This is a genomic window from Paenibacillus sp. EZ-K15 (genome assembly GCF_002573715.1).
GTDB lineage: Bacteria > Bacillota > Bacilli > Paenibacillales > Paenibacillaceae > Paenibacillus_AQ.
The window spans coordinates 5,809-63,479 of the sequence record NZ_PDHM01000007.1 but is presented as its reverse complement, the minus strand read 5'-3'; the positions used below and the strand labels follow the sequence as shown (position 1 = coordinate 63,479).

The window sequence follows — 57,671 nt, the reverse complement described above, 5'->3', positions numbered from 1 at the left end:
TCCGTTCACCAGCACTTCTCCCGACGTCGGCGCAAGCAGCCCGGCAATCACATGCAGCAAGGTGGTTTTGCCGGATCCGCTTTTACCGACAATGGCGATTTGCTCCCCTGGTCCAAACGACATGGAGCCGGCTGCAAGCTCGAACGAATCCGGCGCATACCGAAACCGGACATCCCTCAGTTCGATGGATGGCGGCATCCGTATCAAACCCAAATCGGCTGTCTCAGGCTTATCCACCGTATCCATCGGATCGACCCGGTTTGTTCTGTCCTTTTTCGCGGCGCCCTCTTGCCCATCTGTCACTGCTCCTGCTTCCCTTGTTTCCGTTAGCATCTCCTCTACTTTTCGGATAGCCCCCATGCTGGTACGACCGCTGTGAAAAGCAGTTCCGGTGTTTTTTAACAGGCTGTAAAACTCGGGCACCAGCAGCAGGATCAAAAAGGCAGTGTGGAAGGAAAGCGATTTGAAAACCAGCAGCTGCAGCGCCAGCTCAAGGGCGACAACGCCAATGCTAAGCATAACGATGGATTCCAGCATGAAGGTGTTGGTAAACGCAATCCGTAAAATGCCCATCGTTGCATCCCGATAGCCCAGGCTGCTGCGTTCAATTTCCTGTTGCTGATGATCCGTCCGACCAAACAGCTTGAGCGAAACCAGCCCTTGAAGAGAGTCGAGAAACGTACCGGAGAACTCGGCCAGCTGTGCGAATTTCTCCTCCGATTTGTTCTTCGTTTTCAACCCCACAAGCACCATAAAAATCGGGATAAAGGGGGCGGTAACCAGCATAATCAAGCCGGAATTCACATGCTCAGTAAAAACAATGACCAGAATCAGGACGGGAATAATGGCGGCTTCTATCATACGCGGTATATACTGGCTGAAATAACTGTCCGCCTCGTCCACCGCATCCAGCGCCACACTGACCTTTCCGCCCGTTTGTCCACGAAGCGTTGAAGCTACGGAAGCATGGGTCAGCTTTCGCAGCACCGCTGCTCGCATCTCCGTCTTAGCGCTTGCAGCCATGTGCAAGCCGATTATCCCGTTTCCATAAGACAGCAGCGTCCGCGCAGCCATCACAGCCAGCAATGAGCCAAGTATGACAACAACCGACGAAAAGGAAGCCCGCTGCACAAAAATCCTCTGGACCGCTTCGGCGAGCAGCGCGGCCTGGCCTGTCATGGCTGCACCGAGCGCAAGCGACATGAACCCCAAGAGAATAATACGTTTCCTTTGTGCGGACATTTGCTGAGACAGCAGACTGGTTTTCCCCTTCAAGTAACTCCCCTCCTTTATACCAAACCGCTGCAAGGTACTCCTGAATGAAGTGATACCCACGCACGATTATTATTTTTTGCCTTTTACATAATCCGCATCAAACAGGAATAGCCTAAAGACCAGTATAAGGGACGGAATCAGCAGGCATAGGCCGCCGATAAAGGCTGCCACAAGCGCAGCGCCCATCGACTCATGCGTGGCTCCGCTTTGAATGGTAATGTACGGATCCAGAATATAAGGATATTGCCCGATACCGTATGCAAAAAATGCACAGAAAAATTGCAGCATGACACAGATAAAAGCCAGCCCGTAGCGGCGTCCTTTGTACAGCAGCCATATGGCTATCATGAAAAAACCAACGGAAAGCGCCAGCAGCCACCATAAATCCATCATGTTTTGAAAATGCCGCTCATTATGTTGACTGAGGAAAATAAAAGCCGTGAGCGCGGCAATAATGGTTGGCGTACTCCAAAACAGGGCATATGTCCGCACCAGCTTTAGCGCTGGCTGATCGTCCGCACGGGATGCGTAGAAGGCCAGGAACGACCCGCTTATAAACAGTACCGATACGATGGCCAATGCGACGATGCTCCACGACAACGGACTCGTCATTAGCGTCCAATATTCCAGAGAAACAGTTCCGCCTCTATCCACAATAAAACCGCCTTCGGAAAGCGTTAATGCTACCGACAAGGAAGCCGGAATCAGCAAACCTGTGGCCCCATATAAAAACAGATACACGAGGTTTTCTTTGGAGCCGTAATTTTCAAACGCGTAAAAGGAGCCGCGGATTGCCAGCAGAATAATGGCGATGCTTCCCGGTATAAGCAGCGCAGATCCATAATAATAGGCTGTGTCCGGGAAAAAACCGACAATGCCGATAAAGAAAAAGACAAAAAACACATTGGTAATCTCCCAGACCGGCGATAAATAACGGGATATCAATCGATTGATCAGGTGGTCCTGCTTCGTCAGACGGGCATAGAAGGCAAAAAAACCGGCGCCGTAATCAATGGAAGCTATAATTAAATAGCCGTATAAAAACAGCCAAAGAACGGAGATGCCTATCAACTCGTAATTAATCATACCGGCTCACCCTTTCCCGTGGATTGATCGCGTTTCTCTCTCACGAACTCGTCCAGCTCGGCTTCTGCTGGTTTGTTACGGAACAAACGTCTCAGGACAAAGACACACATGGTCCCAAGAACAATATACAGTAGCAGGAAGAGGAAAAAGAGAATCCTCACATTCGGTGAAGTCGTAGCCGCCTCCTCTACGCGCATATATCCGCGGATAATCCACGGCTGCCGCCCGAGCTCCGCATAGAACCAGCCCATTTCAACGCCCAAAAATGCGAGAGGCGCACTAAAAACAATGGCCCGAAGCAGCCACTTGTTGAGCTCATTGCGTCTCTTCCAGAACAAAAACAGGAAATACAGGACCGCAACGGCCAACATAACAAAACCGATCCCGGCCATGAAATCAAACAAGTAATGGACAAGCAGCGGCGGCCTTTCATCAAGCGGAAACTCCTCCAGCCCCTTTACCTCGGCATCAAAGTCTCCAAAGGCCAGGAAGCTGAGCGCTTTCGGAATGTGGATGGCTCCCATTACCTTCTGCTCCGCATTAAGCCAGCCCAGTAATATCAAATCCGCACCGCTTTCCGTTTCAAAATGCCATTCTGCAGCGGCCAGCTTCTCCGGTTGATGCTCCGCCAAAAACTTGGCCGACATATCACCGGCTAAGGTTGTCAGCAAGCTGAACACCAGAACAACCGCCATCATGAGCTTCAATGCTTTCTTGTAATATGCCGAGGCCCCTTTTCTCAGAATAACGTAGGCTGCGATTCCTGCCAGCAGGGCAGCTCCCGTCAAATAGGCCGAGGTTAGTACATGGAATACTTTTGAAGGCGTTGCGGTATTCAACATCGCTTGCAGCGGGTTAACCGCCGTAAAGTGGCCTGCTTCCATGACGAAGCCTCCAGGCTGATTCATGAATCCGTTCACCGTCGTTATAAAAATAGCGGACATGCCTGCCCCGGCGACAATCGGAATCGTCAGCAGCCAATGGATATACGGGTTGCGGAACCGATCCCACGTGTACATATAAATCCCCAGGAAAATGGCTTCAAAAAAGAATGCAAAAACCTCCATAAACAACGGGAGTGCAATGACATTCCCCGCCACTTGCATAAAATTCGGCCAAACAAGCGCGAGCAGCAAGGATATCGCCGTTCCAGTCACCACGCCAACCGCCACCGAAATAACGAATCCTCGCGTCCATCTTTTGGCCATGAGCATGTAATGGGGATCCTTCTTACGTATACCAACAAATTCGGCAATGGCAATCATTAACGGAACACCGACGCCAACCGTGGCAAAAATGACATGAAACGCCAAGGTTAGCCCTGTCAGCCATTTGCTCCACAGCACCGTATCTATAACCACGAGATACTGCCTCCTTTCAAACCCTGTTCATTCGTTGATCGGGATTGACCCTAACCATACTTACCCGATAATTAAACGTTATTATAACGAAGCAATGTCTCAAATGAATCACGAAAGCCTCTCGTTCAACAAACAATCGTATCTTTCCGACAACTCGGTGAAAAACAAGAAAATCACTCTATCGAGTCATTGATCTATTAACCGATGTATGGTATTTGAAGCTGCATGCTTATCTACTCATACATTCGATAAAAAGAAAAAGTCCCCGTAAATACGGGGACCAGGCACTCTTCTTTGAATGAAACAACTGACTATTCTGCAGGCATAACCGTAGATGCTCTTACGATAAGTTCAGGGTCAATCCGAACATTGCCCCCACGTTTCATCGTACCATCCATACGCTTCAGCAGCATTTCCGCTGCGGCAAGCCCAATCCGGTCAGTAGGCTGCCGGACCGTTGTCAAATGGGGGCGCAGCTTAGATGAGATATACTGATCGTCATAGCCCACAATGGCTACCTGTTCTGGAACCCGGATGCCTTCTTCCAGAAGAGCGTTCATGACCCCGAGCGCGATATTGTCATCGCCTGCGAAAACGGCGGAAGGAAGTCGCCCTTCCTGCAGCCATTTGCGGCAGATATCATAGCCAAAGTCGATCTCGAAATCACCTGTAACCATTTCGAACGGCGCCATGCTCTTTTCCTTAAGTGCCTGCAGAAAGCCGCTGCGGCGTTCCCTCGTGCTGCGGAACATATCCTGCCCGCTTAAATGCGCAATGGAAGTATGGCCGAGATCGAGCAGGTGCTTCGTTGCGGTATAACCGCCTTTGTAGTTGTCTATGGTGACGGAAAAAGCGTCATTATCCGGCTTCTGGTTGTCAATCAGGACATAAGGGATATTGCGCCGTTTCAATTCCACGATATAGTTGTCTTCTTCCATTGGCGAGAGCAGAATCAGTCCGTCCACGCGATCTTCCTGAATCAGATAATGGGCTTCGTCAGAGCCTATGCCCGTAGAGACCGAAATGGCCAGGAAATAACCGTGAAGTGCCAGCACTTCATTCAACTCCTTGACTACAGCGTCGAAGAAGGAGTCCTGAAGGGTGGTCACGATCAAACCGACAATCCCTGTCTTACCGCGGGCTAAACTCCGAGCGGCAGCATTAGGACGGTAATCAAGCTCCTTGATGGCTTCCAGAACCTTTTGTCTGTTTTTCTCTCGAACAGATTCGGCACCGTTTAAGACACGTGACACCGTTACAACGGACAGGCCTGATTTTTTTGCTACGTCAAATATACTAACCTTCATTGTTTATACTCCTTGCGGCGGATTTTCCGTACGTTTACATTGGCTTAACACTAGTATACATGGACGGAGGCCTGGCCGCGAAGCTAAATTAACAGATGTACCGCCCCTTTCGGGGCGGTACATCTGTCTGCATTAACGTTTGATAATTTCCATGACTTTTTTCTGAATCGTTGGCATCACTTCTTCAACGGTCTTGTGTCCGGTATCGATCGGCTGCATTTCGTTGATGAACATGTCATTGATTTGCGAGTAGTTGGTGATCAAGTGATTATAGGATTCAAAGCCGTATTTCACAGCGCCTTCATAAACCTTTTTCACATCTTCCGGATCGATGCCCTCAAAATGCTTGTAATAAGCTTCAGCTGCCTTCGTATTGACAGGTGGATTGCCGCCGCTCAGGTCAATGGATTTTTCCTGAACTTCTTCGCTGACCAGATATTTGATCCATTCAAAAGCTTCCTTCGGATGCTTGGAACCTTTCAGAATAAAGAGTGGATCGACGAACAGCACGCTGCGGATCTTGTCGTTGCCGCCGGCAGGAACTGCAGCCACGCCGACCTCGAACGGAAAGTCATTGGAGCCTGCAAGGCTCCAGGAGCCGCTGACGGTCATGCCAACCTTGCCGGTTACGAATGCATCGCCATTTTGCCCGGCTACGCTCTTACTCCATTCCGTCGTCGGGGAAACCTTATCCTTCAAAATCAGGTCAAACAGTTTGTTGTAGGTTGCAATCACTTCAGGAGAATCAAAGTGTGTCTCCGAGGGCACGCCGCCGTTGGTCCAGGTATCCTGGGAGTAGGGCTCAACGCCGAAATACAGCGGGCGCATATCGCGTTCGGACCATGTAAAGTCGACGCCATACTGTGTTTTAGCGATATCGTCGGATACATGCGTCATTTTCTTGGCTTCTTCAACCATTTTGTCAAACGTCCAGCTCTTGTCCTCGTAATCGCTTGGAGGATAAGGAACATTGGCAGCATCAAACATGTCTTTGTTATAGAGCATGAGGGTCACATACATATTGACCGGAATCCCGTATACATGGTCTTTGATGGTATAGATGTCCATGAGGTCTTCCGGGATGCTGTAATCGGATGCCTTAAAGCCGTCTTCCTTTATAATGTCGTTCATGTCAAGCAGCATATCTTTGTTGAAATATTCCGCAAAACCGCCGTAGCCATAATGGCTTGTCACGTCAGGCGATTTACCGCCAGCGATCAGCGTTTGCAGCTTGCTATCAAACTGCTCGTAAGGAGCCTTTTCTATTCGGACCTTGATGTTAGGGTGCTTGGCTTCAAAGTCCGGAACCAGCTTTTCAATAAAAGTCCGGTCTTCCGAATCCATCGTGTAATGCGTAATGGTTACTTGCTCGCCTGAAGAACCGCCGCTGTCGCCTTTGCCTTCGGGAGCTACCTCTCCCGCTGATTTGCCGCCGGTGCAGCCGGACAATGCCAATACGACGAGCATGCTGAACGCAAGCAGAAGTGCATAGGTCTTTTTAATCCTTCTTTTTTTCATGAACTACAGTCCCCCATATACTCAAGTTTGTTTGCCGCCGCTGCGGCGGGGTCTTTACTTGATGCCTGTAAGTACAATTCCTTCAACAAATCGTTTCTGGGCTATCGCAAATAAGGTGACAATCGGCAGCATGGCGAGCACGGAGGCAACCATGAGTAGATGCCACGGTGGAATGCGAAACCGCGACGAGGTGAAGGAAGACATACCGACCGGAAGCGTAAATTTATCCGATGAGCTTAGGTAGAGCACGGGTGTCAGCAGGTCGTTCCAGCTGTAAATGAAGGCAAAGATGGCAACGGTTGCAAGTGCCGGACCAGACAGAGGCAAGGCAATCCGCCACCACATCCGCAGCTCGCTGCAACCGTCCATGCGCCCTGCGTCAAACAACTCATCCGGCAGCGTGGAAAAGAACTGGCGCAGCAAAAAGATGTTGTATGCCGAGCCGAAAAATGCAGGTACGATCAGCGGCAAGAACGTATCGATCCAGTTCAGCTTGGAAAAAAGAATGAACTGCGGGATCATAATCGCTGGATAAGGAAGCATCATGGTGCTGAGCATCAACATGAACCACAGGTTGCTGCCCTTGCCCCGGTATCTGGCAAAGCCGTAGGCTGCCAGCGCCGACGACAACAGAGTGCCGACCACGGTCAAAGTGCCGATAATGAGACTGTTCATGTACATTTGGCCGAAGTTTAGCGTTTCGAAAATTTCCTTGTAGTTGCTCCACTGCCAGGAATCCGGCAAAAAGGTCGGAGGAAACTTCAGGAGTTCCTTCTTCGATTTCAGCGAGGTCGAAACCATGAAAAACAAAGGCAGGAGCATGAGAAAGGTGGTGACCACTAAGGCAATAAAGCTGGCAATGCTTACGACATCGATTTTGCGCCGGCGTTTATTCGTAGAAGGTGAAGCCGAAGGACTGGCTGTCGGAATGGTTCTCATTTGCGTCCGCCTCCTTCATAGTGAACATAACGGTTCGAGAATTTCATAATTAGTGCCGTAAACAGCATGACAACGATCAGCAGAACCCACGCGAGAGCGGATGAGTATCCAGCCCGGTATTCTTTGAAGGCGCTGGTGTACAGGTTGTAAACATAGAACCATGTTGAGTAGTTAGGACCGCCCTGGGTCATGACGTACGCTTGCGTAAATACCTGGAAGGAGTCAATGACACCCATAATCAGCTGGAACAACAGCACCGGTGATATCATGGGGAGCGTCACATTCAGAAAAATCCGGAAGCGTCCCGCACCGTCAAGCTTGGCGGCTTCCACGAGACTGGCAGGCACGCTCATGAGTCCTGCGAGGAACAGAATCATGCCTGAACCTACTGTCCAGAAGGACATAATGATCAGAGCGTAAAGCGCATAATCCGGACTCATAAGCCAGGACGGGCCACTGATGCCGAACCAGGACAAAACATAGTTGAACAGACCGATCGATGGATTGAAAATCCAGTACCACAGCAGTGACATCGCCACGCCGGATACCATGCTCGGAAAATACATGGCGGTCCGGAAAAATCCGCGGAACGGTATTTTCGTATTGAGCAGGAGCGCAAATCCGAGTGCCAGCAACAGTTGGATCGGTACGCTTATAAACGTATACCGTACCGTTACCACAACGGATTTCCAAAACAGATCATCTTGAAACATTTCGGAGTAGTTCGCCAGGCCGACATATTTCGGTGGGTGGATAATGTCATAGTCCGTGAAACTGTAATAAAGGGATGACAGAATCGGATACAAGGCAAACACCAGGAAACCGATAAGCCATGGAGCGATGAAGAGGTACATGTATAACGTCTGCCGTCGGCTTTCGCGATGGGTCACGGAAACACCAACCTTTCTTTTTATTTTGAAAATTATAACGCTTTAACTTTCAATATAAAGTTTCCCCTGTTTTCAGGGTTTCATAGGATGATGTATGTATAAAAGTTAAAGTGCTTTAATTTTCATATCCGGTCTGATGACATTATCATAGAGGATGATTTCTCAATTATCAACTGTTTTTTTGGAAAAATGAAAGCGCTGCATTGATTGCCACTGCCGAAACCATTTGGTCGGAAGTCTGTCAAAGGCTGGTGCAGAACGGTTTGCAGCCGATGTCTAGACTCTAGAAACATCATGAAATTTCTGCCAGGAAGAACAATTAAAAAAACCTTCCAATGATCGAATAACGATCATTGGAAGGTTTTCGTTTCCTGAAGGCCACAAACCTGTAGCTATTTATTTGCGAACGACAGTATAGCCTTTATCCTTAAGCAGCTTCACAATGCCATGCTCACCCAGATAATGAGCTGACCCTACCACAATGAAATACTCTTCGTTTTTGCCGTTTTTCAAATATCCGTCGATTTTGTCTGCCATGCCGATGTTGCGGTCGATCAGCATCGCTTTGTTATATTCCTCGTCACCCGACATGCTGTTTGTTAACTCGAGCAGCTGCTCGTCATTGCCTGTTTTCCACATTTCGGCCATCTGGTTCACGCTCTCGTCCAGTACGTCGAAGTTATCGAGGGCGATATTGAGGTTTTTCTCCTGCAGCTCCTTGGAGAAGTTATCAAACATGCCCAGCTGGGATTCATAAGTCTCCAGTTCCAGAATCGGCACTTTGCGTTCAATAGCCTTCTGGATGAAATACAGGTCGATTCCAGCTGATGCGTCGTACCCGGCTTTCACGGATTTCAGACTACTGATCGTGGTTTCGGCAACCCAAGGCTTGAATGCATCGAGTGCATTCGGCTGCATGCCACTTTGCTTCAGAATTCCGCCAAGCTTGGCATAGGTCTCACTGGATACATGGTCCTTCAAGGTTGTCCCATCCTGATACATTCCCAGATCCATGATCAGTTTCTGCTGCTCCTCATCAGCCGCTTTGCTGATATCAATCTCAACACCGAGATAGTCTGCCTCGGCAAATGCTTCTTCAAACTCTGGACGTAGCGGGTAGAAGCTGTCATCCGCGATATGCATGGAGCCTACGAGGTACACTGTATTCCCGTTGCTCTCCACTTCCCACATGAAGCCGCGGCCGCCAGCTTGTGCGGTTTCTGTTTCCTTGGAAACCAGCAGAACGGCGCGAGTTTTCGCATCCCAGCTAACCTTATAACCCGCAGCGTCCCCAACAACTCGAATTGGCGCATAGGTTACACCATTGATTTGTTTCAGTTTACCTTTCAGCGTAATGGTTTTGCCATCCACAACGACATGGATCGTGTCATCTGCTGTACCCTTCAGTTTCACGTCCAGAGCCTGAAGCGTTGTTCTGAGCGGAACAAGCGTTGTGCCCTTGTCTATAATCGGTGTACCAAGCGAATATTGAACAACCTGGTTATCCACTTTCACTGCCGGCTGTTGTTGTAGGGCAGCCATGGCAGGTACTGCCGAAGCGAGTAACCCAACCGAAATCGCGAGGGACAAGAGCATTTTTTTCCAGTTTTTCATTTATGTAATCTCCTTTATTTTCGTATAATCTTGAAAATTTCATCTTGTAATTCTTGTTCCAAAGAATAACTGCCAGTGCGCTTCATTAATGATCAAAGATTTATGATGGTTCGCCATACCGATGGTTGGTATGGCGCCCACTAGTCTTCTACTTTCTTGCTTCAGCAGCCCACAACTATTTGTGCTGCCTATGCTTACATCTTATAAGCCTTCATCGCTTTTCTAAGCTCCTTGAATGTAGGGCGCTTGCCGTACATCAGGACACCGGTGCGATAGATTTTCGCAGCCAGCCAACCGAAAACGAGGATGGATACGATCAGGATCGCCAGCGAAAGAAGAATCTCCCACACTGCTATATCGCCAAGGCCGATACGAACCAGAATCGTGGTTGGCGAGATGAACGGGATGTAGGTGGATACCTTCATCAGCATCGAATTCGGAGCACTTAGGCTAAAGATGGCGATATAGAATGCCACCAGGGACAGCATCGTAATCGGCATGACCGCCTGCCCCAAATCCTCGGTACGGCTGACAATCGAACCGATAGCCGCGTAGAGCATCGCATACAAGAAATAGCCAAGGATGTAGAAGATTAAACCGAACACCAGCAGCATCGGGTCTATGGCTGTCAGGTCGAGATTCATGTCCTTCAATGTATCTATATTGTGCGGCAGTATCAAGTTCACAACAACTACAACTCCAAATGCCGCGATCTGTGACAGTCCCAACAGGAACATGCCGATAACCTTACCAAACATTTGGCTCAGCGGAGATACGCTTGTAATCAAAATCTCCATAATGCGGGAGCTCTTCTCTGTTGTTACTTCAGATGCGATCATGTTACCTGTCCCCATCAAAGTGAAGAAGAAGAGAATAATCAGTGCATACACAACAATGTAGTTAATAACCTCGGAAGCTCCTTCTTTCTCTCCGGAAGCTCCGCCAGCGTTACCTGTTTCTGTAGGATCGATACTCCGAGCGTCAATCTGAACCGGTTGATTCAGTTCATTAATCTGCGCATCGGACAAATCAAGTCCGTCTACAATGCTGCGCGTCTTTGCCACTTGTAGAGCTGCTTGCAGATTGGATTGCAGTTCCGGGCTCATCGCCTCATCTTCAGAGCTGTAGACCACGGTCGGGAACGTATTGCCTTCTTGCGCTTCGAATTTCAGATAACCTTCGATTACGTCATCCTTAATATCCTTATTCAGCGCGGCTTCATCAGCCGTTTCGTATTTTATTAATTCATAGGAAGTTGTCGGCAGGTTACTCCAGGTAGTCTCCAGTTGTTCGGCGAGCATCTGCTCCTGTCCGTATACCAGGCCGATGCGGGTGGTTTCTTCGGATCCAGCCTTATCTCCCGTAAACATTTGGATCAGAAAAGGAAGATTGATCCCGATCGTAATAATGAGTGCAAAAATCAAAGTTGAAACGAGAAAGGACTTTGTTCTTATTTTATTCATGAACGTAAATCGGATAACGGTCCACATATTATTCATTGGATTCACCTACCGCCTTTATGAAGATTTGATTGAGTGTCGGCTCCTTCACTTCAAACCGATGGATCGTGCTTTGCGACATGGCTGTATTCAAAATGTTTTGCGCTGCATCAACCTGGCTGATCCGGATGGAGTAGCCGTCTTCTGTTCGCTCCACAGCCGTTACGCCTGGTAGAGCTTCAAGACCCCCGACTTCACCGGACGTACCGAGCAACACTTCTTCACGAGGATACTTGGATTTGATATCCTTCAGATTTCCCTTCACTACCGTATTGGAGCGATGCAGAATGGTAATGTTCTTACACAACTCCTCGACATGTTCCATCCGGTGGGTGGAGAACAGAATGCTTGTACCCTTGTCGCGAAGTTCTTTTACCGTTGATTTCAGAAGTTCGACGTTCACCGGATCCAGCCCGCTGAAGGCTTCGTCCAGAATCAGAATTTGCGGGTCATGAACAACCGCTGCGATAAAGCCCATTTTTTGCTGGTTACCTTTGGAGAGTTCCTCAATCTTCTTATCGTAATAGTCAGGTACTTCAAACCGTTCCAGCCAATATTTCAGACTCTTATCCGCGTCTTTCGCGGACATGCCCCGCAGCTGCGCCAAGTAGGAAATCTGCTCGCTGACTTTCACTTTCGGGTATAACCCGCGCTCCTCCGGCAAGTAACCCATAATGTGGCGCAGTTCCTTGTTATACGGCTTTCCGTTATACAGAATTGTTCCGTCATCCGGGTAGATCAATCCAAGCACCATCCGCATGGTGGTTGTTTTGCCAGCGCCGTTAGCACCCAGCAGTCCGTAGATTTCACCTTCCTCAACCTGAAGCGAAATCCGGTTTACCGCCGTTTTGTCCGCATAAATCTTAACTACATTGTCTAATTGCAAGCGTTGCATATCGTAAAAACCCCTCTCTATCCTAGTTCTGCACGTTGGCAGGTATGTTTCCGTCAATCCATAATCGAAGCACTTCATCCAGCTCCAGGGAACGGGTCTGAATAAACGGTATGCCTGCAGACTGCAGGATCTTCTCCACTTCCAAGCATTCCGTCGTTATAAAAGAAATCGTAGTCGCTGTCTCTTGTTTGAAACTCAGAATACCCGGCAGCTCCTCGACAATGGAGGCATCCTCTTGGATCCAGCACTCCTTCCAGTTATCCAGCAGCGAGTCCTTCTCCACCATGCCCAGCAGCTTCCCATGATGGATTAAAATGACGTAGTCTGCCAGACGGCGAATTTCATCCACCACATGGGTTGAGAGCACGATTGTTGTGTCCATGGACTTCATCACTTTGTGCAGCTGATCGATCATCAGCTTCCAAGCGAAAGGATCAAGACCGGAAGAAGGTTCATCCAGCAGCAAAAACTTGGGCCTTGGCGCAAGTGCAGCGGCAATCTCGAATTTGCGTCGTTCCCCTTTGGACATCTTGCGAAGTTTTACCCCCCGCGGGACATCGAACCGGGATAACAGCTCATCGAAAAAATAACCGTCCCAAGTGTCATACCAGGAAGCGCGAAAGCTGGCCGCTTCATCCACCGTCATATTCTGTTCCTCTACGCTCAGCTGCTCAGGTACGAAGCCCATTTGTTTACGGATGGAGACGGGAAGCTCTCCCCGGTAAGACTCGCCGAACCAAGTGATCTCCCCTTCGTCCGGAAACACGGTCTGCATCATCATGTTCAGCAAGGTGCTTTTTCCCGAGCCATTAGGTCCCACCAGAGCAACAATATATCCTTGAGGGATCGATAATTGTATCGGACCGATGGTTTTCGTTTTCCGTCGTTTAATGACATTACGAAATTCAATAACATGCGGTTCCATGGAATGTTAGCGACCTCCTTTTGTGTCATATTTTTCGCGGACAACTTCCATGAACATCTCTTTCATCTCATCTTCATTGAATTGAACGGCAAGCCCTTTATCTACAGCAATCCTTAATGCCTCTATAACCGCATCGCGTTTATATTGTTCTCGGGCCTGGTCGCCGACACCAGCAACAAAAGTTCCCGTACCTTGTCTCGTTCGCAGCAACCCTTCATTCTCAAGATCCTGATACACCCTGCGCACCGTAATAACGCTACACTTCAGATTCCCGGCAAATTCCCTAATGGATGGCAATAGCGTTCCCTCCTCGATCTGACCGCTAATAATGAGCGAGCGCAGCTGTGTTTCAATCTGGTGATATAAAGGCTCTGCGCTATTTTCATTGATCTGTATCAGAAGTCGCACCTTTTATCACCTCGCTTTTCTTTTGTACATAAACCCGTGCCATTGCTATGCAATACGGATTCAACTTCATATCCTTCATGATAAATCCCGGGTCTGCTGCCGAATGTATGTTAATTTGCTCATAAGCATCATAGACGCCAATCCCGCAATCAACGAGCCCCACATCACAGGGGATAACAGTCCCCATTTCATGGCGGCATTCGCTACGAATTCGAATATGCTGTATCCCAGAAGGCTTAGTACGGCGACCGATCCGGCAATGAGCGGATTCAGAAGAACGGTGTTCCTGAGATACACCTTGCCGCTGCACATGTTTTCCCAGTAAATATAAGGCCCCGTTAATAAAAATCCGACACCGACCCACGTCAGCATAAAGGCGATATATTCGGGAATAGCCATCGCACTTCTTATGTGATTCCCCATTGCGTAGATGAATCCATAAAACACGATGCTGTTGATGGCAAAAGCGATCAGGCTATTTATGATCCGACTAACAAAAATCGCGGAAGCCGGCACCGGTATGCTCCGGTAAAAGTACAGCATTCGGGTGTATGAATCCTCGTTCAAATATTTGAAGGACCTTCTGTTAAATACAAATCCTACAAAAGGAGCAAAAAGCACCATGATAAAATCGACAAACGGGTTGTTGTATTCCTCTAGATGCTCAAACTGAACGTTTATGACGAAACTCGTGGAAAGCCCCATGTACAGCATGAACAGTATCGTCCATATGAGTTGGAACTTATCGCTTGCGAAGTCTTTCTTCACGATCTTCATCGCATTATGGAAAACCTGTTGCAATGCGTCTCATCCTTTCATTCCTTCATATATTCATTTCGTTTTATCATCGCAGTCTAAGTTTCACTGTGCTTAGTGTGATTACTGTGCTCACTGTGTATATCTTTATACACAGTATATAGTGTGTATATAAACAGTGTCAATAGAAGTTGTAAAAAAATTCCCGGCCGAGGTTTCCTGCCGGGTGCCACTCTCCCCTGCTGCGGCTCATTCAAGAGCTTCCCTGAACAAGGGGAGTGTAGCCGTGGAGGAGACCTGGCGTTCGCCTTTGAAACCGGGAAACAACCACCTTATCTCATCCTAGTTTCCTGGTTTCAACAGCGACCGGAGCGGGTACACTCCCCACCACATCCCGCACACTCTAAACACCGGCAGAGGTTTCCTGCCGGGTGCCACCTCCCTGCTGCGGCTCATTCAAGAGCTTCCCAGCAACAGGGGAGTGTAGCCGTGGAGGAGACCTGGCGTTCGCCTTTGAAACCGGGAAACAACCACCTTATCTCATCCTAGTTTCCTGGTTTCAACAGCGACCGGAGCGGTTACACTCCCCCACCACTGCCTCACATTGCCTCTTGAATGAGCCGCTCCTCAAATTAAAAAACACCCGCCAGATCTCTCTGACGGGTGTTCTCCCACGCTTACATTCCAAATATCACTTTCCATACAGGCTGAGTATGCCCGCCCGGATATAACAAGTACAGCAAGGTATACACGGCTACGCCGGTAATGGCAGTAAAGAACCAGATGATCGACGTAACTCTGCCCCACTTGCGATGCTTGGAATACTTCTCCTTAAAGCCGAGGGTCAATGTCGTGATCCCAAAGACCGCTGCTACGGTAGCCAGTACAATGTGGAAGACCAGGAATACCTGATAATACGGTTGCAGATCATCGGGACCACCCCATGACGTGTTGCCGATGAATACGGTGCGCGAGGAATAGATGATAAAGAAGATGACAGCCGCGACGGCCGCCCAGATCATCACTTTCTTGTGGGCTTCGCGCTTCCCCTTAATAATAAGACCCCAGCCAATCGCTACCAGCACGGCGCTGATGACAATAAACGTTGTACTGACCGTAGGAAATATAAAAAACCAATCCATATGGATCCCCCTTCAATAATCCTGTTACGCCTGATTGAGCTTGCCGGGAGGAATCTCGCCAGGCAAAGGATCGTCTTCCTGATTTTCTCGTTTGTACCAATGAAAGAACACATAGGCCAGCATCGAAGCAAAAATAATCTCTTGGAAAAACTTCATGATGATCCCGCCCACTCGCTGGTCAATCGAGGGCTCCAGATAACCGAAGAACTCCGGTCCGCCAAATTGACTAAGCAATGCCGAAGTATCACCAGCTACGCAGTATCCCATCGCCTTCGCCCATACCACCGGATCGCTGTAGGTCGCGTACATCGGCTCGCTCGAGAAAATAATGAGCGCGCATGCCGGTGTCAGCAAGACCATATTCAGAAAGATGTACCCCATTTTCAAAAGCCCTGAGGACTTGTCCTTCTCCGGGATCGGGTTAATAATGGCCCACCACATCAGCAGTGAGGCAATGAACAGGATCATATAGTACAGACGGTGCACCCAGAAGTTCAACATAACAAAATCATGGATAACCGGGACATGGTAAAAAGAAAATAAACCGTTAAACAGAACCGCGGCAACAATCGGACGCGCCAGGAAACCGAGCTTCTTAAACGGATTAACCTTATCGAAGGCACGCCACATCCAAACAGGAATACCCAGAATCAAGAGTGGCACCGCCATTAAATAGGACATTGCCATACTGACCATGTGAAACGAGAACATCGTATGCCCCAGCAGATCAATGGGGCCACCCTGTGCAAGATAGAACGAAAGCATACCGCCTACAAACAGTGTTTTCCTTCCTGCGGAAACCGGAGCACTCCCTTCGAATCGACTGCTCAGCGGCCCGGTCAACAGGAAGTAACCTGCTGTTACGAGCAGCATAAATGCCAGGAACAAGGGACTCCATTTATCTGCAAAACTAAAATATTCTAAGCCCAGCATGCAAAAACCTCCCCATAACGGGTTAAATTCTGTCCAAATTGTGACACCTACCTACGATTTAAAAAAAGAGGGGGCTGATAGTAGCCCACCTCTTTTTCATTTTACCACCAAACCCAGAACAGTGCCATGACAATACAGGTACTAGCTACGAAGAAGCCGCCAATCATAAACAGGATCGGCATTAGATGCCCTTTGTCCTTCAAGTGCATCCAGTAACCCATTTGCACGAACACCTGCAACACAGCCATAACCAGCAAAATGATGATCGTAAATGCTGTGTTGATGCCACCGGCTGCGACAGCCGCAAAAGCAATCGCAGTCAGGACAATGGAGAAAATAAAGACAACAATGTGTTTCTCGGGGCCTTCCACACGATGGCGGTGTTTCACTGTAGGCCCCTCATTAGATTGTTGATTCGCAGTCATTCCTTAGCCCACCTTTCCAAGAAGGTATACGACCGAGAAGATGAACACCCATACAACGTCGATAAAGTGCCAGTACATGGCAGAAACATATACCTTAGGTGCTGTAACCACGGTTAACCCTTTTCTGTACAGCTGAGCGATCAACAGGCTGATCCACACAACCCCGAAAGCAACGTGGGCACCGTGGAAGCCAACCAGCGTATAGAATGCAGACGAGAATGCACTCGTCTTCATGTTAAACGATTCATGCACAACATATTCATAGAACTCATAAATCTCAAGGCCAAGGAACCCAAGACCCAGAACAACGGTTACGATCAGCCACAACTTCAGCTTCTCGATATTGTGACGGTGAAGCGCCTGAATGGCGAACACACTGGTCAAGGAACTGACAAGCAATATCAGCGTTGCTGCTGCCGTAATTGGCAGAGAGAACAGCTCGGCTGCGGTTGGGCCTTCGTTGTTCTGGCCGCGAAGCGCCAGGAACGTTGCAAACAACGTACCGAAGAGCACGGCCTCTCCACCGAGGAAGAGCCAGAAACCAAGAACCTTATTACGGCCTTCGAGTGTTGCCTTCTCCGGCTCGTGAGGAAGTTCGCCGTTTACATGTTCAGCGTGACTCATGCTTTCCCCTCCCCTTCCAGTTCTTCAACTTCGATATGATATCCATGATCATCGTACAGGGAACGAGCGATCATTGCCGCGAACGTAATCAGAAGACCAACAATCAGAACGATATATTTATTGAAGATTAAGCTCATGAACGAATTCGAGAAGTCCTCCGTGCTAAACATGAAACCTAGACCCGCGATAAACAGACCCAGTGACATCACAAACGGAAGGATGCTTGGCGAAGGCATGTGGATCGGACCAACCGGTTCGGATGGTGTCATCTCTTTATTGCCTGCCATCTTCTCTTTCCAATAAGCGTCTATACCGCGAACAAGCGGAATTTGCTTAAAGTTGTACTCTGGCGGTGGAGAAGGAATACTCCACTCGAGCGTACGGCCATCTTCCCATGGATCGTTAGGAGCACCAACCGGTTTTCTTGAAGTGGCAACAACGTTTGCCAGGAAAGCCAAAACGCCGATCCCCATCAAGATTGCACCGATGGTACTGATAAAGTTAAGTTCGTCAAAATTCTGGTTCGGCAGATAAGAGACAATCCGCCGCTGCATACCGAGCAAACCAAGGAAATGCTGTACGAAGAATGTCATATGGAAGCCGATTGCGAACAACCAGAACGTCCATTTGCCAAGCGTTTCGTTCAGTACGCGACCGAACATTTTTGGCCACCAGTAGTGGAGTCCGGCAAACAAACCGAATACCAGACCACCAACGATAACGTAGTGGAAGTGAGCTACAACGAAATACGTATCATGGTACTGGAAGTCTGCAGGAGCAGATGCCAGCATGACACCGGTAACCCCACCCATAACGAACGTCGGTACGAAACCGATCGCGAACAGGTTTGCACTGGTAAAGCGGATTTGACCGCCCCACATCGTAAAGAGCCAGTTAAAGATTTTGATACCGGTAGGAACGGCGATTAGCATCGTTGCGATGGAGAAGAGCGCATTCGCTACAGGTCCAAGACCTGTCGTAAACATATGGTGAGCCCAAACCATGAAGCCCAAGAAGGCGATCAGGATGGTTGCAAATACCATGGAGCTGTATCCGAACAAACGTTTACGGGAGAATGTCGGAATAACTTCTGAGATAATACCGAATGCCGGCAAAATCAGAATGTAAACTTCAGGGTGACCGAAAATCCAGAAAATATGCTGCCACAACACGGGGCTACCGCCAGCCGCAACATCAAAGAAATTGGCACCGAGCAAACGGTCAAAGCTAAGCAATACGAGACCTACCGTAACTGCAGGGAATGCGAACAGGATCATGGCCGATGTAATGAAAGCCGTCCATGTAAACATTGGCATTCTCATGAAGGACATTCCAGGTGCACGCATCGTTATGATGGTAGCCAGGAAGTTGATACCACCGATCAACGTACCCAGACCCGCTATCTGAAGACCTATCGTATAGAAGTCTACACCATGTGTAGATGAATAGTCCGTTGTGGATAGCGGCGTATAGGATGTCCAGCCCGCATCAGGCGCTCCGCCCATAATCCAGCTAAGGTTAAGCAAAATTCCACCGAACAAAAATGTCCAAAATCCGAGCGAGTTCAAAAATGGAAACGCGACGTCACGTGCACCGATCTGAAGCGGAATGACCGCATTCATCACGGCAAAAATAACTGGCATTACGCCAAGGAAGATCATCGTCGTTCCGTGCATGGTAATCAATTCGTTAAATACCTGAGCCGATACCAGATCGTTCATCGGCTTGATCAGCTGCAAGCGAATCAGAATCGCTTCAATACCGCCAATCCCGAAGAATAAGCCGCCCGCTATCAGGTATAATATACCGATTTTCTTGTGGTCAACGGTTGTTAGCCAATCCATTAACCCCGAGTAGCGTTTGACGCTATGGCTTTGAGCATGAGCGTGAGCCAAGGTTTGTACCCCCTTTTAAAGTTCTTGCTGTATTAATTATCCAACTTATAATTGGCCAAGTAATCGGCGATCTGCTCGATTTCTTCGTCACTGAAGCCGAGATCCTTCGGATTAGGCATCGTGTTGCCAGGTTTTACAGCCTGAGGCTCCATCAGCCATTCCACCAGGTTGTCTTTTGTCGGCTTCGTGCCTGGTTTGCCGCTTATGTCGTTCAGCAAGATACTCGCTATCGTCTCACGTGATCCAATGCCGGTCAGGTTTGGTCCCATTGCCCCGCCTTGGTCGCCGACAGCGTGGCAAGAAAGGCAGTTGGTTTTGAATTTCTCGGCGAGTGCCGCATCCGCAGGAAGCACAGCAGGTTCTTTGAATGCCGCAACCCATTTGTCAAATGCCGCATCGTCAACCGCTTTCACCCGGAATTCCATGAAACCGTGAGAAGGACCGCACAACTCTGCGCATTTACCAATGTATGTATCCGCTTTGTCAGCAACCAGAGTCATGTAGTTAACGCTGCCTTCTGTGTTTGTATCCATCTTGCCGCCGAGCGATGGTACCCAGAAGGAGTGAAGCACATCATTCGTTTTTAATTGGAAAGCAATTTTCTTGCCTACAGGAATAACCAGCTCTTGAGCGGTTCTTACGCCGTAGTCTGGATAATTGAACTCCCACCAGAATTGGTGAGAAGTAACTTCCACCTTAACTGCATCTGGATTGTTCCAGTCGTTCTCTCCGTAAGCAAATACCTTTTGAATAGTAGGAACTGCAAGCACGAGTACCAAGAGCAGCGGAATCGCCGTCCAAATAATCTCTAGCTTATGGTTACCTTCTACTTGCTCAGGAATTTCATCTTGTCCCTTCTTTCTACGGAATTTAACAAGCACGTATGCGGCAATTCCAAATACCACAACCATTACGACGGTCATAATCGAAATGGAGAGCTTAATTAAATCCAGTTGACCTTGTGCTACCGGACCTTGTGGTCTTAAGACCGACAAATCCTCTCGGCCGCAGCCGGATAACACCAAAGCAAACATGGCCATCAAAGGAAGAAGACGCTTTACAGCCTGCCACCGTTTCATCATTGATCTACCCCACTTTTCCGATTTTCGTAGACTACCATCCGGCGCAAACAGCGGTAATCTACCTGCACAATCACGGATGAAGTAATCCTGTCAATTAAAGCAATCACTTATTAAATATAAGTTCATGGGTTGCTTTTGTCAATCATTCACAGGGAGTTCACAAATTGTTCGAAAAGTCGTCAAAGTCGCGCCGTTACTGATTTTGCAATCGCTTTCAAACGGTATCTCCCACCCGACGACCTATCATTCGACATCCTCTGCAACCCGTCAGCGACAGCCTTCATAGCTATATATACAGTCATTTCCGCCTTTTTGAATCTGTGTGCAGCCACTCCCCGTTCATCTGAGCCCCCATGATAAAGGAGGCGTTCTCCGCAAGCCTAGGCAACATCGCGAAGAATATCTTCTATTATTATGGTATATTTTTCGCAATCTTAATCCGTCAGAATAACAGCACCTTCACGAGTAACCGCAATGGTATGCTCATACTGTACGCCTACCGATCCATCCGCACTGGAGATGGTCCAACTGTCATCCCCCCAGAACACGGCACCCGAAGATCCCAGGGTGAACACCGGTTCGATGGTAATCACCATTCCTTGTTTGAGTTTCAGTCCCCTCCCCGGAATTCCATAGTTCGGCACATCGGGCGGTTCGTGAATGGCCCGGCCGATGCCATGACCGACAAGCGATTTGACAATCCCGTAGCCTTCCCTTTCGGCAACCTGCTCGATCGCATAGCCCACGTCACCCAAGGTTACCCCATGCCGTACCGCCTCGATCCCTTTAAACAACGCTTCATGCGTATGTTTCATCAGCTGCTTTACTTCTGGGGAAACCGTATCTACCGCATAGGTCCAGCCGGAGTCCGCCAGCCATCCGTTTTTATTCACCACCATATCAATGGTCACAACATCCCCCGCTTGCAGCGGCCTCCGGTCGGGAAATCCGTGACACACCACATCATTTACAGATGCACAAGTGGCGTATGGAAATCCTTTATAGCCTTTTTGCTCGGGAAAGGCTCCGTTCTTCTCCAGGAATTTCTCGACCCTGGCATCGATCTCGCTCGTTGTGATCCCCGGTTTGATGACTTTCGCTATTTCACGGTGACACGCAGCCAATATACGTCCCGCCTCGCGGATATGTCCGATCTCTTCCTTCCGTCTCAGCTGTATCCTCACATCTGTCCACTCCCTTATATCCTAATCGGATCGATTGCTAACAATATATGTAGGGACAGTTGCAAAATACCCCTAGAAAATGGACTTTCCGAGGAAGTATGAGCCTGTTGACTAAACGGGGACTGACAAACGCAAAAAAACCGCTTTCGGGACATTGGTCCCAAAAACGGTTTAACCATAGACTCTAAATGGTTCATGTCATTAGTCATTAACAAGGTGAAGATGCGATGCGTGTTGGTGATATTTCTATAGACCAGGTGCTATTACAGGTTACGAAACGGAGGAATTCAGCTTGCCAAGTTCATGCTCAACAACAAGAGTAAGCTCTTCTTCATAGCCCCCCATAATATGGTACTTCCGGACATACTCCTTTACAAATTTTTTCGGATCTTTAGGCCGGAAAATTCGTGTCATTTCCCGCAGACTTTCCTTAACCTCATTGTGACCTTTCGTTGCCATGATGGATCCCTCCCAAAACGTGTGGAATAAAATTACTCCGTTTAAAGAGAATGCCGAAAAGATCTACCTCATTAAGTTGAAGCCATATTGCAGTTCTTACGGTGATGATTAGGTTGATATTCAGCAACTTACCAATGCACCTGACACTATACATACCCAAACAGCATGCAACTGAATCATTAATATATTATATCATATTCTTCTGTTTGTTTCATCTTTCCCAAAAAATGTTTTTTTGTCCTATGTTTTTTCATCAGGTCATTCTTTGTGCCCGGAATTGGTTAAGATACATTCAATCGAACCTCCCGCCAACTCTAGAAATCAGCGAATATCACAAATTGATACTCAGAATAACATATTTAAGATACAAGGAGGCCTTTAAATATGATGTCGAATACCCAGTCTTTTCTCCACTCCTCTGTTGATATAAGCTCGCCTATTCCTGTTGCGGAGCCTGAAGACGCAGGCCTTCAGCGCGATGTGCTCGATCAGGTCGATCAGATCATTCAGAAACAATACCCGAAAATGCGCAGCTTTCTTCTGCTCCATGCCGGCAAACTCATCTACGAACGCTATTACAACGGTCATGGCATTACCTCGCTGAATGATCTCAGGTCCGCTACCAAGAGTTTTACGTCGGTATTATGCGGCATCGCCCACTCACGCGGCGAATTACCTGACCTGAATTCCTCAGTAATTGACATCTTCCAGCGATATGTTCCCGAACGAGCCCATCCCCTATTGCAAAAGGTTTCCCTTCATCATCTGCTGACGATGACCTCAGGCTTTGCGTGGCAAACCGGTAAAAAGCTCGGGGAACCGCTCATTCACCGGTTCCACCGCAACCAAAAATGGACGAGCTTCGCGCTATCCCTCCCTGTCATTGAACAGGAAATGGGCCTCTTTCAATACCGGAGCACGGATTCCCATCTGCTCTCCGTTGCCATTAGCGAGGCTACGGGATTGGATGCTTACGCCTATGCCAGACAACATGTATTCGAGCCGCTCGGCATTCGTCATACCGCCTGGTCTCCAAGCCCCGAGGGCCACAGTATGGGTCACATCGGCCTCTATCTTACCTCACGCGACATGGCCAAGTTCGGTCTTTGCTGCCTAAATGGGGGACTTTGGCAAGGCACCACGCTCATCCCGGAATCATGGCTTAAGCAAGCACTCGCTCCGCAGGTTGAGGGCTATCCCGCGTTTGGCGATTACGGATTCCAGTGGTGGACCGGGGTTCAGAACGGGACCCCCTTTGCGCTTGCACACGGCCATGGAGGACAGCAAATCTACCTTTTCCCCCAATTGGATACGGTCGCCGTATTTACGGCCGACAGCAAAGTCAGCCGCTGGAAGAACCCGCGGTTTCTGCTGGAGCGGTATATTCTCGATGATCTAAAATCAAAATCCGCAACGAATTCGCCAAATAGCTGACAAATCGCCAGCGTCGGACTCTATGCAAGAAGCATTCGATTCGTTAACAAGCCTATAATCTGACCTTTCATGCAAATTTCAGCGGATAGTACCTCCTCTTTCTGGTTACTTTATGCGATATGAATCATTTCTAAAATCAAGCCTGAGAGGAGCATGCGACATGTCCGGTAAAGACAAGGATCTCCACCCTATTTCGCGAGAAGAGGTTGAAGTAGACGGAACATATACGAATGAATGGGGACGGGAGGAATATTTGAAACGCGGCGAGGAATTTCCGTTCGATCCGCAGAAGGGCTCCACGGAGTGGCGGCTGGCGGAGTATGATTTTGAAAACCACCATCGAGGCATGACAGATGAGCGTCTGGTTCCGAAGGAAAAAGGTCCTGATAAACAGGTGAATGCCGAATCTCCGCTGCGGCATGATGTGGAAGTAGATTAAAGCCCTTGCATATCGGCAGTGAAGAGATGATTCATCAGACCTGCTTATAAAAGGGTGATGTGACATGCGAAAATCGAAGCGACTTCTGCTATGGCTGATCCCGATCGCCATCGTAGGAGCCATATGGCTTGCAGCTTCTATCGTGGAGCCGGAATACGCCTATATACCACCGGCACATAAGCTTGAGAATACCACGCAGCTCCAAGCCCAGCAAACGGGTTTCATTCGTCAGTATGATATCTGGGGCAAGACGCTTACGGTTCCCGGTACCGCCCTGAAGGATCAGGACCCCAGATTAACAGCCGCCCATGGCGCCGTTGAGGTGACGAAAGAGCTGCTTGCCTTAGGGCGCCGTACACTGTATGAGGAGTCCTTTGGCAATGAGGTTTTTTTAACGGATATCTTAGGGATCGTCGATGGTCCGATGAAGCTAAAAAACGTGGCAAAAGCTATCGCCGAGCTGAAGGGACGCGAAACAACGAATCTACGCGTTGAACTCGATCAGGATGTTACGATCGGCGACAAATCCTTCCGCAAGGGAGATAAGATTGATACCGGCTTTGACGTAGCCAAAGGCGCCTATTCCCCCATTGGCGTTACGATTAAATATGCCGAAGGCAAAGCCCGCATCGGCGTTAGCTGCATGGCCTGCCATGCGACCGTAAACCGGGAAACGGGAATGGTCGTGGAAGGAGCGCCCAATTCCGATCTGAACCTCGGTTTAATGCTGGCACTGGCCCCGAATAGCACGGCGTATTTTACCCATACCGACATTACGAGCCTGGTGGATTATGTCAAGAACGAGCAGCGTACGGTTGTAAACTCTAAAGGAAAAACCGAAGCGCTGCCGGATCCCGCCCTGCTTGAGAAAGCCGTTGACGAAAATCTGGTCAAATGGATGCCCGGCACATTCGATACAACCGTGGATTTGGTGAGCGACGTGACCCAAATTCCCGATATGTTTACGAAAGGCGATCATCCCTACAGCTGGAGCGGCTTCGCTACCGCGGGTCCCTTCAGGGGACTTAGCACCTTCAGCAACAATGTTCACGCCCAGAATACGGATACCTTGAGTCAAACCGAGGTTAGCGAACCGTTATGGGGGATCGACAAAGAGATTTATGTGGGCACTATTCTGCAAAATGCAGCCCATCGCAAGTTTCGCTATGATCCAAGCAGCGGGCTGAAGCCAACCGAATTCTTTAACCGGCTGGATCCCAATCCCGGAACCCCTGGTGTGAATGAGGTTGTTAAGATTCCGAATTTCCCGAAAGTTTCAGCCATCGCCCCGAACGGGCTGTACATCAGTTCGCCGGGATTCAAAGCCGGGGAGCAGGTTAACGCCATGTCCGCCTATCAAAATACCATCCGTCCGCCTGAAACGGATCCCAAGGAAATCTCGGATGCCAAGACGATCAACCTCGGAGCGGAAGTCTTCAAAAAAGCACAATGCATCACTTGTCACGCTGGCGACTTCTTTACGAATAATCGCGTTATGCGCGCGGCTGAAATTGGCACTGAGCCTACAAGGGCCAAGGCTTTCCATCGTACGCAGAATGCTTTTGGCGAAGCAGAGTTCTATCCACCTGACACTCCAGTGCCGATCCCTCCGGATGCCAAGGTAATCAGAATCCCACTGGACGATATCGACCCCGAGCAGATCGAGCTGGGCTTCGGCCATAAACAGTTGGGCGGCGGTTACAAGGTCAAAGGGCTGATCGGTCTTCGCTGGTCCGCACCGTATTTGCACGACGGCGGTGTAGCGGTCGGGCCTAAGCTGACGCAAACCGGCGTATCGCAGACGCTTATGAAAGGGATTCACCCGGACCCATACAACAGCCTGAAAGCCCTGATTGACCGCAAGCTGAGAGTGCAGGTCATCGAGGCTAACCGTAAGGACTTAAGGCTGAGAGACACCCATGTCACTGGTCAGGGGCATGAGTATTGGGTGGACGAAAGCAGCGGTTTCACGCAAGAGCAGCAGGATGCTCTCGTGAAGTATCTGCTGCAATTAAAAATGAAATAAGTTCGGGATTTAACCATCATACTTTGTCCCATCGGCTCATAAGGTAAGGTATAAAGCTTGCCCTACCCCAGAACCGGTCTAAGACAAGGAGTTGATGAGATGTCCCCTTTCAAATCGTCCACAGGACTTCCCGAGAATCTGGCGGCTACGCTGTGCTATCTTTTTCCCATGGTCGGAGGAATTCTGTTTCTTTCATTAGAAAAAAGAAGCCGCTACGTCATATTCCATGCTCTGCAGTCCTTGCTGGCCTTCGGCATCCTGGCCGTCGCTCACCTACTGTCGAGTGCGGTGCCTATCATCGGCCTTCTGGCCTCCGCCCTCCTGGCACTGGTCGGCGTCTTGATGTGGCTGGTGCTTATGGCCAACGCCATTCAGGGAAAATGGTTCAAGCTGCCCTGGATCGGCAATATTGCAGAGAAACAAATGCAGCGCGTTTAAAGCTTTTGTACCTCACGTAAAAACGGCTACCTTCACTCTATGGAGGTAGCCGTTTTGTTGGGATTCGAACTAACGGGACCGGATCAAAAAAAGCAGCCGGAGTTCATCCGGCTGCTTTTAGGGACATTTGTTATGCAGCGTGCCCTTCTGCTGAATCACCTTGCTCTGTGGAATTGGGCTTGGTATTTCTCAAACCATTGAAGATCAGGTTCAGCACAATCGCTGTCAAGCTGCCCGCCACAATGCCGTTATCGGCAAGGATACGCAGGTTGTCAGGCAGACTCGCGAACAGACCCGGTACGGTTGTCACACCAAGGCCCATGCCGACGGAACATGCGATAATGAACAGGTTCTCGTGTCGGTTAAGGTCTACTTGATCGCCTAACATCCGAATACCGGAAGATACAACCATCCCGAACAGGGCTACCATGGCTCCACCCAGAACCGATGTTGGTACAAGCTGTGTCATGGCGGCAATTTTCGGAACAAATCCGATCAAGACCAGCAGGCCGCCTGCCACAACGATCACGTCACGCGTCTTCACACGGCTCATCTGAATCAGACCCACGTTTTGAGAGTATGTGGTATAAGGGAACGAATTGAAAATACCACCTACCACAATCGCAAGACCCTCCGCACGGTAGCCACGGGACAGATCCTTGGAGGTAATGTCACGATCCACGATTTTGCCAAGTGCCATAAATACGCCTGTCGATTCGGCAACACTGACAATCGCCACGAGAATCATTGTCATGATCGGAACGATCTTAAACTCCGGCGTACCAAAAAAGAAAGGCTGTGGAGCACGGAACCAGCCGGCTTCGCGCAGCGGGGTTAAATCCACTTCACCGTAGAATGCGGCTACCAAGGTGCCTAGAATAAGACCTAGAAGTACCGATATCGAACGCAAGAAACCTTTGGCAAACCGATTCATGATAATGATGAAGGCAAGAACGCCGAAGCCAAGGGAAATGTTGAGCGCACTGCCAAAATCCTCGCTGCCTTGACCGCCGCCAAGGTCATTCAAAGCTACGGGAATCAGCGTCAAACCGATAATTGTAACAACAGAGCCTGTCACGACAGGCGGGAATACCTTAATCAGCTTACCGAATAAACCGGAGAACAGAATGACAAATAAACCGGAAGCGATAATCGCTCCATAAATTGCCGACATCCCGTGCTGCTGTCCGATAATGATCATCGGACCTACGGCCTGAAACGCGCAGCCGAGCATAACCGGAAGACCGATACCGAAGTACTTGTTGCCGAATACCTGCAGCAAGGTTGCAACCCCGCAGGCAAGCAGGTCGATGGCGATGAGATACGTCAGCTGCTCCGTCGTTAAGCCGAGCTGTCCGCCAACGATAAGCGGTACGATGATAGCCCCTGCGTACATTGCCAATACATGCTGTAAACCCAATGAAAAGGTTTTGCCCGGACTCCGATTTTTATCAAAAATCGGTTCTTGCACCGCTTGTTTCTGTTGTTCCATGGCTTCTTGATTCCCCCCAATTAAATTGTTAGCTTTCGGCCTATGCGAATGTCACTACGCCATCATCAAGTGATGCAATCCGTACGAGCGATTCTACTCGGTAGCCCGCTTCGGCTAACAAGCGTCCTCCTGGTTGAAATGCCTTTTCAATGACGATCCCGATGCCTACCACCTCGGCACCCGCCTGCTCTACGATTCTGGCAAGCCCGAACGCCGCCTCGCCGTTGGCAAGGAAGTCATCCACGATCAGCACTTTATCGCCGGGCTTGATGAATTTCTTCGCGACCGTAATTTCGTTCGTCTCCTGCTTGGTGAAGGAATACACCTTCTCCACGAATATATCCTCACGGAGGGTCAGCGACTTCTGCTTTCGTGCAAAGATGAGAGGCACTTCCATCTCAAGCGCGGTCATAATGCCGGGCGCGATGCCGGAGGATTCAATGGTCAATACACGAGTCACGTTCGCTTCCTTAAACAATCGCGTAAATTCCTTTCCCACCTCTTTCATCAATACCGGGTCCATCTGGTGGTTCAGGAATGAATCCACCTTAAGTACCTGTCCGCTTAATACAATGCCTTCCTCTTTCACTTTGTTCTGCAGTAATTGCATGATGCTCCCCCTTAAATTTGTTTACATTCCAAGCAAAAAAAGCCCACTTCCTCCTTTCACCGAATCGCCGGGAAAGAAACAAATGGGCATAAGCAACAAAAACGCACCGTGAGCCACCTGAGGTCAAATGGAATTGACCTGGCTTGTCCGCTGCTGCTGCTATAACCCGTAGTCCAATCATTTCCGGTGATCGGGTAGAGACATGCAGGCCAATTCCTGCACCTATACGAGAAAATGTATAAAATCCAAATTCCTTAGAATGCTTACGTGTAAATGTTATATTTCCGAATGAATGAAGTATAACGCATTCCCTATGAAAAAATAAAGTGAAAATTTACGGAAATAATAAACTGCCGGTCAATTAAAGAAAAAAAGCCGCCCCATAAGTTTCATGGGACAGCCTGCAGAGGCACTAAATCAGCTACAAAACCTCCATAATCGATTCCATAGGATCACCGATGAGCACCGATACATCGCCGTTTACATCAACCAGCTGGATACGGAACGTATAAGTTCCACCATGAGCTTGCTGCCAGAGGAATAAGATATCACTCCCATTCCCTTCCAGTTCCATGTCGCCAGCGGTTAAACCTGCGTTCACTCGGTATACCCCTCAATATCAGCTATTGAAATGTAACATGGATTTGAATAATCTCGGAGCGGGAACCCAGACGAATCGGCGGTCCCCAGAAGCCGTAGCCCGAGGACACGATGGAATGCATCTGGCCTTTTTGCAGATATCCCCAATCATTCTCGAACATGGCCTCCGTAATCAGATGTGCCGGAAATACCTGCCCACGGTGCGTATGCCCAGAAACGATAAGGTCTACGCCCTGCTGCTGTGCTTCCTCCAGCGCATTCGGCTGATGATCAAGCAGAAGGATCGGCTGGGATAGATCGGTCCCATCCATGATCGTGGACAATTCGGCCCGCTCCTGATCCTGTTTATCCCGTCTACCAACCAGCGTGAAGCCCTCCACCGTCAATTTCTCATCATACAGCACGGTCATGCCGCTATGCTCAAGAGCCGCGATCAGTTCCGGAATTTCCCCTTCGAATCGGTCATGATTGCCCAGTGAGGCATACACACCATACGTTGCCTGGATACCGGTCAGAATCTGATCGATCCCCTGACGTAAATAAGCATCCAGGTCGTCATCGATGATATCGCCTGGAAACAATACCAGATCCGGCTTTAAGTCATTGATCTCCTTCACCATGCGCGCAGCATGGGCTTTACCTGACAAGACGCCGAAGTGCATGTCGGATGCCATAACGATATTCAACTGCTCAAGTGTGCCGGCGTTCTTGTCTACGTGAATATCATAAGCCCGAACCGTTGGACTATAAGCATTAAATGAGCCGAAACCGATCACAATCACCATGAACACCAATACGATAAATCCCGCCGCCTTCTCCGTGCTGTCTCTTCGCAATGCCGTCAATCTCAGCAGCCACAACATGATATGCATCAACGGGAGAAGGATGATCAGGAAATAGAAAATAGCCATCCAATACGATCCTATCACACTCAGCACGGTGAGGTTGCCGAAGAACCGCCCTGAAATAAACGATGTCGATACCACCGTCAGCACGACTATGTATGTCCATTTGAGCACAAGGGATGGACCCGGTTTCATCCAGCTCCATACGCTTCGACCAATATAATAAACCAGCAAGCCGTAAATCAATAATGCGACGATTCCTGCAAAAATAAACATCTCCATCCCCTTCCGTACATCCATTATAACAAGCGGATTTTGCGAATCCCAGCGGACGTTACGGAAGGCAGATGGGGTTATTCTTTTCTTCGCAAGTATCGAGATGTCTCCAGCAAGCCGTTACAAGCCCGTGCGTTGTTTAGGCAGCAGCTCGTTCAGCAGCGATTTCAGATTGCGGTCTTCCGTATATTTTTCTTGACCCATATCGAGTTCATTCACACGGATATAAGTATAACTTTCCGTGGGATTCTCCGGTTTAAAAAGAAGTTCATCATGCGGGTCAGGTACCACCTTGTACTCCATTTCATGAAACATATCGAGCAGCTGCTGACCTGTAGGATTCTCTCCTTTATCCACAAAAATCAATCCCCGAAGCTTCTTAGGTTCTTCCTTATGTCCCACTGTAAAATGAACGATGCATTCCATGCTCATTCATCCCCCTTCTCTTGGTTGTCATGATTGCGATTAAAAACCGCCTCATTCATTCTCTCCTGCCAGCCACAAACCTTCATTCCCGCCTGTTGCTGGATCTTAAGCAAATAAACGCCAAGATAAATCCCGGCGTTCCTTATCTATATGTTTATTACATTGTACGATGAACCATGATGCCTAACTGTGATGAAAGTCACTTCTAGGAAGACCTCCCATGAGCTGCGCCTAAACCCTAGGCCGTATTTCGACTGGTATCCCCGTCCATTGAGTCAGAATCAGCTTCATACTCTGCTAGTTTGGATTTCGATTCCGCAGCCTGGTCTTCCTGAACTTCAGCATCGGCTTCCGCATTAAGATACTGGCTCTGGATCAGACCAAAGTGCTCTCCATAACGCGCCTCCAACTGCTCACCCATGTCCTGTTCAAGCTGGAACAATACCATCTCCTGAGTGAAATGATGCAGCAGGAGCTCCGCTAGTACCGGATGCTCCGTGATGACCGCTCCTGTATCATATTCCCCGCCGCGCATCCCTAATATGCACCACTGCCGGTCCACAACAAAGGAGAATTTCCGTCCGCCTCCTCTGCGCTCCGCAAGGCCGTTCCACCCAGGCCACGCCAGCGTCCTTGAGAGTCCCTGGTCCGGGCCGTCACAAGCCCACAGCACCTTGACTCCCCTAGCCTCCGCTTCAGCCAGCGGTTCACGCAGAAGCGATGCCTCTTCACGCCAGACGTCAACCACGATCTCCTGTTTCGCTCGCTTCAATTCCCGGACGAGCACATCAAGCACCGCCTGATCTCCTTCCATACTAAGGAAGGGAGCAGCGGTACCGCTTCCTCGCGGCAAGCTCTTCTCAACAAAAGCGAGTGATGCCTCCACACGGCCGGATATCATCCGTGTCAGTTCCTCCGGTTTCAACGAACGGTAACGGACGGGTTCCCCGTCCATTCGCTCAAGTGCCCCTTGTCGCTCCAAACGCTGCATGGCTGCATAGACATTAGAGCGCGAAGCTCCGAGTCGTTTAGCTACCTCATAACCACCCGCCGGCCCATACTCGGCAAGGTCCACCATAATTTTCGATTCAATCTCCGTAAATCCCAAATTTCGCAAATGATGCAGCAATTGTTCCATAATATTAGTCCTCCCAAGATGCTCGAACGCTTGCTCTATCATTCATACTGTCATATTAACACTCGCGTTAAGGGCATGATCGTCCGAATCCCTATATCTTAAATCTGTTCAGCTCCGCAGCGCGGACACCATTTCGAGCCTTTAGGCAGGTCGACACTGCAAATCTGGCACTTCACCATATCGCGCGTTTCCTCATCATCACCAACATAGTCCTGACTTTGGTTATTCTCCTGCCAGAAACGAATGCGGCGGTCCAGTTCCAACTGCCTCTCCCGCTCCCGCTCGAGTTCTTCCCAGTGACGGCGCTCCTTCTCCTGCTCCTCCTGCTCGATACGCAGCTGTTCCGGATCAACCTCCGGTTCAGACAGCTCCATTTCCTCGTGCTGCCGCTCCGGCTCCGGTTCATACATATCCGGCTCGTATGGATCCGGATTCGAACGGAAATCATAGGTATGCAATTCGTCCTGCTCCGGTTGTTCTTCAGCCGCTGCATATTCATGTTTATCAAACATGATCTTACGCTCAGGCTCCCTTGGTTCTTCCGCTGTTGACTTCTCAGGGTGAATTAAATTATCAAGCTTATTCCCACAGTACGGACAGAAATTTGCATCCAGTGCGACCACCCGCCCGCATTCACAGACCCGCTCATTCTTGAGGACCGCAATGCGGTTCCGAATTGCTTCGATTTGCTCCTGCAATCCATCGCAGGTTTGCGCAAGCTCGACCATTTCTTTTTCTGCCATCGTCATGTCCTGCTGACGGTAGCCCTCATAGAACACTTTACCCATCTGCAAGTAATATGAGTTCTTCTGCTGTTCGATTTCGGAAATTTGGCTGTTGAGCTTATTCACTTCCACCACGTGCTGAGCCTTTTCCGTTGCGCGGTTGGCTCCATCCTTGAGCTTTTGTAAAATATTCATTTATGAATCCTCCTCTTTCTCATATCCCGATTCACCAGCGAGCCGCCGGCGCATTGTCATATCTCTTCATTAAGGTTATTAACGATTTTTAGCTAGCCATAAACCGGCTATCCCATGTTTTTTTACCGTTTCGCATACTACTCATTGTGATGATATGCTCCTCATCGTCCAGTATACTGCCACCATGGTGATTCTATCATACCAAATTCCTTGCCCCATGTGAAAAAGGAAGCACCTTCCAACCCGGCTGCTGATTCATCCGGGTCCCGAACGTGTATATGATTAGAAAACTGGACAGTACAATGCCATTATACTGTCGGCTTGCAGCCGCGTCCTATTCCGAGCAGCCCTTAGCTGCCGAAGTCTGGAGGGATTTAATATGAGAAACGATAAAAAGACGTATTATGTTTCAGTCAATCACAATCTGATCCAGGATGTACCGAACGATACGAATGAATATGTCGTATATATGGATGATGAAGAGGTCTCCAAGCTGAGGGGGCTGCTGTATGAAGTCAGCAGCAGCGATCGGTATGCGTTTAAACGTACATTCGTCCCTTACAAGTCAGCGGATCATGACGATGCTGCCGAGCAATATGATGAACGAACGATGAACCTCTACCACTTTCTCCATGAACATGGGGATGAACGCACGCGCAAAACCATTGAGGACATGAATATCCTCGGCAAGCTGACCGACACCGGCTACGATGATCCCGGTTATGAGGACTCGCCATTAAATAAGTAAAGACTATCAGTCCGTAAGAAAAACGTATATCGACGTACCTTCTCAGAAGACAGACCGCATTTAGCGGAAGTTTTTCTTGCGAGATCAGGATGGTAAGCCTCTGAAGTTGATGCTTTCTTATCTCGTAAAATACGAATGAATCCCGGAGCCAAGCCGCCCCGGGATTCATTCGTATAACAAGAACATCGCCCGGCCTTGCGCAGGTCCTGTTCTACTTTATAGATTCGCAAGCCGGTGTACAAGGATAAAAAGTCCCGTTTATCCTACGACTATTAGCACAGCTTACAGTTTAATGTTCGCCTCATCGAGGTATTCTTCCAGCGTCATGCCGCTGTCGGCAATATCCGGCGCCAGATCCTTGCCTACATAACGGATATGCCATGGCTCGTATACATAACCGGTAATATCCTCGGCCCCTTCCGGATATCGAATGATGAAGCCGAATTCCGACGCGTGTTGCGCCAGCCACTGCCCTTCAGCCGTATGACCGAACGTTTCCTCCAATGCATTACCTGCGCTTGGGCTGGACACGTCAATCGTAAGGCCTGTCTGATGCTCACTCGTACCCGGCACCGCGCTTACACGATTAGCCTCGGCTTCCCCTTTGGTACGAACATTATTCTCATATATACTTTTCTGACGGGCATAGGAACGGTATCCCGATACGGCGCGCAACTCGATGCCATCCGCTTTGGCCGCATTGAACAATTCCTCGAGCGCGTCCGCCGCTTCTTTTCTCAGATGCCGTTTTTCATGCGGCTCATCAAAAGAAAATGGGACATTCGGCTCCACGAGATCACTTGGTTCATAACCATCTGGCAAGCTGCGCTGCTTATTTACAACCACCGTCATAGCCTCCGCGTTGGTTACGACCTGCTTACCGCCGCTTTCCTGGATCGTGGCTTGAAGCGCATTCTCGCTGCGCTTCGCCATAACCGGATCCGCTGGCTGATTCTCAGCCCCTGCCTCTCCATTGTCCGCACTGCCCTCAGGAAGCGTGTTTCCTTCCTGGCCCTCGGCCGGCGACTGCAATTCCTGACCCTGTTCCTTACCGGAACCGGTATCATTCGATTGACATCCTGCCAGAATGGCCCCTGCTAACAGCAAGGATGACAGCATTACGCTTGTAAATCGTGTTCGTTTTCCCGAAAATGCATTCATCTATTGCTTCTTCCTTTCCCACGGTTTGTCCTGCACCCATTGTACCTTATTCAGAATAAGCAGGACAAACGAGCGGCTGTCGAATCCTGCCGGATAATCTCCGTTTACGTCAAATATCCGGCCGTTTCCCTCGATTTATGACGCCGCTTCTATCAAATTCATTACAATTCTGTGATGGATTTCCAATCTTACGGTGTCTTCAAACTGCGGCGCTTCTGCTCGGCTTGTTTGGCCGCTCCGCGGGCAATCACGCTGAGCGCTTTGGAAGCGCCGCGAACGCCAGGCAGTAAGCTTGTCCAGTCGCCGACTGGACCTAGCTGATCTGCCGGAGGCGGCGGTGATAGCTGCACCGCTAGCTCGCTAAGCTGCGGGCCAGGCCGGTGCAATCGGCCCTCGGCCGCCGCTTCAGCCACCCATTCGCCCGGAGAAGGACCGGACGGTCCCTTCTCCTTCGCCCGGGTGGCCTGCTCTGCGGCAGAGCCGCCTGCTGGCGGCGGGGCTGCTTTGGCCCAGGCGTCGAAGACGCCGGCCAGCAGCGCTTCCCGCGGCAGCCCCAGCAGCATCAGCTGCTGGAGCGGCTCTGCCGCAAGCCGCAGGGCCGCGGCAGCCAGCAAGGCTGCGGCATGCCCGCAGGCCCTTTGGCCGCAGGTGCAGCGGGCATCGGCGGCCGGCTCTTCGCCCTGCAGGGGCGATGGCGCCAGCTCGGCCAGCCAAGGGGCGTCCTGCCCTGCAAGCAGGCGGTACAGCGCCTGCGGGTCTTCCTCCAGATAAGCCAGCACCGCCTCACGGGCAGCAGGGTTCAGCGTCTTCACCTGAACGCTGACCTCATGCGTCCCCGATGATTCATCGGCTCCATCCACTTTCCCCTTTAACCATCCAGGTTCGATCTCCAGCCTAATTCCTTCGGCCGATTCCGCAGATTCCATAGCCCACACCTCCTTGGCGTCCATTTTTGTATGTCTTTTCGACGGCTCCATGCGCCGTACGCAATCTGGTTACATCCAATCTTGCTCCTGCAGCTCAATCAACTGGCGGAGCTCACCGTCCGACATTTCCGTCAGCCATGTTTCGCCTGACCCGACAACCTGCTCGGATAACGCCTTCTTCTGTTCGATCAGCTCGTCAATCCGCTCCTCCAGCGTTCCCTGAGAAATCAGCTTGTGCACCTGAACGTTACGGTGCTGCCCGATCCGGAATACACGGTCCGTCGCCTGATTCTCGACCGCTGGGTTCCACCACCGGTCATAGTGAAGCACATGGTTCGCGCGGGTCAAATTCAGTCCTACGCCCCCGGCTTTTAACGATAGGACAAAGAACTCGGGTCCCTCGCCAGCCTGGAATGCCCGTACCATCTCATCCCGTTCCCGTTTGGGCACCCCTCCGTGAAGGAAATACGGCTCCTTCCCGTATTTACGTCCAAGCATGCTTACCAGCAGTTCACCCATGCCCACATACTGGGTAAAGATCAACGCCGATTCTCCGACATCTGCGATGCTGTCGAGAATTTCAAGCATGCGCTCCATTTTGCCCGAGGACTCCGCACGCACCGCGCGTCCTTCGTCACGTCGAAGCAGCTGCGGATGATCGCATATTTGCTTCAGCTTGGTGAGGGACGAAAGCACGAGTCCCTTACGGGCCATGCCCGACCGGCTCTCGATCTGTCCCATCATCTCATCGACAACCGCTTGGTACATCGCACCTTGAACCTCGGTCAGCGGGCAATATGATTTCAATTCCAGCTTCTCCGGCAGATCCTTGCGGATATCCGGATCGCTCTTGAGTCTGCGCAGCATGAATGGAGATACCAGCTTATGAAGCTCACGGAATCTCTCCTGCTGCCCCTCTCCTGGCGCATAGCGCTGACGGAAGGTATTAAAGGAGCCGAGATATCCCGGATTGAGAAAATGAAAGATCGACCACAGCTCCGCCAAACGATTCTCCACCGGTGTTCCGGTCATGGCAATACGGTGAGGCGCTGATAATTTCATGACGCTCTGCGCCTGCTTCGTACGGTAATTCTTAATATATTGTGCTTCGTCGAGCACCACACTCGACCACTGGATAGCGGATAAATCACCGCCGTCTCTTCCCGCCAAGTGATAGGTGGTCAGCACGATATCATGATTGGCCGCTTCCTGCAGAAAGTCTTCGCCACGCAGGCGTCGAACGCCATGGTGCACATGCAAGGTCAGATCCGGTGCAAATCGCTGAATTTCCCGCTGCCAGTTACCCAGAAGCGAGGTCGGGCAAATAATCAGCACCGGACCGCCAGCGGATTCCGTATTGAGACGCTCCAGCAGACAGGTGATGACCTGTACCGTTTTTCCAAGTCCCATATCGTCGGCAAGGCAAACACCAAATCCCAAATCGCGCATCACGCTAAGCCACTGATATCCCCGTTCCTGATACGGTCTCAGTTCGCCGTGAAGCGAGGAAGGAATCGGGCGGGACGGCAGCTTGCGGGACGTCTCTCCATCCAGTAAAGAAGATAGCAAACCCGTTGTCTCCACTTCTTCGATAAAGAGACCCTTCCACAGGCGTTCTCCATCCATATCAGCGCTAAGGTGCATCCATTCCGCAAGCTCCATCTCGCCCTGCTCATGGCGCTTCATGAACCGCAGCACTTGGTTGATCTCCTTCAGATCCACCTCAACCCATTCCCCGCGGAACTGGACATAGGGCAGATTCTGTTCGGCCAGAAACTTTAACTCTTCGCGCGTCAGGGATTGGCCTCCCATCGCTGCAGAGATCTGAAAGCTGACCAGATGCTCCATGCCTAACACCGGCAGCGGATGCGCTTCACCGGATGATCTTGCATCCGGCATCATTTTGAGAGATAAGCCGACGCGGCGGCGCCCTTCCCTGCTCCATCGTGAAGGCATTTGAACCGTGACGCCGCTCGCCGTTAATTTCGGAACCGATTCCTTCATAAACGTGGACAAGCGGTCAAGCGATAGCGACACGCTCTCGGGAGCACGCCCATACAAGCCTGCGGCCAGCTCCGGTGCCAGTTCTACCGCTTCTCCCAGCTTCATTAACAGCTGCAGCTGAATCCTAGAATACATCCGTCCACGGATCAGCTGATCGGATTCCGGATTTCCCCAAATGCTGCGGACTGGCATTGATAAGCCTTCGTCCTCCTGGCTTCGTACCCAGAAGGACACCTTCCAGTCCTTCTGGGTCTCGTCCAAAGGCGGCTCAAGCCGCAGCCCAAGTCCAACGGTTCCGTTCTCGGGAGGCTGATCCTCCCCGCTGGCATAAGGAAACGTTGTCCCTCCAACACGTTCAACAGCTTCCTCCAGCTCGCTGACTTCCTCAGCCGTCCCTTGAATGGGAATATCCCGACTGACGGTCAACAGGCTGTTCCACCACAGCTCGGCCAGGGGAGATTGTCCCCGCCGGTAATTCGCCAGATAGGTACGAAGCTTATCCTCCGATTCACGGACAGCTGCCCGGGCCTGGCTGTCGATCACGCCGCACAGAAAAGAATACAGCACAATAGCCCCTGCTTCCTCACGGGTTGAAGGATCGAATCCGGCAAGAGCTGCGGGCGTCCCAATCGCAATGGGCGGGATATTCGCTGCCAGCTGCAAAAAGCGTGCTGTATCCTCGGCAGACAGCTGCGGCTTCCATACCGCTTTTATATTTTGCATCGTTGTCCGGCGCCTGCCCACGGAAGGCACCTCGGCTGTCCCCGGTGCAAACTTCCCTTGCAGGAGCAGTTCCAATGCAAATCTGCTCACTTGTACCCAATATTCCATTTCTTCACCGACGTTTAGTCCCTGAGTCTGATAATACTCAGAATCCAGCGAGATCAGCAATTGAAATGCGTCTCCCGGTGTCAGAGCAAGCCCTTCCATCGTCCGTCCGCCAAGTGTCTTCCGTTCCGGACGCCGTGTGCTTTTCGATCCGAGGACTTTGGCCGGATATCTGAGCTCGGCAAGCCGGAGGGAAGCGTTAGCGAAGGGACGGGTTCCATCCGGTCTGCGAAAGGTACGGACCACGCGGCTCCAAGCATCCACTCTCGGTTCCGAAACCTCACCGGAAAAACAAAAGAATACGTCACCTAGCCATACGCCATAGAGCGGTTGATTCATCGTTGTCTCCCGTCTTTTCCTGCTTTATAGATATTATTACTATCTTAATACGATAGCTTCAACATTTCAAAACGATGGCGAAATCGTTCCCACGCCAAAATAACGTCAACCTTTATCATACCATGTATTTACTATTTCGTTGTGATCTATGTATTGCAGAATTCTCTTATATAGGTTAATAAAATATCCCTATTCTTATGCAATCTCCGGTTACCCCCGGCAGGAAAATTCCAAATCTTTTTGTTTTTTTGCGACCCTTCTGCTGATCGACCGTATGTAGATCATACATTTAGAGTTCGGGAGGGTATTTTATTATGAGTTTTGTTGGCTTTGGTATCTTAGGAATTGTGACGTTATTACTGGGATTCTTCTTCTTCTTCCTTCACATTGCCGTCTGCGTATGGGGTTATAATGACGCCCAGCGAAAAGGCCGCAGCCCCGAATTTGCGATTCTGGTTGTGCTGGGCTTGTTGTTCTTCCCTGTTGTCGGTCTCATTATTTATTTGCTGATCCGAAATAATTATTAGTAATAACCATGCTCCGCTTCTTCTTCCCCTTGGACGGGGCATACTTATCAACTATAAAGACGTTGCCCCAAAGCTAAGGTATGTGACAAACAAAAAGGTCGAAGACCAGCGCTCTAAATGAGTCTGTCTTCGACCTTTTATGATGCATGAATGACATCGGGACTGTTTTCAAAAAGACGATATATCTTTGAGACAGCCCCTATTCACGTCAATGGATCATTTTGATGGTATAGCATGGTAGACGTCACCTTCGTGATTACTTCGCCTTCAAGCTTTCCCATGATTTCTGAATGCCTTCAAACAATTGGTTCTTGTCCACATTGCCAGCCACATAACCCTGCATCTGGCTGCCGAATTCATTCATACCGCCGTCAGGGAATTTGTTGAACTCCCAGCTGAGCGCTTTATTTTCTTTACTGTATTTCATGACATCGTTACCCAGATCGCCAAGCGTCTCGCTGTTCGCCTCGATGCTGGTCAGTGCCGGGATGAACTTGAACTCTTCTGTAATATAACGTTTACCGGTCTCCGAAGTAACGAGCCAGTTCAGGAATTCCTTGGCTTCATCCTTCACCTTGGATTTGTTGTTCACGACCCAGTTGTTTGGCACACCGATCGGAAGCTTGTCATTCTCTTCGGCATTGTCATTGATCGGCATTGGCAGAAAGCCAATGTTCAGATCCGGATTGATGCCGTCGATTTGCACTTGCGTCCAGTTCCCGTTCTGGGTCATGGCTGCTTCACCGCTGGCAAAGGTCGTGATTTCCGTGTTGTAATCTGTCGTCAGCGGGTTCTTCTGACCGTACTGAACAGTAAGGTCGAACAGTCTCATCCATTCGTCGAATTTCGCGTTGCCTACCAGTTTCTCCGTACCTTCATTCATTCCTTTGACGAATGAACCCGGATCTTCCTGATGGGCGAATGGAATGTTCAGCAAGTGGTTGGCCAAAATCCAGGTCTCTTGGTATCCGTTAACGAATGGCGTAATGCCAGCCGCTTGCAGTTTTTTGGCCGCATCCTCAAGCTCCGTAAGCGTCTTAGGAAGCTCGGTAATACCCGCTTTCTCAAACAAGTCTTTATTATAAATGAATCCATAACCCTCGATAGTCATCGGTTGTCCGTACAGTTTACCGTCTTTGGTCATAGGCTCTTTGGCAACGTCAACCACGTCCTTCACCCATGGCTGATCCGAAAGATCCTCGACATTCTCGAACCACGTTTCGAGATCGCGATATCCGCCAACGTTGAAAATGTCCGGCTCATCGCCGGAAGCGAACTTCGCTTTCAGCGCTGCGCCATAGTCGGAGCCGCCACCAACGGTTTGAATGTCCAGCTTAATGCCGGGATGTTCTTTTTCGTATTCAGCTTTCAGTTTATTGAGAGCCTCGGCGATTTCGACTTTAAATTGGAAAATCTTAATTGTTTTCGTTCCGCCTTCGGCACCACCCTCAGCGCCTTGATTATCCTCATTCTTGCCGCCGCAGGCCGCAAGCAGCGTGGAGAAAGCCAGAACCATGACCAGGAGCAGCTTACCGTATTTCTTCATTGTGAATCCTCCCTTTTTTCTATTAATTGTGTGCAGTATTTATTGATAGCGTTTTCTTTTTCAGTATAATCAACCTTTTTTCGTTAAATCAGGTATTATATTGATCTTTGAGGGGGAGGGAATTGACCGATTGACAACTATCCCTTCACCGCTCCTTGCGTGATGCCTTCAATGATGTATTTCTGCATGGCCAGGAAGAAAATAATGACCGGCATGATCCCCAGCACCAGCGCCGGAAGAGCCAAATCCCACTGCTTCGTATACTGCCCAAAAAAGGCAAAAGTAGCAATTGGAATGGTCCGAAGCTCTGCGGACTGCAGGATCAAGGATGGAAGCAGATAGTCATTCCAGATCCACAAGGTGTTCAGGATGATGACCGTAACGAACATCGGCTTCATCAGCGGGAATACCACCCGGAAGAAGACGCCGTATCCGCTGGATCCATCCACGGTTGCAGCTTCTTCGATCTCCATCGGGATCGATTTCACGAACCCATGAAACAGGAATACGCTCAGCGGAACTCCGAAGCCCAGGTAACAGATAATAAGTCCATACAAGCTGTTGTTAATCCCGAGCGTTGCCGTCACCTTCACGAGCGGAATCATGATCGATTGGAACGGTATGACCATCGCCGCCACAAACAGCGCAAACATGATCTGGTTAAAACGCGTGTTCCGGCGAACCATCTGGTAAGCGGTCATGGCACTTAACAGCGCCAGCAGCAGATTGCTTGCCACCGTAACGACCAGCGAATTCCAGAACGCCTGCGGAAAGTTGGTAATGTCCCACGCCCGAGAGTAGTTATTCCATTCAAAGGCGGTCGGAAGCCCGGCCGAATCCGTCAATAGCTCGCCGAAGGTTTTGACGGAGTTCACGAACAGGAAGTAGAACGGGACCAAGAAGAGCAAGGCTACGATGATCATGATGATCTCAGTGGCCATGGTGTTTAGCCGGTATTTTCTCGTGGTCTCCATTACGCTTCAACCTCCTTGCTCTTCGTGAATCGAACCTGCAGACTTGTTATGATGGCAACCACGATGAAGAAGATGACTGCCTTCGCCGTTCCGAGTCCGAGACGATTATTCGTATAAGCCTCGTTGTAAATATTCATGGCCACCGACTCCGTGGAACCGAACGGCCCGCCTTTGGTCAGGGAAAGGTTCAAGTCGAACATTTTGAAGGACCAGGATATCGCCAGGAACAAACATACCGTAACCGCCGGCATGACAAGCGGGATAATAATGGACCGCAGGACCTGCCCTCTGCTCGCACCGTCAATTTCGGCAGCCTCCAGAATATCCTTCGGCACGTTGTTAAGCGAGGAGATGTAGATAACCATCAGGTAACCGGCCGTCTGCCAGACGAAAACGATTACAATTGCCCAGAAGGCAGTCCCCTTGGTACCGAGCCACGGCAGGTTAAAGAATCCCAGGTTCGTCGCATTGCCGATCGCTGCAAACCCTTTGACAAAGATAAATTGCCAGATGAAACCGAGCAGCAAGCCGCCGATCACGTTTGGCATGAAGAAGATCGTCCGAAGGATGTTCCGCGTCTTAAGCGGCTTGGTCAGGAAGTATGCCAGTAAAAATCCGAGCAGATTCGTCAGGATGACGCCAAGCACCGTAAACCGGGTTGTGAACCAGAAGGCATCACGGAATTTATCATCATTGGTAAAGATGGTAACAAAATTATCAAAACCGACAAAGTCGATTTTGCTTGACACGCCATTCCAGTTCGTGAAGGAATAATAAAGACCCAGAAGGAACGGAATGATCATGATCAGGATGAAAAAAATAGTGGAAGGTCCCACGAAAAGAAACTGCTGCAGCAGCGCCGAAGATTTTTTTCGATTCATCCCTTGATCTCCCCTTTTCGTTAAGTTGTTGTATGATGTACAGCCATTATGCGGTAACCTGTAAACAATAAACACGGAGAATCATGAACCGTTAGGTGTAAAATATTGACCATACGCGCTTATGCCCATTCGATAATCCAGGGGGTGATCCTTCATGAAATACCGCAGCATCCAGACCCGGCTGATCACGTTCATGCTCGCTGTCACTACCATTCCGCTCCTGCTCTCGCTATTCATTACGTTTACGCATACCCGCGAGTCGGTGAAGGAGCAGACGGTGAATGAAAATATACGGTTGATTTATCAAGGAGCGACCAATCTGATGAACTATTTGCACGGCATCGACCGCGCCTCCCTGTCCGTATATTCCGATCCCCATTTTCTGCGCAATCTTGCTCTGGATCCCGATAATCACCGGGTTGTAGCCGAGCTGTATACGACCTTGCAGGCCATTCAAACGGGCACGCAAGACGTGCATCAAATCTATCTGCACAATAATTTGACTGGACAGTCCACCCAAGTATCCAGCAATCTGCCTCGCAGGGAATTCCGACAGGCGCCCTATCGCAAAATAGAAGAGTTCGGCACGGGCAATACGGCCATTGAGCCCGTCCATCAGGTGCACAGTTACGGGTTCCCTCCGCGGCCTGCGGACATTCTGAATTTTGAAGTTTTCACCTTCTATCGATCCATCACCAACGTACCGTCACCCGATCAATATGCCCTTATGGCCATCGATGTGAAACTTGACAGTATTTTGGCTATTTGCGATCAGCTGTATGCTAAAGGGGAAGAACAGCTATACTTGATTGATGACAAGGGGAGCATCATCTACGGTCCGGATTCGCAGCAGAGAGGGCAACGTCTGGACGACCCTGTGCTAATGGGCGAAATTGCTCAAGCGGATAATGGATATTACGATGGCAAAGACGCGATGATTGTCTACGAGAAGCTGGATTTGCCCTATGCTCCCTGGACGCTTGTCAAACAAATCCCGCATCAAACGCTGTACAAACATTCGACAGAACTAACGAGCATTAACGCGATTATTGCGATATTAGCACTGTTCATTGTCATATTCGGCACGCTATGGATATCCATTCGGATTACAAAACCCATTAAACAACTCACAAGCTATATGAATCAGGTGAAAACCGGGCGGCTTGACGTGGATATTGAGGTTACAAGCCCGGATGAGATCGGGATTCTCTCCCGCCGCTTCCGAACCATGATGGACACCATCAACAACCTGATCCTGCGTGAGTACCGGCTGGAAATCGCCAATAAGACCAATCAGTTGAAGGCACTCCAAGCTCAGATCGATCCGCATTTCCTATACAATTCACTCCAGTCGATTGGTACCTTGGCCCTGCAGCACAATGTGCCGCGAATCTATTCCCTGCTCTCTTCACTGGCGAATATGATGCGCTACAATATGCGAAACAGCGAGGGCAAAGTAACGCTCCAGGATGAGATCAACCATGTGCGGCTGTACCTTGAGCTGCAGAAGCAGCGGTTCCGGGACCAGTTGGACATCACATGGGATTTGGATCCGGAGAGTCTTACGGCTCCGGTTCCGAAAATGATCCTGCAGCCGATTGTCGAGAATTATTTCAAGCATGGCATGAATACACACGCCGGCGTCGGACATATATCCATATCTTCCCTCATCTCGGAAGATCGCCGCTTGATCGTCGTCGTTGAAAATAACGGGTCATCCATCGAAGAGGCCGAGCTCGCTTCGATTCGTAGCAAGCTTGCAACTGCTTACGGCCACCCGGACCGAAACGATGCCGGCAATGATTCGATCGGGCTCTTAAACGTATTGATGCGTTTGAACTTATACTCCGACAACAAGGCTGGGTTAACGATAGAGAATGTAGTGCCACACGGCGTCAGGGTCACGCTCGATATCAACATATGGGAGAGTGAACAGTAGAATGAGAGTATTGATCGTAGATGACGAACAGCATGTGCGGGAGGCTATAGGGCTCCTGGCAGACTGGGAGCGGCATGGCATCACGGAAATCGATCAGGCCGCTGACGGTGAGGAAGCGGTGCGCTTAATCGAGGAGAACAAACCGCAAATTGTCATGACCGACATGCGAATGCCCCGCAAAAACGGACTGGAGCTGCTCACCTGGCTGCATACCACGAAACCGGATATTAAAGTGCTCGTCATTAGCGGATATGATGATTTTGAATATGTACGTCATACGATCCGTTCGGGAGGCATTGACTATATTCTCAAGCCCGTTGAACCGGACAGCTTGAACGAGGCGCTGACCAAAGCGGTTCAAACCTGGCAGCTCGAGGAAGAGAAACGGCAGCAGATTACCAATCAGAATATCGAAATGAATCAGATGACCCCTTTCTATATGGACCGCCTGCTCTCGGATCTAGTTAACGGCTATGGCAACAAGGACAGCGTGGTTTCTCAATTGCGGAACCGGATGACGCTGCCAGTAACCAGCATGATCTATAATGTTGCGGTGCTACGCGATGATCAATTTGACGAAGCTTTGCTGTCCAAATTCCGCAACAGGCGCCATCTGCTATCCTTCACGCTCATTAATATTTGCAATGAGCTGTTGATGGATCAGGGGGTTGCCTTTCGACATATCGACAAACCCGGGGAAATCATCATTCTCTGTTGGAATCCGCGGCTTCCCTTTAACGACGTACTGGATCGAATCAATGACGGGTTCTTCTCCACCCTTCGCAGGCGGAGCCATTTCGGTGCCGCCAAAGCAGGCGCCTTTCCCGACGATCTGCCGAAGGCTTATCTAAATGCCGTCCAAGCCTTGTACAGCCGCAATTTATTAACCGGCAAATGCCGCATCCATCGCGAACGTGCCGTTGAAAGCGAAGGCTCGCGCACCCTGCGGCTCTCCTCCTACGAGGAGAAATTCAAGCTGGCTGCACTCAGCGGGAGCAAGGAACGCATCGAGACAGCCACGGAAGAGTGGCTGCAGGATGTTCGCGAGAGGGATCTCGTATCGCCGGAGCATCTGGCGAGGTGGAATTCAGAATGGGACTGGATTCAGTATCACTGGACGGAAAATGAGGTAAAAAGCACACAGGAACCCGTCGAAGATGCTGAAATCTCGCAAGACCTTCCCTCCCCGCTTCCTTACAGCGAGGATGGCATGATCTGCTGGGATCGCTGGCGCGAACAGATCAGCGGAAGGCTTTATGCGGCATCCCGTGTTCTTACTCAGATTCATTCCAAGGACAATCATATCATTCATGACATTGCCCGCTATTTGGAGCAGCACTATCATGAGGAGATTTCCCTTCAGCAAATTGCGGGGAAGTTCTTTCTTAGCAGGGAATACATTTCTCGCAAATTCAAGCAGGAATTCGGTGTGACGCTATCGGATTTTCTCGGGCGGATTCGAATCGACAAAGCTAAAACGCTGCTGCTCAATCCCCAGATCCGGATCGCCCAAATCGCGGAGATGGTCGGTTACCAGGATGAGAAGTATTTCAGCAAAGTGTTCAAGAAGATGGAGGGTTTCACGCCCAACGAATACCGCAAGAAACATATGAGTTAAGTGAAGGGCTAGTGCCCTTTTCTTTTAGCTGCTGGCTCGATATTCATTCTTTTGGGTATATTCTATATATTCCAGACTGATATCAGGAGGAGATTATATGTACCGCAACAACCCGTACCGCTGGTGGAATCTGCTGTTTTTCGCCGGGGTAATCGCCATGAATGTGTTATCAGGCATGCTGCCGCTTGGCGGTAGAACAACCGGGGAGATATCGGATAAGTATTATACGGCGATCACTCCCGCAGGATATGCCTTTTCCATATGGTCCGTCATCTATGTGCTGCTGTTCTTTTTTGTCATCTACCAGTTGCGTCGTGACACCGGAAACCGCGATTCCGTAAGATCCATCGGACCATGGTTTATACTTAGCTGTGTATTCAATATGGCGTGGCTTGTATTATGGCACTATTTGTATATTGAATGGTCTGTCGTGATGATGTTCTTACTGCTGTTAACCCTGTGGGTTCTATATGTGCGCACGCATACGATCGACTACCCGACGTCAGGCGAGAAGTTCTGTCTGAAATTGCCGTTTAGCCTATATCTCGGCTGGGTGTGCCCTGCCTTTATCGTCAATGTCGGGATCGTGTTTCAGAAGAATGACTGGAGCCTCTTCGGCCTGCGCGAAACCACTTTGGGGGTTGTGCTGCTCTGCATCGGTGCTTTACTCGCCATACTGATCGGCCAGCGTTACCGGGACAGCATCGTGCCGCTGGTCTTCACCTGGGCTTACATCGCCATCGCGGCCGAGCATCGGGAGACCGACGGCATCTTAATGACCGCCTTTGTGCTCTCTATCGTCCTGCTTGTATATGCCATATGGCTCTTCTTTACGCGCAATCGGAGAAGATCCCGGTATTAAACCGAGTCCGGATCTTACGCAAAAGAGAAGTTTCTTGCTTACGATTCGCTTCCTACTCGATCTACGTAAAGGCTGTTGTTGATCTAATCCAAGGGGTTGAAAGGGTTCTATTCCATTGATCTCAGAATATCTCCTATAATCCCCTTGGATTGATGAACACCCAGATCTGTATTTGTCATGATTATGATCCCCTTCCCTGAATACGGCCGCATGGTCATCATGCATTGAAATCCTACACCCCATCCGAGTGATGAAACCTCAAACTCTTGATCAGACCCACCCAAAAAAACACCCAGCCCGGTCCATTCCTTGCTGCATTGAGGAGTAATCCATTCCTTCGCTCTGTCCTCGGATAACCCTATTCTGCTTCTGCCATTTAAAGAATCCATGAATTCAATCGCCAAGATGGCTAGATCGGATGGTGTGGTCCATAAACCGGATGCTGCCGCGTAGGGGTACATCGGATATTTGCCCTGAACTAACTCCCCGTTCTTGTGATGGCCACATGATAACTGTCCGCTTATGGATTGGGGAATGGTCGGATTCAGTATACTGTCCTTCATATTTAACGGTTCAAATACCTGCTCCTTCATCAGCACCTGAAATGGCTTACCGGACACGTCTTCGATCAGCAATTGAATAATGCAAAAACCGGCATCCGAGTATGCAAATTCACTCCCAGGCTCATATGTGACACGAATCGCTTCATTACAATATGGCGTCCTTCCCTCCAACAGCTCTACCATTGAGGGGAAACCATACGCGGGGTCCCATTCGCCAAAGCTGCCTTTAGGATCCATGATTCCCGACTGATGGCACAATAATGTTCGAAGGGTCACTTTGCTATGCCGGGTGAATTCGTTCTCCGGAACTTTCCAGGTAGAGAGTTTAACATTAACATCTTCATCCAAATCCAGCAGCCCTTGACCAACCTGCTTCATAACGAGCATCGAGGTAACGAATTTACTGATCGAACAAGCGTTAAATATTGAATGTCCGGTTACCATGTTGCCGGTTCCAGCTTCCAAAGTGCCGTAGCCTTCTGCTACCCGAATATGACCTTCAGCAATCCGTGCCATGCTTAAACCAGATACATGATATTGCTCCATCCATTCTCCAATACTCTTATCCATATTAGGCTCCATCCCCAAGGTACCCCCTCCCTATTATTAGTTTGACCTCTATACTTGCTTCTCCGTTTATTATAGAACGTAAGTTCGCATTACTCAATGTGCACGATCTCCAATAAACATAAAAAAAACGTCTATCGACGTACTTTCTCAGAAGACAGACCGCATTTAGCGGAAGTTTTTCTTGCGAGATAAGGATGCTGAGCCTCGGATGTTTATACTTTCTTATCTCTTAAAAAAGGAGCTTTGCCAATGCAGGCAAAGCTCCCTTTTACATTGATAATCGCTTATTGCTTAACGGCGATGACCTCAATCTCAACCAGTCCGTCCTTCGGCAAACGAGCAACCTCAACGGCGCTGCGTGCCGGGTATGGCTCGGAGAAAAAGCTGCCGTACACTTCGTTCACCGCTGCGAAATCGTTCATATCCTTCAAAAACACGGTGGTTTTCACCACGTGGTCGAGGCTTGTCCCTGCAGCTTCAAGAATCGCCTTTACGTTGCTGAGCGACAGCTTCGCTTGCTCCTGAACCCCCTCGCCGAACTCGCCCGTTTCCGGATTCAATCCCAGTTGGCCTGAGGTATATACGAATCCGTTGATTTCTACAGCTTGGCTGTAAGGTCCGATTGCACCCGGGGCTTTGTTAGTCGATATGATATGTTTACTCATGGTCTGTCACCCTTTCTATGTATTCATTTCTGTGTACATTGTAATCTGCCACAGGTACTCTGGCAAATTTAATCGGCAGCCTCGCCGAGAACATGGATGACTTCATTGGTATACACATGGTGGCCTTTCATATCCGTTAAGCCGATATTCACCATCGACTTGGCTACTTTCCGCGCAGGTATAGCCCGGTATGGGGCCAGCTTCGGACCTTTGAATGCAAAGTCGAGGGAAGTCATGAGAACCGATGCCACCCGCTCTCCAAACCGCCACTCGGGCCGCTCGCCCAGCAATAATGACGGTCTGAACAGATGCAGCCCCCAAAAACCAATCTTGGCCAGCTTCTCTTCAACCTCTCCCTTGGTCCGAAGATAGAAATTACGCACCTTCGGATTGGCGCCTGCGGAGCTGACCGCCATAAATTGTCTCACCCCGTACCGCTTGGCCAATTCCGCTGTCTTGATGACATAATCCACATCCACTTTACGGAACTGCTGCTGGGAACCAGCCTTTTTGATCGTTGTTCCCAGGCAGCAATACACGCTATGGACGCCGGAAAAAGCTTCGCTGTATCGATCTAGCTGATCCCATTCCACCAGAATAGGCAACAGCTTGGGATGCGCAACATCAGGAAGTCTTCGTACCAGCACGCGGACCTCCTCCACCTCCGCACGGCCCAGCAGTTCTTCGGTTACCATACGACCCACAAGCCCTGTGGCCCCGACTACGAGTGCAACCATTCCACCTCACACCCTCCCTCAATTCATGATATGAAATATGAATGACATGAAAGGCCTCTGCAGCCTGCCACTCTTCTAAGCAGCACGAAGCACTCTCCGCCCCACCGTCAAAGCGATGAGCACCATCAGCATGCCCACTGTGGTTTGGAAGCCATATCGGGCTACCCAGTCCGGTGCATCTGCGATCCCTTTGAATATGAACCCGCCCAGCACGGGACCCAGAAAAGAGGTAAAACCCGTGATGGCAGAGTATACGGCGATAAACATTGGTCGTTCGCTTTTCGGCGTATCCCCGATCATAAAGTTAAAGGCAAGCTGGTTAAAGCCGCCTACGCCGGCACCAAGCAGCATATGAGACAGCAGCAGCACCGGAATCACGGGCAGGACGGACAGCAAGCCCCATGTCAAGCATGACCCCGCAATCAGCGGCAATGTCCAATAGAGCAAGGTTCTGTTGCGAAAGCGCGCATTCAAATTCCCCCATACGTAGAAACCGATCATCATGATCACGGTCTGTGCAACGGTCATAATGGATACGACCGAATACGAAATATGCAGGACGTCCAGCATCGCATACGAGTAGAGCGGAACAATCAACGTCTGCAGGAAGAGCCAGCCCGCCAGAAACAGTGTAGATTTGATAAACGTGGTATCCGACAGCGGCTTTCGGATCATCGCCTTAAACTTACGCTCGCTCGAGTGCTCGAAGGGAGGGTCAGGGTACAAAAAGAATAAGGATAAGTTAGCAGCAATGGCGATCCAAGAAATGATGAACAGAATAAGGAAGCCACCGCCGCCGGGAACACGGTCCAGGATGATCCCGCCAACAAACAGAGTCAAGGCGCCGAGCGCATTCAAAATGGTATTACGTATGCCAAAATAACGTCCCCGGACCTTGGACGGCACCATGTCGCTGATCAGCGAGGTCCAGAGCATACCGGATACGGTATTGGCAATAAAGGCGGCCATATAGAGGATCATAAACACCGGAATCCACCATCGTTCCGGGAAGATAAACGGGATGATCCCCGTGGCCCCCCACAAAATGCGGTGCATAAAGGTGAAAACAATCATCGCCTTCTTGCGGTATTGCAGGCGCTGGATCAGGTACGCAACCAGAATCTGAAGCACGTTGAACAGCGTAGTGACAGCCAGAACAAACCCAACCTCACTGGATTCCGCACCTAAGTACAATAAGTACCCTGTCAAGAAGGGACCGCCCAATAGCGCCTGCAGAATGACGGCCGGCACCCCTTCCCATGTAGCCGTCATCAAATGTTTGCGCTGGTGCGAAACCTGTTTGCGCGGCTTGTGAATAACCTGGACAGCCTTGATGGTGATACACTCCTTCGATGACTTCAAATGGGCTGATCATACTTCCTTTTGACCTCATTCTACACCGCATCGGACCCAAGTCAATATGACTTTTTAAATATAAAACTCACATGAATTTCTCATGGCGCATAACCTGAACATCCAAGCTTAAAAAGACATAAAAAGAGCGCAAATCAGGCTCGATTTGCACTCTTTCTCCAAGCTGTTATGAAACTGGTCAGCGGTTTCCACTCCCTGCGGAGCCAGCCGGAGGATTCGGCCGTTTCCTTCGCCATAAGCCCCGCGGTGGACACTGACGCCTGCTGACTGTCTGTGACAGGAAGACCTTCCTCATTCATCATCTCATAGTATCCCAAATGATAGGTGCTGACCATGTCTCCGTGTAAGGTAAACACCTTGCCGTCACGAATATCGATCACCTTGCCAGTCACAACCCGGGATTCCAACATGATTCGTTCTGCCTCCCTTATCTTCCTCAAGACTAGTCGCGGTATCTTGAACTCCAATCCGTATATTCACGCTCCGCCGCATCCTTCGTATGTCCGTATCGTTCCTGCAGCTTGCCAACCAATTTATCTTTCTCGCCGTCGATCACATCAAGATCGTCATCCGTCAATTTGCCCCATTGCTTCTTCGCTTCACCCTTCATCTGTTTCCATTTCCCTTTAAATACGTTGCTATCCATAAATATCAGCTCCTCTTAGAGTAATGAATGATGAAATGTAGAATCGCCTTTACTTGTGTATACCCCTTAGAAGTTTCTCTGAATCCTGGCAAACGATGTCATCACGATGAGACGGTATACGACTCAACAGATGATATGATATCCATATTTCATTCATCCCTAGCCAACTGGCAGAAGCAGTATGGAAATCGCAACACTTGTCTGGCTGCCCTGGGGTCCAGTGATATGTTAATGACAGTCTCACAAAAAAGAGGCCGTTTACCTGCACAGGTACGGTCTCTTTCTTATTCCTATTCCACAGAACCAGCTGCGATTCCCTGCTTGACACCGCTAGCGGATCGTAATGACCTTCTTCTCCGCTTTCATATATTTAACGAACATGCCCGCATAATCGGGATCCCACTGGGTTCCCCTACCGGCTTCCAGTATGTTCAAGGCATCCACGGATTTCATGCCGCTGCGGTAGGGCCGATCCGACGTCATGGCATCATAGGCATCGGCCACAGCAATAATTCGGCCAAACAGCGGGATTTCCTTCCCCTTCAACCCATCAGGATATCCGCCCCCGTCATAACGCTCATGATGGGATCGCACTCCCTCCAGATAAGGCGCCATCGCATCGGCAGGCTCGATCTGCAGCAGAATGTTCTCTCCTTGAGCCGGGTGGGCCTTTACTTGATCGAACTCCTCTGCCGTCAGCTTTCCTTCCTTCAACAAAATGTTGTCCCGGACCCCAATTTTGCCGATATCATGCAGCAATGCCGTCTTGTGCAAAAGATCAACCTGCACTTCGCTGAGTCCCGCCAACTGGCCGATTAACACCGAGTATTCCGCCACCCGAAGCGAATGACCTGCCGTGTAAGGATCTCTGGCATCCAGCGCCGCTGCCAGGGCAGCAAAGTAACTGTCCAGCAGCTTGCGGTTCCGCTCCTCCCGCACCTGCAGACCGCGAACCATCATATTGAACCCCGCGATCAAATTGGAGAATTCATCGGAATAGAGATTGGAGGTCTGGATCAGACGTCCTTCCTTAATCTCATTCATCGCCCGGTACAGCTGCCGGATCGGCCGCTGTAAATCCTGGGTCAAGAGCCAAGCGCCGATATAAGCAAAACCGACACCCAGAAGCAATATAAATCCAGCCCAACCCCAGTACTGCTGAGCTACGATCTGACTGAGTCCCTCCAGACGGATCTGCACCGCTAGACTGAACAGAAACAGCGGAAAGGTGCCGATCAGCATCGTGCTCAGCAGAAACTTCGTCCGAATCGCCATGAATACATGGCCCTCAAGGGAAAAATCCACGCCATAACGCGACAACGCCTGCCGCCGGATCTCCTTGATCAGCGGACGGATAGCAGCGATCGTCAGGAAGAATTCGATCATGGCATGACAGCTGGCTAGCAGGACCGCCCCAAGGCAAGCCAGCCATATATAGAACGGCGGAAAATTCAGTTTTTCCTGCTCCATCATCCAAACCGTAAGCAGAATGGCCGGAAGCGACAAACCGAGCAGATGAGGTCCGAATATGCGGTATACCACCATACGCGGCATGCGGTGTATACTCAAGTATGCTTTTTCCAACGTTTCCAAATCCGTATGGCCTTCATCAAACCCCGCGTGAATCGGTCGTAAATACCGAAGAAAGACGGTCAGCTCCGACGCAATCATCACCATGAACGAGATGGCCAATATGACCACAAGACGCGCGCCTTCCTCAAAAGGAATTTCCAGAGTCGTTACCATTAATACGCCACCCACAACAAGCACAGCTGCAATGGACCCGATCATATAGTTCCGGATTAGCTGTTTAAGAAAAGACTTATACAGTTGCATGGAACGCCTACTTTCATTAACAGATGATACACATCGGCAAGGCATATGAGATCCGAACGTATTCGACACATGATGCTACAATTTTAAGATTTCAGCTGCAGAATTTGCAAGAAAAAACTGTTAATATGAATATCGTTGGATTTCAGGAAAAAATCAAGCGTTTTTACATGACATTCTAATATTCATTTAAATATCTTTGCTTATTACGAGTACTTGTGCTATAATAAGTAATTGTTACATGAAGTTTAACCCCGTTAGTTCCTCGAAACATGGTTATTTACATCTCTGTTGAAGTGCAAATTCCTATTTTATGACCCTAAGAGTAAGAGTTTTATGGAACGGTTTTCTGATTCACACTGGAGCGGTCATCGGAGCCGCAAGGACGAAAGAGAGGCAGGGCTTTTGTCGTTTTAGAAGCAAAGATTCTTGAAAATACTTCAAATACGGAACCGACTGTACTGCCGTTATTGGCCGTCAGGGGTTAAATTTTATATGTGCTTTTTAGCGCTCAATCAAGGACTCGGCCTTTGGCCGGGTCCTTTTCCATGTTACGCTGCCCTTTCGTGTGTCGAATCCCAAAAGACCAGTGACAGCCGCCTAAACGGCTGCATATGATACCGAGACGATGAGTATTCGGAAGGAGCGTGTTGTTTTGAAGAAAAAGAAGAAAAGCCCATCATCTTCCTCTTCCCAGCCCTACAGGGTAGATCCCAGTACGAGGGAATTCGATCTGCTTGAGCGAAATAAAGGACGCAGCCACAAAAAAGATAAAGATGCCCATATCCTCTCAGCAGCAACCATTATGGATCTGGATGAGGATCTTATCGGCCTCATGGAATTAAAACAAGAAGAAGACAAAGAAAATAAAGAAAACAAAGAAAACACCCCACTATCGATATCTGACGAAGATGCTATCATACCTACAGAAGATGCTGTAGCCGCTGAACCCCCGACCATGCCTAACGATCCCCCATCCCTTCCAGAGATGGAGAACGAGCATGTGCAGTTGATTTCGGAAAAGGAGATGCCTGAAATTAAGGGCGCATTCATATATACCGAGGACATAGGGGAATATGCGGTAACCGAAAGCCGGATCGCTTCGAGAGCGGTCACAGCATCCAAGCTGTCACGTGGTGCCGTCGGACCTGAAGCTATACAGGATTACAGCATCACTAGTCTGCACCTTGCCGACGAATCCGTAACTTCCGGAAAAATCGCGCCATTATCGGTCACAGGAGAACATCTGATGGATGGCATCTTATCTACGCGCAAGTTTCGGGACGGTTCCGTAAATGCCAGCAAGATCAAGGATGGTAGTGTAACCTCACAGAAACTGGCTGACCACGCCGTGGTCAGCGAAAAAATCGCGGATGGGGCTATTACTGCACGTCATCTTCAACAGCTCCTCGTGACAAGCGACCTGCTCGAAGACCAAGCGGTTCAAGGGGACAAAATCGCATCCAGCGCCGTAGAAACCCGACATCTCGCTAATGAGAGCGTCCATAGCTCCAAGCTTGCGGAGGATGCAGTCACTTCAACCAAAATCCGTGACGAAGCCGTAACAGGCAAAAAAATCGCCGATGACACCATCTCAGGCTCTCACATAAAACCGCAAAGCATCGAAAGCAAACATTTGACCAGCGAGGCCGTAACTGCGAAGCACATTGCTGCCGGCAGCATCGGGCCAGGCCTAATTGCAGACGGTGCCATCAACGCAGGGCATATTAAAGAGGGCTCGCTCAGCTCCCGACATTTAGCGGACAGAGCCATAGGATCAGAGCAAATCCAGCCCGGCTCCATCGGTTCCGATCAGATCAGCATCAACGCTATATCCGCTCGCCATCTGTCTGATTCCAGTATCACCAGTTCCAAGCTTGCCGATCAATCCGTCCATACGGTGAAGCTGGTTGAACAAGCGGTTACGGCTTCGAAAATCGCGGATCAGAGCATACTCCCTAACAAAATTGCCAATGAAGCCGTTCAAACGCGCCATTTGGCTAAGGGTGCGGTGGAATCGGATCAAATTGCATCGGATGCCATTCAAACCCGGCATCTCGCTGCGGATAGTGTAAATGCAGAGCATATTGCCGAGGGCAGCATCTTACCTCAGCATTTCGCGACTCAGAGCGTCATAGGGCGTGCCATTCAGCCCAAAACGATAGCAGAACAGCATCTGGCAGACGGAGCGATCGGGAAGCAGCATCTTCAGCCTGCATCCGTCGGCGAAGAGACGCTGGCACCCAAAAGCGTGACCAGCCAAAAGCTTGCGCTTGGATCGGTTGGCGGAGCCATTATTGCTAAACATGGCGTAACCTCCGGCAATATCGCCAGCGAAGCCATTCAGCAGCAGCACTTGTCAGCAGGCAGTGTAGGTGCTGAAGCCCTGCAAAACGGTGCGGTTCGCGAGCCGCATCTGACCGATGGCTCTGTGGCCAGCCGCCATCTGCAGAAGGGAAGCGTACGGTCACAAGCGCTCGCCCAGGGAGCGGTAACGACAGATAAAATTGCTGCAGGCAGCATTGTGGAGTCCTCAATCGGCGATGGGGTTATTGCGCCACGACATTTGGGGGACCATGCAGTAACATCGCTGAAGCTGTCTCCGGAAAGCGTGTCCACGGATAAACTGACAGACCTGGCCGTTACTTCAAATAAACTAGCTGAGAGCAGTGTCTCCGCTGGCAAAATAGCTCCAAAGGCGGTTCAATCCACTCACTTCTCTCCGTATTCGGTAACTTCAGAAGCGATTCAGAATAAGGCCGTTACTTCGGAGAAAATTGCTCCGCAAGCTGTAGAGGGCGCGCATCTGGGACTGGAATCCATCCTGGGCAAACATATCGTGCAGGAAGCCATTCATGGCTATCACTTGAAGAAAAAATCCATCACGTTAAGCCATCTGGCAGACGAAAGCCGCTCAGCGGAAGCGTTGTTTGCAGACGGCAGCATCCCGGGCGTAAAAATCAGATCACAATCCATTACAGAAGCCCATCTCTCGCCTTCGTCGGTCTCGGGAGCCGCACTGCAAGCGAATGCCGTGAGTGGCGATAAGATCAAGCCTCTCTCCATTTCAACAGTGCATCTGCAAGAAGCGAGCGTCCAGTCTGACCACCTGGGCGTGGATATTGTCAAATCACAGCATATGGATGAAGGATCTGTGACCGGCCGCCATATTGCTTCCGGCTCTGTCAATGCCCGGCACATTCAAGCCGAGAGTATAGAATCCGCACATATTACGAACGGCGCCGTCCTTCCTGAGCATGTCGCCGGAGAATCGATCCAGAGCGGACATATCGCCGAAGGTGCTGTGAGCTCCAAGCATGTTGAATTGTTCTCGATTCAGAGCCATCATTTGGCGCCGTACTCGGTCAACGCAGCACATCTAGGAAATCAGTCTGTCGGTCATGTCCACCTGCAGCCGGACAGTGTTGGCGTCGATCATTTGCAGACGGGGGCCGTTAAATCGAGGCAGCTGGCGGAGGGCGCCGTTCTTCCCCATCACCTGCAAATTTCTAGCATCGGTTCGCAGCATATCGAAGCCGGCGCAATCACAACGGAACATATGCAGGACCGTGGAATTACGGGAAGCAAGATTTCGAAGGAGACGATATCCGGTGCTCACATTGCGAACGGCTCTCTCACAGGAGCTCAAATTGCCGATGGGACCATCGGCAGCCGGCATCTCGGATCGGATGCCTTCGATAACTTCATCCTAGACGAAGAATCGGTGACCGGCAGTAACATTGCTAAGGCTTCCATCACCGCCGATCACGTTGCAGATGGTTCGCTCACGGGCGCACAGATTGCCGAAGGCTCACTGACTGGTACGCAAATTGCCGACGGAGCCATCGCCAGCCGGCATCTCGGGCCGGATGCCTTCGATAACTTCACCCTAGATGAGGGATCGGTGACCGGCAGCAACATTGCTAAGGCTTCCATTACTGGCGCTCACGTTGCAGATGGTTCGCTCACGGGCGCACAGATTGCCGAAGGCTCACTGACTGGTGCGCAAATTGCTGACGGAGTGATCGGCAGCCGGCATCTCGGGCCAGATGCCTTCGATAACTTCACC

The 57,671-nt window shown here is 49.9% G+C and carries 51 protein-coding genes and 1 riboswitch (1 of these 52 running past the window's edge); of the genes, 10 read left to right on the top strand and 41 right to left on the bottom strand.

Translation table 11 applies throughout. From position 1 onward, the window contains the following. The 21 genes from cydD to CRG97_RS03845 form a co-directional block, all read right to left on the bottom strand. Positions 1-1,275, bottom strand: the 5' portion of a protein-coding gene (cydD, locus tag CRG97_RS03945; RefSeq protein ID WP_098741853.1) for a thiol reductant ABC exporter subunit CydD. 546 nt of this gene lie to the left of the window's left edge; the window shows 1,275 of its 1,821 coding nt (coding positions 1-1,275); the start codon lies at positions 1,273-1,275; its stop codon lies beyond the left edge, outside the window. Positions 1,276-1,344: 69 nt separating this feature from the next. Further along, positions 1,345-2,361 (bottom strand): cytochrome d ubiquinol oxidase subunit II, encoded by a 1,017-nt coding sequence (locus tag CRG97_RS03940; protein ID WP_098741852.1) that lies wholly within the window; start codon positions 2,359-2,361, stop codon positions 1,345-1,347. Next, on the bottom strand, positions 2,358-3,722 hold the full coding sequence (locus CRG97_RS03935; protein WP_098741851.1) for a cytochrome ubiquinol oxidase subunit I: 1,365 nt from the start codon (positions 3,720-3,722) through the stop codon (positions 2,358-2,360). The genes CRG97_RS03940 and CRG97_RS03935 overlap by 4 nt, the downstream gene beginning before the upstream one ends. 311 nt (positions 3,723-4,033) lie before the next feature. Then, the gene (locus tag CRG97_RS03930) at positions 4,034-5,029 is read right to left on the bottom strand and encodes a LacI family DNA-binding transcriptional regulator (RefSeq protein ID WP_098741850.1); all 996 of its coding nucleotides are present in this window, start codon (positions 5,027-5,029) and stop codon (positions 4,034-4,036) included. A gap of 132 nt (positions 5,030-5,161) precedes the next feature. Continuing rightward, positions 5,162-6,547, bottom strand: coding sequence for an ABC transporter substrate-binding protein (locus CRG97_RS03925; RefSeq protein WP_098741849.1), 1,386 nt, complete (start codon positions 6,545-6,547; stop codon positions 5,162-5,164). Positions 6,548-6,601: 54 nt separating this feature from the next. Next, positions 6,602-7,486 carry a carbohydrate ABC transporter permease gene (locus CRG97_RS03920; RefSeq protein WP_098741848.1) on the bottom strand — a complete coding sequence of 295 codons (885 nt, stop codon included), beginning with the start codon at positions 7,484-7,486 and terminating at the stop codon, positions 6,602-6,604. Continuing rightward, the gene (locus CRG97_RS03915) at positions 7,483-8,340 is read right to left on the bottom strand and encodes a carbohydrate ABC transporter permease (RefSeq protein ID WP_098741847.1); all 858 of its coding nucleotides are present in this window, start codon (positions 8,338-8,340) and stop codon (positions 7,483-7,485) included. Before CRG97_RS03915 ends, CRG97_RS03920 begins: the two co-directional genes overlap by 4 nt. 432 nt (positions 8,341-8,772) lie before the next feature. Beyond that, a complete protein-coding gene (locus tag CRG97_RS03910; RefSeq protein ID WP_098741846.1) occupies positions 8,773-9,990 on the bottom strand; it encodes a TraB/GumN family protein in 1,218 nt (405 codons plus the stop codon). Between the two features lie 194 nt (positions 9,991-10,184). Continuing rightward, the gene (locus tag CRG97_RS03905; RefSeq protein WP_098741845.1) at positions 10,185-11,489 is read right to left on the bottom strand and encodes an ABC transporter permease; all 1,305 of its coding nucleotides are present in this window, start codon (positions 11,487-11,489) and stop codon (positions 10,185-10,187) included. Beyond that, complete coding sequence (locus tag CRG97_RS03900; RefSeq protein WP_098741844.1) at positions 11,482-12,384, bottom strand: ABC transporter ATP-binding protein; 903 nt, start codon at positions 12,382-12,384, stop codon at positions 11,482-11,484. The genes CRG97_RS03905 and CRG97_RS03900 overlap by 8 nt, the downstream gene beginning before the upstream one ends. Positions 12,385-12,406: 22 nt before the next feature. Further along, complete coding sequence (locus tag CRG97_RS03895) at positions 12,407-13,309, bottom strand: ABC transporter ATP-binding protein (RefSeq protein ID WP_098741843.1); 903 nt, start codon at positions 13,307-13,309, stop codon at positions 12,407-12,409. Between the two features lie 6 nt (positions 13,310-13,315). Further along, on the bottom strand, positions 13,316-13,717 hold the full coding sequence (locus CRG97_RS03890) for a GntR family transcriptional regulator (RefSeq protein WP_098741842.1): 402 nt from the start codon (positions 13,715-13,717) through the stop codon (positions 13,316-13,318). A gap of 75 nt (positions 13,718-13,792) precedes the next feature. Beyond that, positions 13,793-14,518, bottom strand: coding sequence for a hypothetical protein (locus CRG97_RS03885; RefSeq protein ID WP_098741841.1), 726 nt, complete (start codon positions 14,516-14,518; stop codon positions 13,793-13,795). Positions 14,519-15,150: 632 nt separating this feature from the next. Beyond that, positions 15,151-15,615 carry a DUF420 domain-containing protein gene (locus CRG97_RS03880; protein ID WP_098741840.1) on the bottom strand — a complete coding sequence of 155 codons (465 nt, stop codon included), beginning with the start codon at positions 15,613-15,615 and terminating at the stop codon, positions 15,151-15,153. A gap of 24 nt (positions 15,616-15,639) precedes the next feature. Beyond that, complete coding sequence (gene ctaG / locus CRG97_RS03875; protein WP_098741839.1) at positions 15,640-16,548, bottom strand: cytochrome c oxidase assembly factor CtaG; 909 nt, start codon at positions 16,546-16,548, stop codon at positions 15,640-15,642. A 101-nt stretch (positions 16,549-16,649) separates the two neighbouring features. After that, positions 16,650-16,973, bottom strand: a complete 324-nt coding sequence (locus tag CRG97_RS03870) for a cytochrome C oxidase subunit IV family protein (protein ID WP_071222061.1) — start codon at positions 16,971-16,973, stop codon at positions 16,650-16,652. Between the two features lie 3 nt (positions 16,974-16,976). Beyond that, positions 16,977-17,597 (bottom strand): cytochrome (ubi)quinol oxidase subunit III, encoded by a 621-nt coding sequence (locus CRG97_RS03865; RefSeq protein WP_009590523.1) that lies wholly within the window; start codon positions 17,595-17,597, stop codon positions 16,977-16,979. Further along, positions 17,594-19,441, bottom strand: coding sequence for a cytochrome c oxidase subunit I (gene ctaD / locus CRG97_RS03860; RefSeq protein WP_481856181.1), 1,848 nt, complete (start codon positions 19,439-19,441; stop codon positions 17,594-17,596). The genes CRG97_RS03865 and ctaD overlap by 4 nt, the downstream gene beginning before the upstream one ends. Before the next feature lie 83 nt (positions 19,442-19,524). Continuing rightward, positions 19,525-20,574 carry a cytochrome c oxidase subunit II gene (gene coxB, locus CRG97_RS03855; RefSeq protein WP_098741837.1) on the bottom strand — a complete coding sequence of 350 codons (1,050 nt, stop codon included), beginning with the start codon at positions 20,572-20,574 and terminating at the stop codon, positions 19,525-19,527. A 434-nt stretch (positions 20,575-21,008) separates the two neighbouring features. Continuing rightward, positions 21,009-21,758, bottom strand: coding sequence for a type I methionyl aminopeptidase (map, locus tag CRG97_RS03850; protein ID WP_098741836.1), 750 nt, complete (start codon positions 21,756-21,758; stop codon positions 21,009-21,011). A gap of 270 nt (positions 21,759-22,028) precedes the next feature. Continuing rightward, positions 22,029-22,217: a hypothetical protein gene (locus CRG97_RS03845; protein ID WP_006208082.1), complete on the bottom strand. Its 189-nt coding sequence runs from the start codon at positions 22,215-22,217 to the stop codon at positions 22,029-22,031. Positions 22,218-22,604: 387 nt separating this feature from the next. Between CRG97_RS03845 and CRG97_RS03840 the strand changes: the two genes are divergently transcribed. From CRG97_RS03840 to CRG97_RS03825, 4 genes are all read left to right on the top strand, one after another. Further along, the gene (locus CRG97_RS03840) at positions 22,605-23,651 is read left to right on the top strand and encodes a serine hydrolase (protein ID WP_098741968.1); all 1,047 of its coding nucleotides are present in this window, start codon (positions 22,605-22,607) and stop codon (positions 23,649-23,651) included. A 160-nt stretch (positions 23,652-23,811) separates the two neighbouring features. Continuing rightward, entirely contained in the window at positions 23,812-24,090 is a 279-nt protein-coding gene (locus tag CRG97_RS03835) for a transposase (RefSeq protein WP_076326002.1), read from the top strand. Between the two features lie 64 nt (positions 24,091-24,154). Further along, the gene (locus CRG97_RS03830; protein WP_098741835.1) at positions 24,155-26,116 is read left to right on the top strand and encodes an electron transport protein; all 1,962 of its coding nucleotides are present in this window, start codon (positions 24,155-24,157) and stop codon (positions 26,114-26,116) included. A gap of 99 nt (positions 26,117-26,215) precedes the next feature. Next, positions 26,216-26,554 carry a DUF4870 domain-containing protein gene (locus CRG97_RS03825; protein WP_076326004.1) on the top strand — a complete coding sequence of 113 codons (339 nt, stop codon included), beginning with the start codon at positions 26,216-26,218 and terminating at the stop codon, positions 26,552-26,554. Between the two features lie 130 nt (positions 26,555-26,684). Here CRG97_RS03825 and CRG97_RS03820 read toward each other — a convergent pair whose 3' ends face one another. From CRG97_RS03820 to CRG97_RS03790, 7 genes are all read right to left on the bottom strand, one after another. Beyond that, the gene (locus CRG97_RS03820) at positions 26,685-28,046 is read right to left on the bottom strand and encodes a nucleobase:cation symporter-2 family protein (protein WP_098741834.1); all 1,362 of its coding nucleotides are present in this window, start codon (positions 28,044-28,046) and stop codon (positions 26,685-26,687) included. 40 nt (positions 28,047-28,086) lie between these two features. Beyond that, positions 28,087-28,656 (bottom strand): xanthine phosphoribosyltransferase, encoded by a 570-nt coding sequence (locus CRG97_RS03815; RefSeq protein ID WP_096777095.1) that lies wholly within the window; start codon positions 28,654-28,656, stop codon positions 28,087-28,089. Between the two features lie 149 nt (positions 28,657-28,805). Continuing rightward, positions 28,806-28,906, bottom strand: a riboswitch (purine riboswitch). A 171-nt stretch (positions 28,907-29,077) separates the two neighbouring features. Further along, positions 29,078-29,257: a hypothetical protein gene (locus tag CRG97_RS03810; RefSeq protein ID WP_098741833.1), complete on the bottom strand. Its 180-nt coding sequence runs from the start codon at positions 29,255-29,257 to the stop codon at positions 29,078-29,080. 22 nt (positions 29,258-29,279) lie between these two features. Beyond that, positions 29,280-30,377 carry a metallophosphoesterase gene (locus CRG97_RS03805; RefSeq protein WP_202618865.1) on the bottom strand — a complete coding sequence of 366 codons (1,098 nt, stop codon included), beginning with the start codon at positions 30,375-30,377 and terminating at the stop codon, positions 29,280-29,282. Between the two features lie 120 nt (positions 30,378-30,497). Further along, on the bottom strand, positions 30,498-30,803 hold the full coding sequence (locus CRG97_RS03800) for a hypothetical protein (protein ID WP_179090732.1): 306 nt from the start codon (positions 30,801-30,803) through the stop codon (positions 30,498-30,500). Positions 30,804-31,041: 238 nt separating this feature from the next. Next, entirely contained in the window at positions 31,042-31,941 is a 900-nt protein-coding gene (locus CRG97_RS03795) for a TrmB family transcriptional regulator (RefSeq protein ID WP_098741831.1), read from the bottom strand. Positions 31,942-32,039: 98 nt separating this feature from the next. Beyond that, entirely contained in the window at positions 32,040-32,861 is an 822-nt protein-coding gene (locus CRG97_RS03790; RefSeq protein ID WP_098741830.1) for a zinc ribbon domain-containing protein, read from the bottom strand. A 379-nt stretch (positions 32,862-33,240) separates the two neighbouring features. Between CRG97_RS03790 and CRG97_RS03785 the strand changes: the two genes are divergently transcribed. Then, a complete protein-coding gene (locus tag CRG97_RS03785) occupies positions 33,241-33,609 on the top strand; it encodes a hypothetical protein (protein ID WP_076326011.1) in 369 nt (122 codons plus the stop codon). 282 nt (positions 33,610-33,891) lie between these two features. On the opposite strand, the gene CRG97_RS03780 is transcribed toward CRG97_RS03785, so the two are convergent. The 3 genes from CRG97_RS03780 to CRG97_RS03770 all read right to left on the bottom strand — a co-directional run bounded on the left by CRG97_RS03780 (position 33,892) and on the right by CRG97_RS03770 (position 38,867). Next, on the bottom strand, positions 33,892-34,770 hold the full coding sequence (locus tag CRG97_RS03780; protein WP_098741829.1) for a M15 family metallopeptidase: 879 nt from the start codon (positions 34,768-34,770) through the stop codon (positions 33,892-33,894). Positions 34,771-34,958: 188 nt separating this feature from the next. Further along, positions 34,959-35,696 (bottom strand): hypothetical protein, encoded by a 738-nt coding sequence (locus CRG97_RS03775; protein WP_098741828.1) that lies wholly within the window; start codon positions 35,694-35,696, stop codon positions 34,959-34,961. Between the two features lie 69 nt (positions 35,697-35,765). Further along, complete coding sequence (locus CRG97_RS03770; protein WP_098741827.1) at positions 35,766-38,867, bottom strand: DEAD/DEAH box helicase; 3,102 nt, start codon at positions 38,865-38,867, stop codon at positions 35,766-35,768. Between the two features lie 314 nt (positions 38,868-39,181). Between CRG97_RS03770 and CRG97_RS03765 the strand changes: the two genes are divergently transcribed. Further along, positions 39,182-39,394 (top strand): PLDc N-terminal domain-containing protein, encoded by a 213-nt coding sequence (locus CRG97_RS03765; RefSeq protein ID WP_098741826.1) that lies wholly within the window; start codon positions 39,182-39,184, stop codon positions 39,392-39,394. A 256-nt stretch (positions 39,395-39,650) separates the two neighbouring features. Here CRG97_RS03765 and CRG97_RS03760 read toward each other — a convergent pair whose 3' ends face one another. The 3 genes from CRG97_RS03760 to CRG97_RS03750 form a co-directional block, all read right to left on the bottom strand. Then, complete coding sequence (locus CRG97_RS03760) at positions 39,651-40,940, bottom strand: ABC transporter substrate-binding protein (RefSeq protein ID WP_098741825.1); 1,290 nt, start codon at positions 40,938-40,940, stop codon at positions 39,651-39,653. Between the two features lie 137 nt (positions 40,941-41,077). Continuing rightward, positions 41,078-41,914, bottom strand: a complete 837-nt coding sequence (locus tag CRG97_RS03755) for a carbohydrate ABC transporter permease (protein WP_098741824.1) — start codon at positions 41,912-41,914, stop codon at positions 41,078-41,080. Further along, complete coding sequence (locus CRG97_RS03750; RefSeq protein WP_076326018.1) at positions 41,914-42,795, bottom strand: carbohydrate ABC transporter permease; 882 nt, start codon at positions 42,793-42,795, stop codon at positions 41,914-41,916. The genes CRG97_RS03755 and CRG97_RS03750 overlap by 1 nt, the downstream gene beginning before the upstream one ends. A 154-nt stretch (positions 42,796-42,949) precedes the next feature. Here CRG97_RS03750 and CRG97_RS03745 point away from each other — a divergent pair, with 154 nt between their 5' ends. The 3 genes from CRG97_RS03745 to CRG97_RS03735 all read left to right on the top strand — a co-directional run bounded on the left by CRG97_RS03745 (position 42,950) and on the right by CRG97_RS03735 (position 47,214). Beyond that, a complete protein-coding gene (locus CRG97_RS03745; RefSeq protein WP_098741823.1) occupies positions 42,950-44,734 on the top strand; it encodes a cache domain-containing sensor histidine kinase in 1,785 nt (594 codons plus the stop codon). Position 44,735: 1 nt separating this feature from the next. Beyond that, complete coding sequence (locus tag CRG97_RS03740) at positions 44,736-46,352, top strand: response regulator (RefSeq protein ID WP_098741822.1); 1,617 nt, start codon at positions 44,736-44,738, stop codon at positions 46,350-46,352. Positions 46,353-46,449: 97 nt separating this feature from the next. Further along, positions 46,450-47,214 carry a tryptophan-rich sensory protein gene (locus CRG97_RS03735; protein WP_098741821.1) on the top strand — a complete coding sequence of 255 codons (765 nt, stop codon included), beginning with the start codon at positions 46,450-46,452 and terminating at the stop codon, positions 47,212-47,214. 107 nt (positions 47,215-47,321) lie between these two features. Here CRG97_RS03735 and CRG97_RS03730 read toward each other — a convergent pair whose 3' ends face one another. The 7 genes from CRG97_RS03730 to CRG97_RS03700 all read right to left on the bottom strand — a co-directional run bounded on the left by CRG97_RS03730 (position 47,322) and on the right by CRG97_RS03700 (position 53,605). Beyond that, positions 47,322-48,359 (bottom strand): serine hydrolase domain-containing protein, encoded by a 1,038-nt coding sequence (locus tag CRG97_RS03730; RefSeq protein ID WP_098741820.1) that lies wholly within the window; start codon positions 48,357-48,359, stop codon positions 47,322-47,324. Positions 48,360-48,631: 272 nt separating this feature from the next. After that, positions 48,632-49,012 (bottom strand): RidA family protein, encoded by a 381-nt coding sequence (locus CRG97_RS03725; protein ID WP_076326022.1) that lies wholly within the window; start codon positions 49,010-49,012, stop codon positions 48,632-48,634. Positions 49,013-49,080: 68 nt separating this feature from the next. Next, on the bottom strand, positions 49,081-49,749 hold the full coding sequence (locus tag CRG97_RS03720) for an NAD(P)H-binding protein (protein WP_098741819.1): 669 nt from the start codon (positions 49,747-49,749) through the stop codon (positions 49,081-49,083). Positions 49,750-49,824: 75 nt separating this feature from the next. Continuing rightward, positions 49,825-51,111 carry an MFS transporter gene (locus CRG97_RS03715; RefSeq protein WP_098741818.1) on the bottom strand — a complete coding sequence of 429 codons (1,287 nt, stop codon included), beginning with the start codon at positions 51,109-51,111 and terminating at the stop codon, positions 49,825-49,827. A 146-nt stretch (positions 51,112-51,257) separates the two neighbouring features. Continuing rightward, positions 51,258-51,533, bottom strand: a complete 276-nt coding sequence (locus CRG97_RS03710; protein ID WP_098741817.1) for a hypothetical protein — start codon at positions 51,531-51,533, stop codon at positions 51,258-51,260. A 32-nt stretch (positions 51,534-51,565) separates the two neighbouring features. Further along, complete coding sequence (locus tag CRG97_RS03705; protein WP_076326026.1) at positions 51,566-51,769, bottom strand: CsbD family protein; 204 nt, start codon at positions 51,767-51,769, stop codon at positions 51,566-51,568. A gap of 330 nt (positions 51,770-52,099) precedes the next feature. Continuing rightward, complete coding sequence (locus tag CRG97_RS03700) at positions 52,100-53,605, bottom strand: HD-GYP domain-containing protein (protein WP_098741816.1); 1,506 nt, start codon at positions 53,603-53,605, stop codon at positions 52,100-52,102. A 652-nt stretch (positions 53,606-54,257) separates the two neighbouring features. Here CRG97_RS03700 and CRG97_RS03695 point away from each other — a divergent pair. Beyond that, positions 54,258-57,671: hypothetical protein (locus tag CRG97_RS03695; RefSeq protein ID WP_202618864.1), on the top strand; the 3,414-nt coding region annotated here is incomplete at its 3' end.

What these genes read in the sequence shown, in the direction of transcription:
- CRG97_RS03940 (WP_098741852.1), bottom strand. Translation starts at nt 2,361, where the DNA reads ATGATTAATTACGAGTTGATAGGCATCTCCGTTCTTTGGCTGTTTTTA.
- CRG97_RS03930 (WP_098741850.1), bottom strand. Translation starts at nt 5,029, where the DNA reads ATGAAGGTTAGTATATTTGACGTAGCAAAAAAATCAGGCCTGTCCGTT.
- CRG97_RS03925 (WP_098741849.1), bottom strand. Translation starts at nt 6,547, where the DNA reads ATGAAAAAAAGAAGGATTAAAAAGACCTATGCACTTCTGCTTGCGTTC.
- CRG97_RS03920 (WP_098741848.1), bottom strand. Translation starts at nt 7,486, where the DNA reads ATGAGAACCATTCCGACAGCCAGTCCTTCGGCTTCACCTTCTACGAAT.
- CRG97_RS03915 (WP_098741847.1), bottom strand. Translation starts at nt 8,340, where the DNA reads ATGTACCTCTTCATCGCTCCATGGCTTATCGGTTTCCTGGTGTTTGCC.
- CRG97_RS03910 (WP_098741846.1), bottom strand. Translation starts at nt 9,990, where the DNA reads ATGAAAAACTGGAAAAAAATGCTCTTGTCCCTCGCGATTTCGGTTGGG.
- CRG97_RS03905 (WP_098741845.1), bottom strand. Translation starts at nt 11,489, where the DNA reads ATGAATAATATGTGGACCGTTATCCGATTTACGTTCATGAATAAAATA.
- CRG97_RS03900 (WP_098741844.1), bottom strand. Translation starts at nt 12,384, where the DNA reads ATGCAACGCTTGCAATTAGACAATGTAGTTAAGATTTATGCGGACAAA.
- CRG97_RS03895 (WP_098741843.1), bottom strand. Translation starts at nt 13,309, where the DNA reads ATGGAACCGCATGTTATTGAATTTCGTAATGTCATTAAACGACGGAAA.
- CRG97_RS03880 (WP_098741840.1), bottom strand. Translation starts at nt 15,615, where the DNA reads ATGGATTGGTTTTTTATATTTCCTACGGTCAGTACAACGTTTATTGTC.
- ctaG (WP_098741839.1), bottom strand. Translation starts at nt 16,548, where the DNA reads ATGCTGGGCTTAGAATATTTTAGTTTTGCAGATAAATGGAGTCCCTTG.
- CRG97_RS03870 (WP_071222061.1), bottom strand. Translation starts at nt 16,973, where the DNA reads ATGACTGCGAATCAACAATCTAATGAGGGGCCTACAGTGAAACACCGC.
- CRG97_RS03865 (WP_009590523.1), bottom strand. Translation starts at nt 17,597, where the DNA reads ATGAGTCACGCTGAACATGTAAACGGCGAACTTCCTCACGAGCCGGAG.
- ctaD (WP_481856181.1), bottom strand. Translation starts at nt 19,441, where the DNA reads ATGGATTGGCTAACAACCGTTGACCACAAGAAAATCGGTATATTATAC.
- coxB (WP_098741837.1), bottom strand. Translation starts at nt 20,574, where the DNA reads ATGATGAAACGGTGGCAGGCTGTAAAGCGTCTTCTTCCTTTGATGGCC.
- CRG97_RS03845 (WP_006208082.1), bottom strand. Translation starts at nt 22,217, where the DNA reads ATGGCAACGAAAGGTCACAATGAGGTTAAGGAAAGTCTGCGGGAAATG.
- CRG97_RS03840 (WP_098741968.1), top strand. Translation starts at nt 22,605, where the DNA reads ATGTCGAATACCCAGTCTTTTCTCCACTCCTCTGTTGATATAAGCTCG.
- CRG97_RS03835 (WP_076326002.1), top strand. Translation starts at nt 23,812, where the DNA reads ATGTCCGGTAAAGACAAGGATCTCCACCCTATTTCGCGAGAAGAGGTT.
- CRG97_RS03830 (WP_098741835.1), top strand. Translation starts at nt 24,155, where the DNA reads ATGCGAAAATCGAAGCGACTTCTGCTATGGCTGATCCCGATCGCCATC.
- CRG97_RS03825 (WP_076326004.1), top strand. Translation starts at nt 26,216, where the DNA reads ATGTCCCCTTTCAAATCGTCCACAGGACTTCCCGAGAATCTGGCGGCT.
- CRG97_RS03820 (WP_098741834.1), bottom strand. Translation starts at nt 28,046, where the DNA reads ATGGAACAACAGAAACAAGCGGTGCAAGAACCGATTTTTGATAAAAAT.
- CRG97_RS03815 (WP_096777095.1), bottom strand. Translation starts at nt 28,656, where the DNA reads ATGCAATTACTGCAGAACAAAGTGAAAGAGGAAGGCATTGTATTAAGC.
- CRG97_RS03805 (WP_202618865.1), bottom strand. Translation starts at nt 30,377, where the DNA reads ATGTTTATTTTTGCAGGAATCGTCGCATTATTGATTTACGGCTTGCTG.
- CRG97_RS03800 (WP_179090732.1), bottom strand. Translation starts at nt 30,803, where the DNA reads ATGGAATGCATCGTTCATTTTACAGTGGGACATAAGGAAGAACCTAAG.
- CRG97_RS03795 (WP_098741831.1), bottom strand. Translation starts at nt 31,941, where the DNA reads ATGGAACAATTGCTGCATCATTTGCGAAATTTGGGATTTACGGAGATT.
- CRG97_RS03790 (WP_098741830.1), bottom strand. Translation starts at nt 32,861, where the DNA reads ATGAATATTTTACAAAAGCTCAAGGATGGAGCCAACCGCGCAACGGAA.
- CRG97_RS03785 (WP_076326011.1), top strand. Translation starts at nt 33,241, where the DNA reads ATGAGAAACGATAAAAAGACGTATTATGTTTCAGTCAATCACAATCTG.
- CRG97_RS03780 (WP_098741829.1), bottom strand. Translation starts at nt 34,770, where the DNA reads ATGAATGCATTTTCGGGAAAACGAACACGATTTACAAGCGTAATGCTG.
- CRG97_RS03775 (WP_098741828.1), bottom strand. Translation starts at nt 35,696, where the DNA reads ATGGAATCTGCGGAATCGGCCGAAGGAATTAGGCTGGAGATCGAACCT.
- CRG97_RS03770 (WP_098741827.1), bottom strand. Translation starts at nt 38,867, where the DNA reads ATGAATCAACCGCTCTATGGCGTATGGCTAGGTGACGTATTCTTTTGT.
- CRG97_RS03765 (WP_098741826.1), top strand. Translation starts at nt 39,182, where the DNA reads ATGAGTTTTGTTGGCTTTGGTATCTTAGGAATTGTGACGTTATTACTG.
- CRG97_RS03760 (WP_098741825.1), bottom strand. Translation starts at nt 40,940, where the DNA reads ATGAAGAAATACGGTAAGCTGCTCCTGGTCATGGTTCTGGCTTTCTCC.
- CRG97_RS03755 (WP_098741824.1), bottom strand. Translation starts at nt 41,914, where the DNA reads ATGGAGACCACGAGAAAATACCGGCTAAACACCATGGCCACTGAGATC.
- CRG97_RS03750 (WP_076326018.1), bottom strand. Translation starts at nt 42,795, where the DNA reads ATGAATCGAAAAAAATCTTCGGCGCTGCTGCAGCAGTTTCTTTTCGTG.
- CRG97_RS03745 (WP_098741823.1), top strand. Translation starts at nt 42,950, where the DNA reads ATGAAATACCGCAGCATCCAGACCCGGCTGATCACGTTCATGCTCGCT.
- CRG97_RS03740 (WP_098741822.1), top strand. Translation starts at nt 44,736, where the DNA reads ATGAGAGTATTGATCGTAGATGACGAACAGCATGTGCGGGAGGCTATA.
- CRG97_RS03735 (WP_098741821.1), top strand. Translation starts at nt 46,450, where the DNA reads ATGTACCGCAACAACCCGTACCGCTGGTGGAATCTGCTGTTTTTCGCC.
- CRG97_RS03730 (WP_098741820.1), bottom strand. Translation starts at nt 48,359, where the DNA reads ATGGAGCCTAATATGGATAAGAGTATTGGAGAATGGATGGAGCAATAT.
- CRG97_RS03725 (WP_076326022.1), bottom strand. Translation starts at nt 49,012, where the DNA reads ATGAGTAAACATATCATATCGACTAACAAAGCCCCGGGTGCAATCGGA.
- CRG97_RS03720 (WP_098741819.1), bottom strand. Translation starts at nt 49,749, where the DNA reads ATGGTTGCACTCGTAGTCGGGGCCACAGGGCTTGTGGGTCGTATGGTA.
- CRG97_RS03710 (WP_098741817.1), bottom strand. Translation starts at nt 51,533, where the DNA reads ATGTTGGAATCCCGGGTTGTGACTGGCAAGGTGATCGATATTCGTGAC.
- CRG97_RS03705 (WP_076326026.1), bottom strand. Translation starts at nt 51,769, where the DNA reads ATGGATAGCAACGTATTTAAAGGGAAATGGAAACAGATGAAGGGTGAA.
- CRG97_RS03700 (WP_098741816.1), bottom strand. Translation starts at nt 53,605, where the DNA reads ATGCAACTGTATAAGTCTTTTCTTAAACAGCTAATCCGGAACTATATG.